The sequence below is a fragment of the Paenarthrobacter sp. YAF11_1 genome (assembly GCF_052113445.1).
Lineage (GTDB): Bacteria > Actinomycetota > Actinomycetes > Actinomycetales > Micrococcaceae > Arthrobacter.
The window spans coordinates 1-57671 of the sequence record NZ_JBFRDF010000006.1 but is presented as its reverse complement, the minus strand read 5'-3'; the positions used below and the strand labels follow the sequence as shown (position 1 = coordinate 57671).

At 59.5% G+C, this 57671-nt stretch carries 47 protein-coding genes and 1 pseudogene; 30 read left to right on the top strand and 18 right to left on the bottom strand.

From position 1 onward, the window contains the following. Nucleotides 1-36: 36 nt before the first annotated feature. Nucleotides 37-1281: an FAD-dependent monooxygenase gene (locus tag AB4Y77_RS11370; RefSeq protein ID WP_442014016.1), complete on the bottom strand. Its 1245-nt coding sequence runs from the start codon at nt 1279-1281 to the stop codon at nt 37-39. A 343-nt stretch (nt 1282-1624) separates the two neighbouring features. On the opposite strand from AB4Y77_RS11370, the gene AB4Y77_RS11365 reads away from it, so the two are divergent. The 12 genes from AB4Y77_RS11365 to AB4Y77_RS11310 all read left to right on the top strand — a co-directional run bounded on the left by AB4Y77_RS11365 (nt 1625) and on the right by AB4Y77_RS11310 (nt 15831). Beyond that, nucleotides 1625-2398 (top strand): GntR family transcriptional regulator, encoded by a 774-nt coding sequence (locus tag AB4Y77_RS11365; protein ID WP_442014015.1) that lies wholly within the window; start codon nt 1625-1627, stop codon nt 2396-2398. Between the two features lie 394 nt (nt 2399-2792). After that, nucleotides 2793-4268, top strand: coding sequence for an aldehyde dehydrogenase family protein (locus AB4Y77_RS11360; RefSeq protein WP_442014014.1), 1476 nt, complete (start codon nt 2793-2795; stop codon nt 4266-4268). A gap of 14 nt (nt 4269-4282) precedes the next feature. Beyond that, the gene (locus tag AB4Y77_RS11355; RefSeq protein WP_442014013.1) at nt 4283-5452 is read left to right on the top strand and encodes a cupin domain-containing protein; all 1170 of its coding nucleotides are present in this window, start codon (nt 4283-4285) and stop codon (nt 5450-5452) included. Between the two features lie 32 nt (nt 5453-5484). Then, nucleotides 5485-6435, top strand: coding sequence for a dihydrodipicolinate synthase family protein (locus AB4Y77_RS11350; protein ID WP_442014012.1), 951 nt, complete (start codon nt 5485-5487; stop codon nt 6433-6435). Between the two features lie 50 nt (nt 6436-6485). Then, nucleotides 6486-7445 carry a VOC family protein gene (locus AB4Y77_RS11345; protein WP_442014011.1) on the top strand — a complete coding sequence of 320 codons (960 nt, stop codon included), beginning with the start codon at nt 6486-6488 and terminating at the stop codon, nt 7443-7445. Between the two features lie 61 nt (nt 7446-7506). Continuing rightward, nucleotides 7507-8211 (top strand): class II aldolase/adducin family protein, encoded by a 705-nt coding sequence (locus AB4Y77_RS11340; RefSeq protein WP_442014010.1) that lies wholly within the window; start codon nt 7507-7509, stop codon nt 8209-8211. An 80-nt stretch (nt 8212-8291) separates the two neighbouring features. Continuing rightward, nucleotides 8292-9212 carry a fumarylacetoacetate hydrolase family protein gene (locus AB4Y77_RS11335; protein ID WP_442014009.1) on the top strand — a complete coding sequence of 307 codons (921 nt, stop codon included), beginning with the start codon at nt 8292-8294 and terminating at the stop codon, nt 9210-9212. A 44-nt stretch (nt 9213-9256) separates the two neighbouring features. Next, nucleotides 9257-10648 carry an MFS transporter gene (locus AB4Y77_RS11330; RefSeq protein ID WP_442014008.1) on the top strand — a complete coding sequence of 464 codons (1392 nt, stop codon included), beginning with the start codon at nt 9257-9259 and terminating at the stop codon, nt 10646-10648. Nucleotides 10649-10660: 12 nt separating this feature from the next. Then, on the top strand, nt 10661-11305 hold the full coding sequence (locus tag AB4Y77_RS11325; protein WP_442014007.1) for a malonic semialdehyde reductase: 645 nt from the start codon (nt 10661-10663) through the stop codon (nt 11303-11305). Nucleotides 11306-11352: 47 nt separating this feature from the next. Then, a complete protein-coding gene (zwf, locus tag AB4Y77_RS11320; protein WP_442014143.1) occupies nt 11353-12879 on the top strand; it encodes a glucose-6-phosphate dehydrogenase in 1527 nt (508 codons plus the stop codon). Further along, nucleotides 12876-13793: a glucose-6-phosphate dehydrogenase assembly protein OpcA gene (locus AB4Y77_RS11315; protein WP_442014006.1), complete on the top strand. Its 918-nt coding sequence runs from the start codon at nt 12876-12878 to the stop codon at nt 13791-13793. Before zwf ends, AB4Y77_RS11315 begins: the two co-directional genes overlap by 4 nt. A gap of 505 nt (nt 13794-14298) precedes the next feature. After that, on the top strand, nt 14299-15831 hold the full coding sequence (locus tag AB4Y77_RS11310; RefSeq protein ID WP_442014005.1) for an MFS transporter: 1533 nt from the start codon (nt 14299-14301) through the stop codon (nt 15829-15831). Between the two features lie 418 nt (nt 15832-16249). On the opposite strand, the gene AB4Y77_RS11305 is transcribed toward AB4Y77_RS11310, so the two are convergent. Next, a complete protein-coding gene (locus AB4Y77_RS11305; RefSeq protein ID WP_442014004.1) occupies nt 16250-16747 on the bottom strand; it encodes a flavin reductase family protein in 498 nt (165 codons plus the stop codon). A 598-nt stretch (nt 16748-17345) separates the two neighbouring features. On the opposite strand from AB4Y77_RS11305, the gene AB4Y77_RS11300 reads away from it, so the two are divergent. Both AB4Y77_RS11300 and AB4Y77_RS11295 read left to right on the top strand, forming a co-directional pair. Next, nucleotides 17346-17945 carry a TetR/AcrR family transcriptional regulator gene (locus AB4Y77_RS11300; protein ID WP_442014003.1) on the top strand — a complete coding sequence of 200 codons (600 nt, stop codon included), beginning with the start codon at nt 17346-17348 and terminating at the stop codon, nt 17943-17945. A 270-nt stretch (nt 17946-18215) separates the two neighbouring features. Further along, complete coding sequence (locus AB4Y77_RS11295; RefSeq protein WP_442014002.1) at nt 18216-18872, top strand: TetR/AcrR family transcriptional regulator; 657 nt, start codon at nt 18216-18218, stop codon at nt 18870-18872. Between the two features lie 23 nt (nt 18873-18895). Here AB4Y77_RS11295 and AB4Y77_RS11290 read toward each other — a convergent pair whose 3' ends face one another. Genes AB4Y77_RS11290 through AB4Y77_RS11280 form a run of 3 tightly spaced genes read right to left on the bottom strand, consistent with a single transcriptional unit; the run spans nt 18896 to nt 20096 of the window. Next, the gene (locus AB4Y77_RS11290; protein ID WP_442014001.1) at nt 18896-19216 is read right to left on the bottom strand and encodes a DMT family transporter; all 321 of its coding nucleotides are present in this window, start codon (nt 19214-19216) and stop codon (nt 18896-18898) included. Further along, nucleotides 19217-19564 (bottom strand): DMT family transporter, encoded by a 348-nt coding sequence (locus tag AB4Y77_RS11285; protein WP_442014000.1) that lies wholly within the window; start codon nt 19562-19564, stop codon nt 19217-19219. Between the two features lies 1 nt (nt 19565). Further along, a complete protein-coding gene (locus AB4Y77_RS11280; protein WP_442013999.1) occupies nt 19566-20096 on the bottom strand; it encodes a TetR/AcrR family transcriptional regulator in 531 nt (176 codons plus the stop codon). Between the two features lie 59 nt (nt 20097-20155). Here AB4Y77_RS11280 and AB4Y77_RS11275 point away from each other — a divergent pair, with 59 nt between their 5' ends. Beyond that, the gene (locus AB4Y77_RS11275; RefSeq protein WP_442013998.1) at nt 20156-20566 is read left to right on the top strand and encodes a DUF3817 domain-containing protein; all 411 of its coding nucleotides are present in this window, start codon (nt 20156-20158) and stop codon (nt 20564-20566) included. Nucleotides 20567-20629: 63 nt separating this feature from the next. On the opposite strand, the gene AB4Y77_RS11270 is transcribed toward AB4Y77_RS11275, so the two are convergent. The 5 genes from AB4Y77_RS11270 to AB4Y77_RS11250 form a co-directional block, all read right to left on the bottom strand. Beyond that, complete coding sequence (locus AB4Y77_RS11270; protein ID WP_442013997.1) at nt 20630-21919, bottom strand: ammonium transporter; 1290 nt, start codon at nt 21917-21919, stop codon at nt 20630-20632. A 70-nt stretch (nt 21920-21989) separates the two neighbouring features. Then, a complete protein-coding gene (locus AB4Y77_RS11265) occupies nt 21990-22973 on the bottom strand; it encodes a heme-dependent oxidative N-demethylase family protein (protein ID WP_442013996.1) in 984 nt (327 codons plus the stop codon). Then, nucleotides 22970-23980: a PDR/VanB family oxidoreductase gene (locus tag AB4Y77_RS11260; RefSeq protein ID WP_442013995.1), complete on the bottom strand. Its 1011-nt coding sequence runs from the start codon at nt 23978-23980 to the stop codon at nt 22970-22972. Before AB4Y77_RS11260 ends, AB4Y77_RS11265 begins: the two co-directional genes overlap by 4 nt. Further along, entirely contained in the window at nt 23977-24480 is a 504-nt protein-coding gene (locus AB4Y77_RS11255; protein WP_442013994.1) for a dimethylamine monooxygenase subunit DmmA family protein, read from the bottom strand. The genes AB4Y77_RS11260 and AB4Y77_RS11255 overlap by 4 nt, the downstream gene beginning before the upstream one ends. A 1-nt stretch (nt 24481) precedes the next feature. Further along, complete coding sequence (locus AB4Y77_RS11250; RefSeq protein ID WP_442013993.1) at nt 24482-24862, bottom strand: cupin domain-containing protein; 381 nt, start codon at nt 24860-24862, stop codon at nt 24482-24484. Nucleotides 24863-25080: 218 nt separating this feature from the next. Between AB4Y77_RS11250 and glnT the strand changes: the two genes are divergently transcribed. The 7 genes from glnT (at nt 25081) to AB4Y77_RS11215 (ending at nt 32669) form a co-directional block, all read left to right on the top strand. Continuing rightward, the gene (gene glnT, locus AB4Y77_RS11245; protein ID WP_442013992.1) at nt 25081-26463 is read left to right on the top strand and encodes a type III glutamate--ammonia ligase; all 1383 of its coding nucleotides are present in this window, start codon (nt 25081-25083) and stop codon (nt 26461-26463) included. 36 nt (nt 26464-26499) lie between these two features. Further along, a complete protein-coding gene (locus tag AB4Y77_RS11240; protein ID WP_442013991.1) occupies nt 26500-27408 on the top strand; it encodes a glutamine amidotransferase in 909 nt (302 codons plus the stop codon). A 56-nt stretch (nt 27409-27464) separates the two neighbouring features. Next, the gene (locus AB4Y77_RS11235) at nt 27465-28190 is read left to right on the top strand and encodes a protein glxC (protein WP_442013990.1); all 726 of its coding nucleotides are present in this window, start codon (nt 27465-27467) and stop codon (nt 28188-28190) included. A 9-nt stretch (nt 28191-28199) separates the two neighbouring features. Then, complete coding sequence (locus AB4Y77_RS11230; RefSeq protein ID WP_442013989.1) at nt 28200-29573, top strand: FMN-binding glutamate synthase family protein; 1374 nt, start codon at nt 28200-28202, stop codon at nt 29571-29573. Then, nucleotides 29573-30712, top strand: a complete 1140-nt coding sequence (locus tag AB4Y77_RS11225) for an FAD-dependent oxidoreductase (protein WP_442013988.1) — start codon at nt 29573-29575, stop codon at nt 30710-30712. Before AB4Y77_RS11230 ends, AB4Y77_RS11225 begins: the two co-directional genes overlap by 1 nt. After that, nucleotides 30709-31980, top strand: a complete 1272-nt coding sequence (locus AB4Y77_RS11220; RefSeq protein ID WP_442013987.1) for an allantoate amidohydrolase — start codon at nt 30709-30711, stop codon at nt 31978-31980. The genes AB4Y77_RS11225 and AB4Y77_RS11220 overlap by 4 nt, the downstream gene beginning before the upstream one ends. Nucleotides 31981-32051: 71 nt before the next feature. Further along, on the top strand, nt 32052-32669 hold the full coding sequence (locus AB4Y77_RS11215; RefSeq protein WP_442013986.1) for a helix-turn-helix domain-containing protein: 618 nt from the start codon (nt 32052-32054) through the stop codon (nt 32667-32669). Nucleotides 32670-32774: 105 nt separating this feature from the next. Here the strand turns inward: AB4Y77_RS11215 and AB4Y77_RS11210 are convergent, their stop codons facing one another. Continuing rightward, nucleotides 32775-33032, bottom strand: a complete 258-nt coding sequence (locus AB4Y77_RS11210) for a hypothetical protein (protein ID WP_442014142.1) — start codon at nt 33030-33032, stop codon at nt 32775-32777. Between the two features lie 686 nt (nt 33033-33718). Continuing rightward, a complete protein-coding gene (locus tag AB4Y77_RS11205; RefSeq protein WP_442013985.1) occupies nt 33719-35125 on the bottom strand; it encodes an MFS transporter in 1407 nt (468 codons plus the stop codon). 326 nt (nt 35126-35451) lie between these two features. Here AB4Y77_RS11205 and ruvA point away from each other — a divergent pair, with 326 nt between their 5' ends. Beyond that, complete coding sequence (ruvA, locus tag AB4Y77_RS11200) at nt 35452-36090, top strand: Holliday junction branch migration protein RuvA (protein ID WP_442013984.1); 639 nt, start codon at nt 35452-35454, stop codon at nt 36088-36090. A gap of 102 nt (nt 36091-36192) precedes the next feature. Here ruvA and AB4Y77_RS11195 read toward each other — a convergent pair whose 3' ends face one another. Further along, the gene (locus AB4Y77_RS11195) at nt 36193-37224 is read right to left on the bottom strand and encodes a DUF4192 domain-containing protein (RefSeq protein ID WP_442013983.1); all 1032 of its coding nucleotides are present in this window, start codon (nt 37222-37224) and stop codon (nt 36193-36195) included. A 1830-nt stretch (nt 37225-39054) separates the two neighbouring features. On the opposite strand from AB4Y77_RS11195, the gene AB4Y77_RS11190 reads away from it, so the two are divergent. The 5 genes from AB4Y77_RS11190 to AB4Y77_RS11170 all read left to right on the top strand — a co-directional run bounded on the left by AB4Y77_RS11190 (nt 39055) and on the right by AB4Y77_RS11170 (nt 44517). Next, nucleotides 39055-39756 carry a hypothetical protein gene (locus tag AB4Y77_RS11190; protein WP_442013982.1) on the top strand — a complete coding sequence of 234 codons (702 nt, stop codon included), beginning with the start codon at nt 39055-39057 and terminating at the stop codon, nt 39754-39756. Nucleotides 39757-40218: 462 nt separating this feature from the next. After that, nucleotides 40219-40878, top strand: coding sequence for an 8-oxoguanine DNA glycosylase OGG fold protein (locus AB4Y77_RS11185; RefSeq protein WP_442014141.1), 660 nt, complete (start codon nt 40219-40221; stop codon nt 40876-40878). After that, a complete protein-coding gene (locus AB4Y77_RS11180) occupies nt 40871-42382 on the top strand; it encodes a hypothetical protein (protein ID WP_442013981.1) in 1512 nt (503 codons plus the stop codon). The genes AB4Y77_RS11185 and AB4Y77_RS11180 overlap by 8 nt, the downstream gene beginning before the upstream one ends. A 785-nt stretch (nt 42383-43167) precedes the next feature. Further along, nucleotides 43168-44139, top strand: a complete 972-nt coding sequence (locus AB4Y77_RS11175) for a hypothetical protein (RefSeq protein ID WP_442013980.1) — start codon at nt 43168-43170, stop codon at nt 44137-44139. 189 nt (nt 44140-44328) lie between these two features. Then, a complete protein-coding gene (locus tag AB4Y77_RS11170) occupies nt 44329-44517 on the top strand; it encodes a hypothetical protein (RefSeq protein WP_442013979.1) in 189 nt (62 codons plus the stop codon). Between the two features lie 527 nt (nt 44518-45044). On the opposite strand, the gene AB4Y77_RS11165 is transcribed toward AB4Y77_RS11170, so the two are convergent. The 4 genes from AB4Y77_RS11165 to AB4Y77_RS11150 all read right to left on the bottom strand — a co-directional run bounded on the left by AB4Y77_RS11165 (nt 45045) and on the right by AB4Y77_RS11150 (nt 52973). After that, complete coding sequence (locus tag AB4Y77_RS11165; protein ID WP_442013978.1) at nt 45045-46814, bottom strand: hypothetical protein; 1770 nt, start codon at nt 46812-46814, stop codon at nt 45045-45047. Between the two features lie 899 nt (nt 46815-47713). Continuing rightward, nucleotides 47714-48340 carry an HNH endonuclease gene (locus tag AB4Y77_RS11160; protein WP_442014140.1) on the bottom strand — a complete coding sequence of 209 codons (627 nt, stop codon included), beginning with the start codon at nt 48338-48340 and terminating at the stop codon, nt 47714-47716. 1508 nt (nt 48341-49848) lie between these two features. Then, nucleotides 49849-51111: an IS110 family transposase gene (locus AB4Y77_RS11155; RefSeq protein ID WP_442013977.1), complete on the bottom strand. Its 1263-nt coding sequence runs from the start codon at nt 51109-51111 to the stop codon at nt 49849-49851. A 1508-nt stretch (nt 51112-52619) separates the two neighbouring features. Then, nucleotides 52620-52973: a hypothetical protein gene (locus tag AB4Y77_RS11150; protein ID WP_442013976.1), complete on the bottom strand. Its 354-nt coding sequence runs from the start codon at nt 52971-52973 to the stop codon at nt 52620-52622. Nucleotides 52974-53905: 932 nt separating this feature from the next. Between AB4Y77_RS11150 and ppsA the strand changes: the two genes are divergently transcribed. Together ppsA and AB4Y77_RS11140 are read left to right on the top strand one after the other, a co-directional pair. Beyond that, the gene (ppsA, locus tag AB4Y77_RS11145) at nt 53906-56305 is read left to right on the top strand and encodes a phosphoenolpyruvate synthase (RefSeq protein ID WP_442013975.1); all 2400 of its coding nucleotides are present in this window, start codon (nt 53906-53908) and stop codon (nt 56303-56305) included. Continuing rightward, nucleotides 56306-57148 (top strand): pyruvate, water dikinase regulatory protein, encoded by an 843-nt coding sequence (locus AB4Y77_RS11140; RefSeq protein ID WP_442013974.1) that lies wholly within the window; start codon nt 56306-56308, stop codon nt 57146-57148. Between the two features lie 51 nt (nt 57149-57199). Here AB4Y77_RS11140 and AB4Y77_RS11135 read toward each other — a convergent pair. Next, nucleotides 57200-57494 (bottom strand): annotated as a pseudogene (locus AB4Y77_RS11135) (IS110 family transposase); the annotation flags it as partial. Between the last annotated feature and the right edge of the window lie 177 nt (nt 57495-57671).

The window sequence follows — 57671 nt, the reverse complement described above, 5'->3', positions numbered from 1 at the left end:
CGGGAAGCCTCAAGGGTGAGTCAGCTGTCAGGTGCGTTACAGGGTGGGGGACGCCGCAAGCTCGAACGACAACGGATATTCGATCCGGTTTGCCCATTCCTTGACGGGGTCGTAATCGTAGATCCAGCCCAGGCCCAGGGGGGTGTCACCTTCGCTTTCCCTCTTGCGGAACGTGGCTTGACGCTCCTCCCAGTCGCCGGCATGCACCAGTTTGCTGTTCAGCAGCGACTGTCTCTGGATTGCATGTGCGCGGGGGATTCGGACGTTGCGGAAGCCGGCGAAAGCCGTCTCATAATCGTGCTTGTTCGCCTGTAGCCAACGGCCGAGAACGTAGGCGTCCTCGAACGCCTGCGCAGCTCCCTGCCCCGCATTTGGCAGCATCGGGTGCGCTGCGTCTCCGATAAGTTGGATGCGGCCGCGCCCCCATTTCTCGGAAGGCTTGCGGCCAAACAGCCCCCATTTGGAGCATTCTGTGATGGAGTCCAAAAGTTCCTGAAGTTGGGGTGTGGCATCCGGAAACCCGGAACGCATTTCAGCGGGATCGCCGTAGATGGACCAGCCCTCTTCTACCCACGCCTCGGCGTCCGACTGCGTGGTGATGTTGATGACGTCCGCGCCACGCAGGTAGTAGCTCATGATGTGGCGACCTTGGCCGATCCACCCGCAGAATCCATGTGGGCCAAGAATGTCTGGGGAGAACGCCTTGCCATCAAGCTGAGCCCGCCACACCATCTGACCCGTAAACTCGGCTGATTCCTCGCCATAGAGATAATTGCGGACCTGGGACTTGATTCCATCGGCACCGATTACCAGGTCGAAGGTCCGCGCCGCTCCGTTGGCGAACGTGACGGTGACGCCGTCGGGCTCTTCTTCAAGTCCTGTGCAGTGATGGTTAAGGTGGATGCGGTCGCTGGCGACCGCATCGGCAAGCACACCCAGCAAATCCGCGCGGTGGAGAACATAGTAGGGAGAGCCGAAGCGGCCCTCCAAATCGTTCTCCTTCACCATGGTGGTTTCAGCAAGTTGCTCACCCGTATACATGGAGCGCTGGATCTGCCCCGTAACCCGGTTCGCAGTCTTTTCGAGGCGATCCCCCAATCCGAGGGCCAGCAGGGCCCTGGTTGCCTGAGGACTGATGTTAATGCCGGCTCCTACTTCACCGAGAGCAGCTGCGCGTTCGAAGACTTCAACATCGAAGCCCGCGCGCGTAAGTGCAATGGTCGTGGCGAGGCCGCCGAGACCGCCCCCTATGATGCCGATCGATAGCGTTTTTTCTGTCATTACATTCCCTTTTCCTGATTCGACCGGACGGTGCATGGCAACTGCGGTGTCCGCGGATCATGCCAGCTGCGATTTTCTGTATACAGTTTTAGTGAACCAGAGAGCTCCTGAACCGCAAGAATCCGCGGATTCATCGTGAATTTGACGTTGCAGCAGATGCTTGGCTTAGTCAAGTGTACTAACTTTCGTCTTCCAGTAGTAGATTTAGGGTTGAAGATGTCACCTGGAAGGCGGCATGCCAGCGCCCCCAAGGGACGGCTTGGGTAATTGGGCGTGTGCGACCGCCGGCCGGGTGGCGGTTGGTTAGAGTTGGCAGTGTTCGGAGATCAATGAAGGAGCCGGAATGGTTGCGTTATCTGAAATAGTGGACCGCTTGGATTTGGATGATCCGCGTCGGGCTACGGAAGGTACACACGCCCGGCTCCGTGAGCTCATCTATTCCGGCGTACTTCCGGCCGGCATGATTATCTCCCAGGTCGAACTGTCCGAGGTTCTGGGCGTCAGCCGGACGCCTCTCCGTGAGGCAATCCGCATGCTGCAGGAGGAAGGCCTCATTGATGCTGAGCCGAATCGGCGCTGCCGGATTGCAGGCTTTGATGCTGCCGATGTGGACTCCACGTATGGGTCCCGGTTGATGCTGGAAGCGTTGGGAATGAAGCTGACACTGCCTTTTGTGGACCGGGAGATTCTGGAACAAGCCAGTCAGGCACTGGATGCTATGGAAGCCGACAGCGAGCCGGGAGTAAGCCCCACGTGGCACACAGCGCATCATCGGTTCCATCGCTCCTTCACCAGCAAGGCCCCCAAAACGCTAAAGGCGCAAATTGTGGCAGGCGATGAGCGGGCGGACCGTTACGTGAGGCAGCTGGCTCAAGGCATAGTGATGAACTGGACCCACGGACGCGAGGACCACCGCCGGATTCTTGAACTCGTCAACTCGGGCTCATATGACGAAGCCATTGTCGCCACCTGCCAGCACTTCGCGAGGACTGCAGTGACTTTGCTCCTGGACGTTGCGCCGGAATTCGAGCCGGCAGCCACCCGTGCAGCAGTAAATCTTGTCGCCACTGCCGTGGAAGCACCCAGCGGCCTCCAGTCACGGCGCTCGCGTAGCTAGCGGCGCGTCAAGCGCATTCTCCATGGCGTGACCTCCGGGCAGTTGCTGCTTCCCAGGCTCAGTCTCATAGAGTCGGCTTGTGTGGGACTCTCTTCCGCGCAGCCTTGGCGCCCGGAATGCCCGGTCCTCCGCCGACCCAGCTATCCGATAATGCAGGGTGAGGAGTGCCCGCCTGTCGGATCCGTTCGAATCAACGTACTCTCATACGGCCCTTAACTGCATACAGTTTAAAACGTACTGTGTTCTAAAACTGCCAAATTTGCCGAAAAAGCGCACAAAAGCCTCGACTGAAGTCCAAAACTGTGTGTACTATCGTCGTTAGAAGGGGCTGAAGGTCAGAAAACCGGTCGTCAGCCTCCGCACCACTTTCCGTACTGCCGCTGAAGGGTCAAAGATGACGTCAATCGCTGTTAGAAGTGAGTACCAGATGCTCATCGGTGGTGAGTTCCACAGCGCTTCGAACGGGGCCACCATCACCACCATCAACCCAGCAACGGGGCAGGTTTTAGCCGTGTTCCCCGCTGCTACAACACAGGACGTAGATCGTGCTGTGGCATCTGCGAAAGCCGCGGGCCGCAACTGGTCGCAGTTGGCGCCGCTAGCCCGGGCCGAGCTCGTCAACAAACTGGCGGATGCCATTGAGGACAACGCCGAGGAGTTCGCCCGTTTGGACTCTGCTGAGAATGGCAGTCTTCTCCGGGAAATGCGACGGGACGTAGCGGCTGGTGTCCGGGCAATGCGCTACTTTGCCGGTCTGGCACTACAAATGCGCGGCACCACGATACCGTCCCCGAGTGGCGCTCTGACCTACACCGTGCGCATGCCCTTTGGTGTCGTTGGGCGCATCGTTCCGTTCAACCATCCCTTCATGTTCGCCGCAGGCAAGATCTCAGCCCCACTGATTGCGGGAAACACGGTTGTCATCAAACCAAGCGAATACACCAGTCTGTCGGCCCTGCGCCTTGCCGAACTTGCCACCGATATCCTCCCTGCCGGAGTACTTAACGTGATCACCGGTTGGGGGGCAGAAGCCGGTGACGCACTGGTGACGCACCCAGACGTTCCACGGCTGGCCTTCACCGGGTCCGTAGCAACTGGTTTGCTCATCCAGCGTCGAGCAGCCGAGACGACGGTGAAGACAGTGACTTTGGAGCTTGGGGGAAAGAACCCATTGGTGATCTTCCCCGATGCTTCCTTGGATGACGCCGTGGACGCCGCTGTCCGCGGAATGAATTTCACCTGGCAGGGTCAATCCTGCGGATCCCTCTCGCGCAACATCGTGCACGTGGACGTCTACGACGAATTCGTTGAGCGACTCACAGCGAAGGTATCTGCTCTGAAGCCAGGACTGCCGGACGATGACAACTCGCAAACCGGCGCAATCATCAACGAACGCCAGCTGGAGAAAGTCCTTGACTACGTCCAGCTCGGAATAAGTGAAGGCGCCAGGCTCTGTACCGGTGGCACCCGCATTACCGACGGCGAACTGGCAGCGGGCCTCTTTGTCCGCCCGGCCGTGTTCTCGGACGTCCACGTCGATTCGAGGCTCGCTCAGGAAGAGATCTTCGGACCCGTCCTCTCCGTGCTTCGCTTCCATACGGAAGAAGAAGCCATTGCGATGGCCAACGCTACCCAGTACGGACTGACAGCGAGTGTCTTCACCGAGAATCTTGGCACTGCGCACCGTTTCGCACATCAGGTTGAGGCTGGTTATGTGTGGATCAACGACGTCTCCCGCCACATTCCAGGCACACCCTACGGGGGAGTAAAAAACAGCGGGCTGGGACGTGAGGAGGAGCTCGATGAGCTCCTGTCCTACACCCAAGTCAAGAACGTACACATCGAACATTCATCCGCAGCCACTATCTAGAAGGGATCACTATCATGACGGACACAGCAACGCAGGTAGACCAGGACGCCTTGCCTGAAGGCCCGGAGCTTGAGAGCTACGATGCCAAGATCAAGCAGGAACACATCATCGGACAGTGGACAATGGAGCCCCTGTTGGACGCCGCGGTGGGCGGTCCGAAGCCCCGTGGAGTAGGTCACGTTTGGCCGTGGTCGCTCACCCGGGAGCGGCTCGGGGAAGCCTCCAAGGTTCTTGGGCCGCGCGGTATCGGTCGCTGCAGCATTGTCTTCCTCAACCCTGGCATCACTCAGGGACCTCCAGGGTCCACTCATACCCTCGCTGCAGGAGTGCAGGTGATGAGGGCCCAGGAAGTGTGCTGGTCCCATCGCCACACCATGTCGGCCTTGCGGTTCATCATCGAAGGAAACAGCGACGCGTTTACAGTGGTGGACGGCGAGCCTCTCACCATGAACAAGTTCGACCTGCTGCTGACACCCCGCATGGCATGGCACGATCACCACAATCCGACCGATAGTGAAGTGGTTTGGCTTGACGTGCTGGACCTTGGTTTGACCCTCAGCCTGAACCAGGCCTTCTTTGAACCCTTCGGAGATGCCAGCCAGCCGCAGCGTCCAACCAACGCGGACTCCCAGGGGCTTCGCAGCAGACTGCTGCGTCCTGTGGGCGAGAACCCGCGAAGCACTCGCCTGCCGATCCGATATGCATGGGCAGACATTGAGCCCGTACTCGATGAGTATGCTGACACGGCCGGGGACGCTTACGACGGTTTGGCCTTGCGCTACGCCAACCCCGTGACCGGCGGCCCGACCATGCCCACGATGGACTGCTGGATCCAACAGCTCGTCCCTGGATTTGAGGGCAAGCTTCACCGCCGCACCACCAGCAGCGTCGGCTTCGTCATCTCCGGAAAGGGATCGATCGAAATCGAGGGCAAGACTCACGAGCTGGTGCCCGGGGACACGTTTGCTGTTCCAAACTACGCCTGGCACCGGCTGAGCAACGGTTCTGATGAGCCGCTGCGACTCTTTACCGTGCACGACTTGCCCGTCATTCAGTCCTTGGGTTTGCTGTACGAGGAGCCTGAAGCAACCATTGGCACGAGGCCGGCGCCGGCGGTCCCTGGCATTCCGCAGAAGCAGACCTACCGAGTGGACGCCATGCTTGATCGGGACGAAGTGCGATGACGCGCTACTCTGCAGATGACATAAAAGGCGTTGTGGGCATTCTCCCCACACCGGCCCTGCCCGGCGCGGATCGGTGGGATTCGGCGGATACCGTAGACCTTGCCGAAACAGAACGCCTCACGCGAAAGCTCATCGAATCAGGCGTGGACATGCTCCTCACCAATGGCACTTTCGGCGAGGGGGCGTCCCTGACTGAATCCGAAGTCCTCGCGTTCAACGACACTGTTATCCGTTCTGCCGGCGGTCGTGTCCCGGTCTTTGCCGGCGCGACGACGCTCAACACACGGGACACGATTGCGAGGGGTCGGAAGCTTCGCGATCTTGGAGCCGACGGGCTCTTTGTTGGGCGACCCATGTGGGTGGCCCTGGACGACGACCAGATTGTGGAATTCCACCGTTCCATTGCGGAGGCTCTGCCGGAGCTGTCTCAAGTAGCCTATGACAACCCCAGCGCATTCAAGGGCAAGATTTCTGCCGAAGTCTACGAACGGTTGTCCGACATTCCACAGGTTGTCGCGGCCAAACATATGGGCCTTGGACTCATGGGTGAACGCTACGTTGCTGACCTGAAGGCCGTTGACGGGCGTATCCGCCTGCTTCCGGTCGCCAGCGATTGGACTCACACTGCTCAACGATTCCCCGATGAGACCCTGGCTGCCTGGAGTGGTGACGTTGCCTGTGGTCCCGCTCCGGTCCTTCGTCTGAGGGATGCCGTGCTGAGCCGGGACTGGGAACTCTCGGACCGTATCCAGAGCCAGATCTCACACGCATTGCAAACACTATTTCCTGACGGGAGCTTTGAAGAGTTCTCGAAATACAACATTCAGATTGACAGGGCGGAGTTTGAAGCCGCCGGGTACTTCACACCTGGCCCGTTGAGACCCCCGTATACCTCCTGCCCAAGCGCCTACCTCGAGGGCGGGCGAGAGGCAGGCCGGAGGTGGGCGCAGCTTGAGCAGCACTACGCTTCGGACAGTGCCTAACCAACTACAACGTCAGATATCGAGAGAACAAAGAGAGTATGGACCGGCCAATGACCGAGAAAACAAGCACCCCGCCCAGCGAGCACCAGACGGCGGCAGGACGACCAAAGAAAGACACGCCCGTCTTTGTCAGCAGGCTGGGTTACGTTTCCTTTGAAACTCCGGACGTGGCGCGGCTCACGGATTATTACAGAAACGTTCTGGGTTTCGCGCTGGTGGACGAGACTCCCGATCAGGTCTTCTTGACTACGGGAGCCGACCACCATTGCACCGTAATCGAAAAAGCCAAAGCTCCGCGCGGCCGGTCGGTCGTTGGGTACGAGATCCGCGAGAGCGTTGCCGACGCTGAGCGAAGGCTGAAGGATGCGGGCATCCGCGCAGAGCGGCGTTCAGATATCGGACCAGGTACACCGGATGTGCTCGTTTTGTCCGAGCCCGGAACTGGCAGCACCCTGCACCTCTACGAACAGCAAGATCCAAGCGGAGTTGCACCCACCTTCGATCACCGGCCGAGCAAGCTGGGCCACGTGGCGGCATACACGCCGTCGATCCCTCAGATGCGGACGTTCTACGAGGATGCTTTGGGCTTCCGCTGGGCGGATTCCATTGGCGACTTTTTTGTCTTCATGCGCTGCAACGCAGACCATCACGCGGCCAACTTTATGCAAAGCGACAAACTTGCGGGGATGCATCACATCGCCTACGAAGCTCGGGACGTCTCGCACTTTCAGTCCATGCTTGACAACTTGGCGAAGCATGACTATCGCCTCTATTGGGGTCCTGGCCGGCACGCCGTCGGGCACAACGTCTTCAGCTATCACGAGGACCCAGACGGGAACCACATCGAGCTGTTCACTCAACTGGACGTGATGCTGGACGAGGAAAAGGGCTACTACGAGCCACGGCCTTGGCACGAGTACTACCCCATGCGGCCAACCACATGGGAAGCCGACGCGGCCGCCATGAACATGTGGGGACCGACCCCGCCAGGGAGCCCGATCAAGCGCTAACACCACTGAGTTGGAACCCGCGATTCGGGTGCACTCCAAAATACAAGAGAAAGGCGCCGCGATGGCTGACGACAGCATCATGGTCCAACAAGTCATTGACGCCCACCGCGCACTTGCAGTCGCTGGCCAGACAGACCTGATATGGGGCCACGTTGGAATCCGCGACCCTGAAGGGCGCGGCGTCTGGACGAAGGCCTCTGGCTGGGGAATGGAAGAAGTAGGACCCGGACAGGTACTCCTTGTTTCGTTCGATGGCGAGGTCCTGATGGGGGAGGGTAAGCGCCACATTGAAGTGTTTATCCACGCCGAGGTCATGCGCGCACGTGCGGATGTCCAGGCCACAGTCCACTCGCACGCCGCGGAAGCCGCAGCATTTGCTTCGCTGGATGTGCCGCTGCGTGCAATCACGCATGCAGCGACCCCCTTTCTTAATGATGACGTGCCACGGTTCACCGGGACTGGGAATCTGATCTCCACGCCGGAGTTGGGGGGCTCGCTGGCCGTGGCTCTCGGAACCGGCAACGGGTGCTTGATTCCGGGCCACGGCATTTTGACGGTGGGTGCATCTCCGGCCGCGGCGGTAATGCACGCAGTCCTGCTTAACAACGCCTGCGCCGCCCACCTCACTGCGTTGGCAGCCGGCGGACCTGCACGTTGGTCTTCCGATGAGGAGGTTGCGGCCAAGCGAGAGGGCCTTTGGCCGCCTGCGGCCCTGCAGTCCGCTTTCGATTACTTGGTACGACGGGCAGGACGCCACAGCGGCTGATCGCAATCTGCCGCACCACAATGCCGGAGTGCAATTCCGGCGAATGAACGAAGCAACCACAAGCATTAGAGGAGAACACTGTGAATGGCTGGAGCCTGACGACATGCCGCATTGGATCGGCACCACAGGACACCGAACAGGCGGCCATCCGACGGTCCGACGGAAGCCTGGTGGTCCCCGAAGTCCTGAAGAACTACAGGGGCCTGGCTGCAGCCTTGGATGACTGGGACCGTGTCGAACCGGCGCTACGGAATATCGATGTCGATGCTCTGGAGCCCGTTGAAGCCCAGGAAGTACTGTCGATCCGATATCCCCGAAAGCTCCTCTGCGTTGGGGCCAACTATAGGGACCACGTAGCCGAGATGGGTGTCACGGACATCCCAGACGGCGTTCGACCGTACTTCTTCACCGTGCCCCCGACCACAACGATGATCGGCAACGGCGAGTCCATCGTCGTAGGAGACGACCCGTCCTTACTGGTCGACTGGGAAGCAGAACTCGCTATTGTTATTGGCCGTGGCGGGCGGAACATTCCCGCGTCGGAAGCACTGGACCATGTCGCCGGTTACGCCTGCTTCAACGACATTACTGCTCGTGGCCTACTCCGGAGGGACGTTGCTGTCGCACCGCCGTTTTCCTTCGACTGGTTCGGTTCCAAGGGCCTGGACACCTTCTGCCCCATGGGTGCAGTTACCCCCGCATGGCAGATTGTGGATCCCGAGGACCTTGAAATCCGATGCAGTGTCAATGGCGAACTCAAACAGCATGGGACGACCAGAAATCTCATCGCTGGAGTTTCTGAGCTCATAGCTGCGGCCAGTCGGAGCTGCACGCTGGAACCCGGTGACGTTATTGCAACGGGTACGCCCGCAGGAGTCGGCCACTCCCGTGGCTGGCACCTCAACGACGGCGACACTGTTCACGTCGAGATCACGGGTCTGGCTTCATTGACCAACGCTGTGAGGGCCCGGGTGGGCGACCCTGTCCTGGCCCCGCGTTGATGCCGGTCTAACCTTCTCGCCACCATTCATTGAAAGGACTTCAGATGAGCTCCACCTCTTCAAAGACGATGAGTGTGCAGGAACTTTTGGATTCTGCTCCGCTGAGCCCGCGTCAAAGGATAATCGTCCTTGTCGCCTTTCTGGCAATGCTTGCCGAGGGCCTTGACATCACCATCGCCAGCCACGTGTACCCTCACATCATTCGGGAATGGGGGACTTCCATGACTGGAGTCACCTTCACGGTGACAGTTGGGGTCGTAGCCATGGCTGTCGGGGGCCTCATCGCCGGGCCTGCAGCGGACCGGTATGGGCGCAAAGGCGTGCTCATTGCCGGGCTCATTCTGTTTGGCACGACGACCGCTGCGATGGGATTCTCCTCCAACATCGAACTCTTCTCCACCTTCCGAATCGTGTCTTGCCTCGGGCTTGGCGCCGTGATGCCTGTGGTCATAACCTTGGTTGCTGACTGGATGCCCGCGGACAGGCGTGCGCAAATGGTGACCCTGAGTTTCTCCGGAGTGGCTCTGGGAAGCATCGTGGGAGGGTACCTCGCCGCAGTGATCATCCCTAACCTGGATTGGAACAGTGTCCTGCTCATCGCTGGACTGATTCCTCTTGTCCTTATCCCGTTCGTGGCAGGTTCCATCCCGGAAGCGCCTGGCGTACTGATATCACGGGGACTGCCACCCGCAAAGATACGAAGCGTCATCGCTGCTGTCGTACCGGCTCGAAGCCTGGATGCACTGGACCTCGGGAACGGGCAGGTGCCACCAGCAGAGCGACGCTCCCACCGCGAACGGATTGGTGCCTTCCGTATCATCCTCTCGCCACCGTTCCTCGGCACAACCCTGCTTATGTGGTTGGCCTACTTCATTGGCCTCGGAGTTCTATTCCTGATTCTCAACTACCTGCCCTTGATGTTGTCCCAAGCGGGAAGAACAGCCGGAGAAACCGGATTGATTGTCGCAACCTTTGGCTGGGGCGGTCTGGTGGGCCAAGTACTGGCTGCATTCGCCCTGAAGAAGTTCAATCGATTCCACGTCGTCTCAATCCTCTGGGCTCTGGGCATCGTTGGCCTGCTGGTAGTTGCGAACTTCTCCTTCGACTTTGCCGGTTTTATGGTTGTCGCATTTGCCGTGGGCCTGACGCTCCCGTCGGTCAACGCCGCGCTCAACGCCCTTGCGGCCCTCGCTTATCCGGACAACGCGCGTGCAACCGGTCTAGGAGCCGCGAGCGGTGCAGGCCGGGCCGGAACTCTCACCAGCGGACTCCTTGGCGGGCTGATGATTGGCGCCGGCTGGGGCATCTCTTCGATCTTTCTGGCTCTCACCGGGCCGATAGTGCTGGGCATCATCGCAGTCCAGGCATTGCGTGTAAGCACCCGGAGCCGAGAACAAGGCGAACTCGTTGATCCAAAAACTTCAATCCCTCACTGAACAGGAGAAGCTATGAGCACGCAAACACAGACCACGCCAGAGCCACAACGACTGAAGTCGGAGTTTCAGGGGCTGGATCCTGCGGGACACGACCTTCTGTTTACTGAAGCGCGTTCCATCCGCGATTTTTCGCCAGAACCTGTGTCCGATGGGCTCTTGGAGCAGATTTGGGAACTGGCGCGCTGGGCGCCGACGTCGACAAACTCCCAACCACTGCGGATTACCCACGTAAGGACGGCTGAGGGCAAGGCCCGTCTCATTCCACTGCTGGACGAAAAGAATCAGGAAAAGACGAGGAGGGCGCCGGTAACCACCATCCTGGCGACCGACCTGCGCTTCCATGAGCGCCTCCCCGAAGTGTTCCCGATCCATCTCGGATTGCGGGAGTCGTTCGAGAATGGCCCGTCGTGGTACCGCGAAAAGTCCGCTAACTTTAATGCCACGCTGCAGGCTGGCTACTTTGTTCTGGCCGCCCGTTCCGTTGGACTTTCGGTGGGGCCCATGGGAGGGTTCGACGTCGAGGCGGTGACACGGGAGTTCTTCCCCGACGGCGACCGGCATGCCTTGTTGCTCGTCAACCTTGGCTACCCCGGGGACACGGTTATCCCGCCCCGGCTTCCGCGCCTTGCTCCCGATGAGGTAGTTCGCTGGGAGTGAGCGCGGATCCGACAGAAACTGCGTTCACGGGGCCGAGTGCTTCGCGGATGCCGTTGCGGAATCCTTTGCGGGATCCGCGCGACCGGCGCCTGAACCGCATTGCCGGGCCTTCGTCGTTGGTGTTCTTCGGGGTCACTGGTGATCTTGCCCGTAAGAAGCTGATGCCGGCGGTTTATGACCTGGCTAACCGTGGGTTGTTGCCGCCGAGTTTTGCTTTGGTGGGTTTCGGTCGTCGGGAGTGGGATAACGCGGAGTTCGCGGCTGAGGTCAAGGAAAACGTCAAGGCCCACGCGCGAACCAAGTTCGACGAAGCAGTATGGGAACAGCTCGCTTCCGGCATCCGCTTTGTTCAGGGCGAGTTCGACGACGACGACGCTTTTGAGCGCCTCGGTGATGTCCTTGATGAGCTGGATGAGACCCGCGGTACCCGGGGGAACCACGGCTTTTACCTGTCGATCCCGCCCAAGGCGTTTGAGCAGGTCTGCCGGCAGCTGTCCAAGCATGGTTTGGCGCAGGCGAAGCCGGGGCAGTGGCGTCGTGTGGTGATTGAGAAGCCGTTTGGGCATGACCTTGAGTCGGCACGTCAGCTTAACGACATTGTGGAGTCGGTGTTCCCGGCTGATGCGGTGTTCCGGATTGATCATTACCTGGGTAAGGAGACGGTGCAGAACATCCTGGCGTTGCGTTTCGCGAACCAGTTGTTCGAACCGCTCTGGAACGCCAATTATGTGGATCATGTCCAGATCACCATGGCCGAGGATATTGGTACGGGTGGGCGTGCAGGGTATTACGACGGTGTGGGTGCTGCCCGTGACGTGATCCAGAACCACTTGCTCCAGTTGCTGGCGCTGACGGCGATGGAGGAACCGATTTCGTTTAATGCCGATGATTTGCGGGCGGAGAAGGAAAAGGTCCTCGCCGCGGTCAAGCTCCCCGAGGATTTGTCCACGCATTCGGCGCGGGGTCAGTTCACCGGTGGGTGGCAGGGCGGGGAGGAAGTCCTGGGGTATTTGGACGAGGACGGCATCCCGGCTGATTCGAAGACCGAGACGTTCGCGGCGATCCGGGTGGATATCAACACCCGGCGGTGGAATGGTGTGCCGTTCTACCTGCGCGCCGGTAAGCGGCTGGGCCGGCGCGTGACCGAGATCGCGGTGGTGTTCAAGCGGGCACCGAACCTGCTGTTCCGTGATCATGGTGAGGATGACTTTGGTCAGAACGCGGTGGTGATCCGGGTCCAGCCTGATGAGGGTGCCACGATCCGGTTCGGGTCCAAGGTTCCGGGCACGCAGATGGAAGTCCGTGATGTGACCATGGACTTCGGCTACGGCCATTCCTTTACCGAGTCCAGCCCTGAAGCGTATGAGCGGCTGATCCTGGATGTGTTGCTGGGTGAGCCGCCGCTGTTCCCGCGGCATCAGGAAGTGGAGTTGTCCTGGAAGATCCTTGACCCGTTCGAGGAATACTGGGCCGGGCTCGATGAACAACCGCAACCCTACGCACCGGGCAGTTGGGGGCCGGCTTCGGCCGATGCCTTGCTGGCCCGTGACGGACGAACCTGGAGAAGGCCATGATTGTAGATCTTCCCGATACCACTACCTCCAAGATCTCCAAGAAGATCATGTCCCTGCGCGAGCAAGGCGGTGTGATCGCCCTGGGGCGTGTGTTGACCTTGGTGGTGGTGACGAAGTCCGGGCAGGAAGAAGAAGCCATCGAGGCCGCCAATGAAGCCAGCCGGGAACACCCCTGCCGGATCATTGTCCTGGCCGACGCCGGGGTGGAAGGCCCGGACCGGCTCGACGCGCAGATCCGGGTGGGTGGGGACGCCGGAGCGTCCGAAGTCATTGTGTTGCGCGGTCATGGGCACATGGCCCACGAAAGCGAATCCCTCGTTGCGGCCCTGCTCCTGCCGGACGCGCCGATCGTGGCGTGGTGGCCGCACGGCGCCCCGGAAAGCGCCTGTGAAACCTCGATCGGCCGGATCGCGCACCGACGCATCACCGACTCGGCCAACGAACCCGACCCCCGCCGGGCGTTGGAGAACATCCGCGCCACGTACAAAGCCGGCGACACCGACCTCGCCTGGACCCGCCTAACCAACTGGCGTATGCAACTCGCCGCAGTCATGGATGAAGCGGGCCCGGAACCTGTCACGGCGATTGAGATTGAAGGTGCCATGGATTCGGCCAGTACCCTGCTGCTTGCATCCTGGCTAAAAGTCTCCCTGAACGCTCCGGTGACGCTTGTTGCCGGACGGTCGGGGGAGGGGCTCCGCAGTGTCCGGCTGCGCCGTGACGTGGGGGAAGTCCGCCTGTCCCGGCCGGGCCGCTCAGGGGCTGAACTGTCCCAGCCGGGACAGCCAATACAACGCGTCACACTTCCCCGGCGCAGCCTCAAAGACTGCCTCGCCGAGGAACTCCGCCGGCTCGACCCCGACGAAACCTTCGGATCCGTGGTCAGAAGCCTGTCAGTGCCCGTATTCTCCTAGCAGCCCCGGCGGCGTCTCGGCGTGGCTGAGGAAGCTTCGCTCCTACCCTTCCGGGTCATCCATCGCGCACTGTATGCACGTCGTGTCAGGCCCATGGAAGTTGGCGGCGAGCCGTGTCATTCGTTTTTCACGAACACTGAAGTCAAAGTGAATACAGTCTGTGCGGCCAGAAAGTGGCGCATCCGCATTAGTTCCGCCTGCTAAGCGCGGACATTAAAGATGTTTTGAATTAAACGTGCATGCAGATCTATCCCAATGGGATCAGTAGTGTGTACAGTTAGCGACCTAGGGTGTTGTGTGACGTAGCGAACATTTTTAGGTCGCAACGTCCCTTCAGCAGGGCATCCGGTCTAACCCAGGTCAGAGCAATTTCGGGTCACGAGTTCCGAACTGTCCAGCACAATCCGGCCGGGCGTACTCTTCGTCCTAGACCACACTCCAACCACAGAGCTGCTGAATCTTCAACGAAGAAGAGAGGCAAAATGAGTACTAGAGGAGAGGCAACATGAGTATTAGTGAAGAGGGCGCTGCTGCGGTGACCCGCGAACGTGACAATGATCAATTAGCTGAAGGCGTCTCAATCATCGGGACCCTATCGACGGTGCGCCGATGGATTGCCCTTGGCGTCCTGCTGGCCGGGATCTTGATGGGCCTGATCGATGCGTCTGTCGCAAACATCCTGGTCCCGGCCATCTCCGAGAGCATGAACGCTTCCGCATCAACGCTGTCATGGGTAGTAGCGGGCTACACGCTGGCATACGGCCTTGCCCTCATCCCCGCGGGTCGCCTAGGGGACCGCTACGGCCACAAACTTGTGTTCATCGTCGGTCTTGCGGCGTATGTGGTAACGGCCTTGACCTCCGCTCTGGCCGTCGACGACTTCCAGTTGATTCTCTCCCGTGTGGCACATGGTCTCGCAGGAGGCGCAGTCGTTGCCCCGGTTTTCGCCTTGATACAGGTCTTGTTCGCGGGCCGACAGCGAGTTCGTGCCTTCGGTTTTCTACTGGCCGCAACGGGCGTTGGTACGACGCTCGGCCCCTTCGTCGGTGCATGGATCGTCGATGGTTTCGGCAACGCACTTGGCTGGCGTCTCGCCCTGGGAGTGACTGTCCCGATCGGCCTGATTGCCCTTCTCTTCGCAACCCGATACGTGCCGCGTTCAATTACGCATGTACAAGGACGGTTCGACTGGTTGGGAGTCCTCTTCCTGTCCCTGTTCTGCATCGGCCTCCTTACTCCACTGATTCAGTCAAGCTCTGGAACGTTGCCCGAGTGGTCGACGCTGAGCTTTGGTGCAGCTGTTCTCGCCGCTGCTGCGTTTGCCCTCTGGGAACGTCGGCTGGAGAACAATGGCGGGTTCCCGTTGTTGCGATTCAGTCTTTTCCGGCTGCCTGAATTCTCTCTGGGACTGCTTGCTACGATCTTTGCCTTCGCAAGCTTCACTGCGTCAATCTTCATTGCATTGAACACCCTCTGGATATGGGGACGGGAGGAATCTGCAGCCGCTGCCGCGCTCTTGACGCTTCCCCTTTCTGTTGGAGGCATCATTGGTGGGTTGATAAGCGACAGGTTCCAAGCGCTTGTTGGACGTCGCGCGGTGACAGTTGCGCTGGTGCTGCTTTTCGTGGGCACTGGGTCGGTATGGGCCATGGTCGCGTTCGTTCCGGGAGTGCAGTTGTTGGCCCTTGTCGTGCCGCTTCTTGTTGCCGGGACGGCGAGCGGCTTGTTCTTCGGACCTAACACCGCATCAATTCTGGCTCGCGTCAAGGCTAGTGACGCGGGTGCAGCAGGCGGCGCGGCCGTGACAGCTCAGCGAGTGGGCGGCGCGATCGGTGCCGCAGTTGTGTTCATTGTGCTGGCTATTCGGCCTGGCGATGGTGTCGGCCCCTTTGTGGCGGCAGACTGGGCTGCGACCGCGATAAACGGTGTCCTTGCCTGCACGCTCTTTGCTGGAGCTGCCCTGCTGGTAAGCATCGTTATCGACATCGTGACACGCAACGAGACCGCAGTGCAGGCCGCTCTGCAGAAGAAGAACTAAGAGAAAGGCGCGTCACTGGGAACTCCCAGGCGTCTGCCCACCCCAACCAGCGGTACGTCGCTGGTTGGGGTTGGCTTTGCACCACAGCTTTCCTCGCACGGGTACATGTATCCTCAACCTTGATGGCCGCGCAATGGCGCGGCCATCAGTTCGTCCAGGCGCATGTAGCCCAGTGACGTTAAGTAAGAGCACAGATGGAAAAGAACCGAATCAGAGGGGCCATCGCCGGCACTTCCTACAGGGGATCGTCTAGGGCGCATCAACCAATCCACGTGTCAGGACCCGGTGAGGCCAAGACTCGGAATTCGCCCCGAAGGCCCGAGGGGATCAGTAGCCTGACCTGGAAAAGTCAGGCTACTGATCCCCTCGGGCTTTGACTGCGCTGCGGTAGGTAGCCGAGGTTCAGGAAAAGCTCACACTAGACAACTTCCAACTGGCGGAAGCGGGAGCCCTGGAATACCAAGGGGTCAACCGCCTTGTCCGCATACAGTGCCTTGATCTCGAGCAGTACCACGGTGTGGTCGCCGGCAGCATACTCGGCATGGATGGAACATTCGAACCACACAGGCGATCCGCCGATAAGGACGGCGCCACCGTCGGTGGTGAGCACGTCTATTCCGGTGAAGCGTCCACTACGGTCCTTGGCGGCGAGTTGCCGACAAGCAGAGGCATGGGCGTTCCCCAACACGGAGATTCCGATCCGATCTGCTTGGCGGAGCAACGGCCAAGTCGTGGACGAATTCTGCACAGCAAACATTACCAATGGCGGATCCATGGAAACGCCGACGGTGAATGACGAGGCCACCAGAACTTCCTTCTGACCGCCAACCTCAGCGGACAGTGCCGCCACACCTGAAGGAAAGCAGGAGAAAGTTTCTCGCAGAAGTGCGGAATCGGGGGAATAAGTTGTCAACATGATCGACTGATCCTTTCGAAAGAGCTCTGGTGAAGTGGGCAAACCTTCAATTGATTTGTTTCCGCCGTTAGGCCCGGTACTTTTGGGCCGGGCTCGGCGGCATTTCGCGTGTGGGCCTCGTGGAGGGGCGCCGGGTGGAATCGAAGCTGATGCGTCGGGCCTGGCTTGAGACGTCTGGCCCGTTGTGGTTGGTCCGCATGAGCAGCCGCCTCTCCTGTCGCGTATGCACTTGCTGCGCGCTCCCTTCTGTGCGTCCTTGCTCAAACCTGAGCGCCTGCCCAAGTCTAACGTGGCACATTTCACAAACACAATGATTCGAACCGTAAAAAATTTTGGAAAGCTGCCATCCCGAAGGAACTATTGCTCTCAGGGGGCTCTGCAGCGGACTCACGGGCGGAATGAAGGGGCCATGTTGGCGTTCAGTGGACATGGATGGGCCCGTCGTATGGGGCGTGATTGGATATACTTGATCACACGGTCTGATCGAATGCCCAGATTCGACGGTCCGCCGCCTTGTGAATGGGGCGCTACACTTGCAGCAAAGAAAGCCGCTTCCCGCCACGCTGGAAGTCGATGCCCTGACGCACTGGAGGAACCCATGGCAAATGACCACCAGCCGGCCGCTTTTCGCCGCCGGCAGTTCATCGAAGCCGCCGTTCAGGTCATTAGTCGAGAGGGGATGGCAAAGGCTACGACCCGCAAGATAGCTGAAGTTGCAGGCCTTCCAGCTGCAAACCTGCACTATTGCTTCGCTACTAAGGAAGATCTGCTCCAGGCGGTCTACGAATATGCATCGTCAACGGGGCTAACAAACATAGATGTAACGCCGGGCGTGGGCCTGCATCAAGGGATTGAGGACATCGTCCGGTCTTTTGCCAAGTGGATGCTCAGCGGCCGTGACATCCAGATCACACTGTACGAATTTGCCTTTTGGTCTCTCCGGAATCCCGAGTCCAGTCACCTTGCGGGTCGTGCGTATCGCCGGGGCCTGGATTTCTGCGCCCAGCTTCTCCGGGAGGTGCGTAGGGAAGACGAGTCAGACGTTGACGTCGAGATGCTCGCGCGCTTGGTCATTGGGGCACTTGACGGCTTTGCCCTTCAGTGGCTCACATTGGACGACGGATCGGGTATGAGAATGCTCGACACATCCGTGAGGATGATCCAGTCGACCCTGCCGATGGCTGTCACTCCCGCCTAGGTGGACTGAGGCGCCCCCGCGTCAGGGCGCTTGCAACTCGCTCCGACTCGGCGCACCTGCATGCACTTGCGAACGATTCTTACGCCTTCAAGTGAAACTTCACTGCGGTTGTAGCCCACCGATGCTAATCTGTATACAGTTACCACCAATTGGTGGATGTTGGGCAGATCAGCCCTGGTGGCGAGAGCTCGCCGGTGCTGACGCCTGTTGTTTTGGGGTGCAATCCGGGCGGGGGCGGCTCCGACTGCTTGCTGTTTTTTAGGGGGTTCCATGGCATGGGACACAGAGCGAACCAAGAGGCTATTGCTTAGAGCGGCAACCACGGAGTTTTGTGACCGCGGACTGGCGGGGGCGCGCATTGATCGAATCGCTTCGGAAGCCGGGGTGAACAAGGAGCGGATCTACCAGTACTTCGGCAACAAGAGCGCGCTCTTTGATGCGGTGATCGTCTCAGCGATCAGCGCTGGCGCGGATGACGTCCGCATCGAAGGCATCGGGCCAGAAGCAATTGCTGATTATGCGGGTCGATTATTTGACTGCCATCAGCGAGACGCCACTGCGCCGCGGCTCTTGTTTTGGGAGGGTTTGGAGCGTGGTGTGGAAGTCGTCGGCCTCTCCGCCCGCGTAGCGAACTTTGCCCCAATGGTTGGCGGTATTCAGTCCGCACTTCCCGGCACTGCACGCCAGGATGCGGCTGACTTGCTCATAACCATCCTCAGTCTCTGCGGGGCATGGACCGTACTTCCGGGGCTTGACAGGCTGATATCCGGCGTAGATCCGGACCTCGCATGGAGGCGCCGGGCGGTGATCATGCGAACCGTTCGGCTTGGTGCTGAAGCCATCTGGAATCAAAGCGGCCCGGTCGCTGCAGTGATTCCCAATGATGGCCGGTCCTCTTTGCGTGCAGGCAAGTCAGCCGACCAGTGACACGCATAAGGCAGCCTCTCTGATTAGTGGGAGGCCCCAAGTTCCACCAGGAGTACGCCACCTACGATTAGGGCAATTCCCCCAAGCATGAGTAAGGTCAGCGGTTCCTTGAACACGAATTTGCTCAGGATCGCGGTCAAGGCGACTCCGGCAGCTGCCCAGATGCCGTAGGCAACGCCGAGAGGCGCGCCCTCTCCCAGTGCGAGGGAGAGTAGGGCAAATGCAAGGAGATAGCCACCAACGATTGCCACGTACCAAGCCCTGCGGCCGGTGATGCTTGCCCGGAGGGACAGGGTGGCCGCGACCTCGCTGAGGATGGCTCCAATAAGAAATATCCAGCTCATTTAGACAGCGACCTCCTTCTTTTCCTTGGCTTTTTGCGAGCCGATCTCCACGCACAGGACTCCTCCGATGATGAGGAGCAGGCCGAATGTCATCACAAGCGTGAGCGGTTCGCCGAAGAAGACGGAAGACAAGATGGCAGTCAGCGCCACCCCCAGGGCACCCCATATCCCATAGGCAACTCCTAGGGCGAGGCCCTCACGAAGGACAAACGAAAGGAATATGAAAGAGGCGACATAGCCGATGGCTACCACTACGTACCAGACTGGATGGTCCAAGGCGGCTTTCAGCGACAGGGTTGCCGAAACCTCACTGACAATTGCGCAGGCTAGCAAGATCCATTTCTTCACGTCAGTTCTCCAATAGTTTGTTAACGACAGCGCGCACTTGACCCGCTTCTGTTGCGGTAAGGGCGAAGACCCCTGTGGAGCTCGCGAACCAGGCGCCGTCAGCTATGAGCCTGGCAGCAGTGAGGTTGCCATGAAGGGAAGGCGGAAGGTCTGCGGGAAGGGCCACCCACCGATGCATCTGTTGTACCCACCTCTCGGCCAGGGGCTGACGCAGGCGGGGATCGCTGAGGATTACCATGTCCGATTCGTCGAACTCTCCACTGATCGCGTAATCCACATAAGCGCTTATGCGCGACGCGGGGGAGGCCTCATCTACCGGGGTTCCCAGATGGGCCTTCAGCCCTTCCTCCCATCGGTTCGCCACCATGTCCACCAAGCCCAACATGAGAGCTTCCTTGGTTGGGAAATGGTGCATGAGGCCAGCTTTGGTCAGGCCCGTACGCCGCGCTGCAGAATCGAGGCTTATGGATTCTCCTGCGCGAAGGCAGTCCAGGGCCGATTCGAGGATCCGATTTCGAGTATCCGACATCATGAAATCAAGCCTACCATTCGGAAGGTAGGCTGGGGTCACCACAAACCCTAAGGAACACCATGACAATTCGCCCCATTGACGTAACTACTCAATCGTTGAGCACAGGACGGTTCTTTCGTCGAGCATTCCGTTCGGCCTCTCTGGCTGAAGGGATTAGCTGGGCGGGGTTGATCGCAGCGTTGATCATCAAATACCCACTTAGTGGGAATCCCTTTGGCGTAACCATCTGGGGATGGATCCACGGCGTGGTCTGGTTGGCGGTTGTTGCTGCCACCATCGCTGCAGCAATCCGATTCCGCTGGCCCTGGTGGGCGCTCCCGGCAGGACTTGTCGTGTCGGTCCTGCCGTTCCTCAGTGTCCCGTTCGATCTCTGGATGGAACGCACTGGAAGGCTTCGTGCTGGGTGGCGGAGCTCCCGCAGTGGTGGTCGTCCCTACGCCCCAATGCCGTCATCCGCTTCGAAAAGCTAAACGTGCGAGCCCGCGTCATCCAGCATCACCCGATTTGTGAAGCGCCCGTAGGTCGGCACGTCGTTAAGTGCGTGACGGGGATCCGAGCCGTACGGGTTCTTCGTCAATGACGTAAGCCTCTTCCGCATGGGCGGCGATATCGATACCCCGCACTTCGTCTTCAGGACGGATCCGCAGGCCGATGGTGACTTGGACGATTTTCGCAACGATCCAAGTGACAGCAAATGAATACACCAGCACGGCTCCCGTCGCTACAGCCTGTGTACCTAGCAGGCCGAACCCGCCGCCGTAGAGCAGGCCCGCCGTCTTGTTCGGAGCAGCTTCAGTTGCGAAGATGCCTATGAGCAGGGTTCCAATGACCCCACCAACCAGATGGACACCCACAACATCAAGGGAATCGTCGAAACCAAGACGGAACTTCCATTCGACGGCCAGGGAACACACTGCCCCGGCGATTGCCCCGATTGCGATCGCGCCCAGCGGACCTACTGCACCGCATGCAGGGGTGATGGCTACAAGGCCCGCAACCAAGCCTGAGGCGGCACCTACGCTGCTGGCCCGGCCAAGGCGGAAGCGTTCGACGGCGATCCAGCCCAAGAGGGCGGCGGCACCTGCGACGGCGGTATTGAGGAACACGACCCCGGCCGCGTTTCCTGCCGCGAGAGCCGAGCCCGCGTTGAAGCCGAACCAGCCGACCCAGAGCAGGCCGGCGCCCACCAAAACCAAAGGACGGCTGTGCGGGCGGACATGCTCACTCTTCGGCCATCCTGCGCTGCGCCCCAGGACCAGCGACAAGGCCAGGGCCGCGACGCCGGCGTTGATGTGCACTGCGGTTCCGCCGGCGAAGTCGATCGCCTTGAGGCCGTTAAGTATCCATCCACCAGTGACGGTGCCTTCAGGTGAGCTCAGTGCGAAGACCCAGTGGGCAACCGGCAGATACACGAGGGTAGACCACAGTCCGGCAAAGAGCATCCAGGCTCCGAACTTCATCCGTCCCGCAGCGGCACCAGCGATGATGGCGGTGGTGATGCCGGCGAAGAAAAGTTGGAAGGCGGCGAACAGGGCTGCTGGCAATGGTGTGTCCGGATTTTCGGCGAGCAATTGTTCGAGGCCGGGATATTGCGTGAGGTCGCCGATCAGTCCGAGGCCGCCGATCGAGTTGCCGAAAACGGCTGAGTAGCCAAAGGCGACCCAGAGGACGGCCACGATGCTGACGCCGCCGAAGCACATCATCATCATGTTCAAGATGCGCCGCGAGCCAACCATGCCTCCGTAGAAGAGGGCTAAGCCAGGGATGAGAATGCAGACCAAGGCGGCAGCGGCCAGGATCCAGGCAGTATTTCCAGTGTCCACGAGAGCTCCGATCTCAATAAATCGATCTCAATGCAAAGGTTGTTGTTGAAGGGAATGAGAAAAGTGCTTATCAGGCTTCGAGTAACCATCGGGCGGCCGCTTCGCGGTACTTGCTGATGCCCTTGTAGTCGGCCATGTCCTGAGGCAGTTCGGCCAGGACATTGCCAAGGCGCTGCCTCCACGCGGGAATAGTGGCCAGTTCCTCAAGGGATGCCAGGTAGGTGCGGACCAGGAACATGAGTGCGCCCGACCGGGGGAGCCGTACCAGGTGCTGGACTTCGACCCTCAAATGGAGTCGTTCGTGCAGGGCCGGGTCTTCGGCAATACGGGTACGGTCGTGCCCCCACGCCGGGTATGTCTCGGTGGAGGTGTCCAAGCGCCGGTCAATTGTCATGGTCCAGTTTGTGCGTCGGTAGTTCTGACCCGCTTGGAGCCGCATGAGAAATTGTTGTGCACGGGTGATGATCTGTTCCTCATGGATGCGGGGGACAGGTCCATGAACTTCGAGGAAACGCATTCCAACGTCAAATCCCATGGACCAGTCGGCGGCGAAGGTGACTACACCGCCGTCGAGCCATAAAGCGTCTTCTCGCTGATCCAGCAGAACGATGTCCTCCTGAACTTGGCTGGAGAGGAAACGGAGCGGGCCGCCTGGGATGGACGAATCGTCCCCCACCGCAAATTCCAGATCTTCGTTGAGCAGTGTGTTGACCCATCGGCACGTTGTACCGGAGCGGCTGAGCGCCATGTGCTCCGGATATTCCGTGGACAAGGCTTCCAGCACTGTGAGCAGTGCGTCCCAAGCTGCCGGGCGCATGTGGTCAAGGAGCGCGATGCGGCTTGGATCGGCGGCCAGGATGGACCGTCGAGCGGACAACTCGTGGAGGTAGTCCGCGTCAATTTCGATCAGCCTATCGCCCCACTCCCCGGCAGCTGTTCCAACCAGCGTTTGGGCGGGTTCGACGTTTGCACTGTAGCGGTATTTTTCCCGTGGAAAAGGGAACGGAAACCGCGCCAGCCGGTGGTCAAAGGCAGTAGGGAGGCCTGTACTCATATGTCCAGCTCCAGTTCTGGTTCGTGGCTGCGGGAGACGCAGCACATGATGGTCGCATTCGAGGCTTTCTCCTGCTCGTTAAGGTAAAGATCGCGATGCTGGGGCCGTCCTTTCTTCACGGGAATGCGGCATTCCCCGCAGACGCCCTGGCGGCAGAGATTTGGCACGGATACTCCCGACTTTTGCAACGCTTCGAGCAGGGACGTGCCGGAGGGTATATGCACCGAGCCGCCAGTGCGGGCCAAGTGGACAGTGAAGGGCTTTCCGGGGTCAAGGTTGGCGGTGCCGAAGGCTTCAATGTGAAGACGGGACTCCGGCCAGCATGCCTTCCTGGCCTCGGCGATCACGGATTCCATGAAGTTCTGCGGCCCGCAGGCGTAGAGGTGAGTTCCAAGGGGCTGTCGGCCCAAGGCCTCTACGAGGCCATCGCGAAAGGAATTCCGTCCAGCGAACTCCCTCAATGACAGGGAAGGTGTTCTCTTGCACAAGTCACGGATTTCGTCCAGATGCGCCGCTTGCTGGGGACGGTACGTGTATAGCAGTTCAGCGCTCTTGCCCCAGGAAGCGGCGGCCCGGAGATGCGACAGGGTAGGGGTGATGCCGATGCCCCCGGCGATCAGCAAGTGGTGCCGGGCTGATGCGACCGGCGGGAAGGCGCTGCGAGGCAGGGAGACCCTGACTCTCTCGCCCAGCCCCAAGCGGTGCACGGCCGATGACCCACCCCGCCCATCCGGACAATGGAGGACTGAGATGCGGTACTCTGCCGGGCTGTCGCCAGAGCCTGTGAGCGAATAGGGGTTGGCATGCCCCTCGCATTCGATCACCAGGTGGCTGCCAGGGGCGTAGCTGGGCAGGTTCTGCCTGCACGGATCCCGTAGCACGATCTCGCGTATGTCCTGGGTGAGATACGTGGCGTCAGCCACCACCAGTTCCAAGTGGGTTGAGACCGCTGCGGATCGGTCTGCGGTGGTTGGTTCGTCCGCGGTGCTCGCCAACTGCGTGTTCATAGAATCGCCTCCGCGTCGTTCATGAAGCCGAGGTAGCTCGCGGTGCGGCGAGAGAAGTGGTGGTAGATCTCCAGGGAGCGGCTGCACCCAACACACTCAACAACGTTGCCGACACATTGCTCCGTCACCGTTGTGGTCCGGCAGTGTGGACAGTAGACGTTCTTCTCCTGATGGTTAGTCACGGCTTGGGCAATCTCTTCGCCGATCAGTCCTTCCGCCATTGCAACTGCTGTTGCACTGTGTACTTGGGTTTGGGGTCCTGCAATCAGGATGCGGAGTCCGATCTTTGCCGAGCGCAGATGGCCCCTCAGAATGCGGAGAGCTACTTCGTCTGCTTCGTCAGTGGCAACGTGGCGTCGGCGTACTGACGAACCGGCCTGTGCAAACCATCTGTCGGCCGCTGCCCGACCCTCGAGGCCGAAGGACAGGGCCAGCAATTCCGTAGCCCTCCCCGGGGGCGCGGGTGATGTCGCCCCCGGAACGCTCGTGTGCCGCAACATGTCAGGGGGCGAAGGTGCGGTCGCCGACGAAGAATCCCAGGGCTTGGTCCGTGGTCTCGAATTTGACGGTGGTGCCCTTGGGGAAAAAGAGGACATCGCGTTCCTTGGCCACAGTCGTTTCGCCCGTGGAGACGTCAGTCAGTATGAACTCGCCGAGTACGACTACCTTCATCTCGTCGTAGGTGTACTCGTACACCAGGGCGTCGCCCTTCTTAAGCTCGAAGAATCCTGCGCACATCGACGAACCCAGCGGGTTGGCCAGCGAGTCGCCGATGAAGGCTTCAGCTCCGGGCACTTCCATACTCGGCAGGCCGGCGTATCCGTTTTCCACTTTGTGGATCGCTCCGGCGGTTGTGTGGGAGCCCATGAGGGTGCTGTCCATTTCAGTCTCCTGTTACTGAGAGATGGTTACTAACGTGAAACAACGATCACTCACATTCAACCCTGGGAGGTTACCGGCCTGTTAAATCTGGGTATACAGCAAGGACTTGCGATCGAAACATGGTTTTTACATGGAGGGCGTTGAGCTGAAACACTTGGCATGAGTAACTGTATTCAACCAAGTTTCCTGACAGGGAACGGATATGAAAGATTGGATGCATGATGACAGCACTCGTTTCAGACTCCGCAGAGGACCTGGCCGCCTTCGAGCATGACGCCCCGGCTCCCTTGGCAGAGTTGGTGGCTGCGCACGGTACCCGCTTCATATTGGCAACCTTCGTCGATATGAATGGAAAGCCCTGTGCCAAACTGGTCCCCGCAGCGGCGGTGGCTGAACTCGAGGCCGGGAAGCTCGGCTTTGCCGGCTACGCTGCGGGTTTGGTGGGGCAGAACCCCCAAGACAGCGACCTGTGCGCCGTGCCGGACCCCGCCAGTTTCACTCCGCTGGATGCTGTTCGCCCGGGCCTGGCCCTGGTGCATTGCGATCCCCACGTAGACGGTAAGCCGTGGCCCTTCGCACCAAGGGTTATTTTGAAGCAGGCCCTGGCACGGCTCGCCGAACTGAACATGACCGCAAAGGTCGGCGCCGAAGTCGAGTACTACCTGGTGACAAAGGGCGATGACGGTGCGCTCGCCACCGCTGATGCCAAAGACGACGGCGCGCACCCGTGCTACGACGCCCGGGGTGTGACCCGGATGTATGAACACCTCACGGAAGTTTCGGACGTCATGAACAACCTGGGATGGGGCAACTACGCCAATGACCATGAGGACGGGGCAGGCCAATTTGAGCAGAACTTCGACTACGCGGATGCCCTCATTACTGCAGACCGTGTGGTCACCCTCCGATACCTGTTGAACATCTTTGCGGAGCAACGAGACATGGTGGCGACCTTTATGCCCAAGCCCTTCACCCACCGAACGGGCAACGGACTGCACTTCCATCTATCGCTATGGGACGGCGTTGGCAAAGACGAACTATTTCCTGCTACGGGAGAAGACCACCGCGGACTTGGATTGTCGGGTACCGCTTACAGCTTCCTGGCGGGGATCCTGGACCATGCACCTGCCCTTCAGGCGTTCCTCGCCCCGACGGTCAATTCGTACAAGCGCACTGGTGCCACGACGACGGAGTCCGGAGCTACGTGGTCAACCAACAAAGCCTCCTACGGCGGCAACGACCGCACGCACATGATCCGCGTCCCGGACACCCACCGTATCGAACTGCGTTCCGGCGATGGTTCCGCGAATCCGTATCTTGCCATCGCTGCGGTCATTTCGGCCGGTCTTGATGGCATGGAGCACCAACTGGACCCGGGCGCACCGTGCGTACCGGGGGAGCGGCGTGCAGATGCCGCCATTCTTCCGCCCACGCTGCTCCACGCAGTGCAAGCCCTGCGCGATGATCCCGTGATGCTCTCTGCCCTATGCGGCTCGGAAGAGGTGGGGCGGTATTACGCCGCAGCCAAGGAAACCGAATTCTTCCAGTGGCACAACCAGGTCACTGACTGGGAAATCGCCCAGTATCTGACCGCGATTTGAACCCTACGCCACGACAACCAAGAAAAGGAATACTCCATGTGCGGAATCGCCGCCTTGCAGCTGCGCAATCCAGGTTTGCGCCCCCAGATGGGCTCGCTGCTCTCCACCATGCTCTGCGAAATTGTTGACCGCGGACCAGATTCTGCTGGCCTGGCCATCTACGACAACCCCCAACTGACAACGGAGGGCGCATCGACCTTGAGCCTTCTGGGCGCGGACTTGAACATCCGGTCCACCGAGATCGACACCTTCCTGGCCGGGCTCCTTCCCAAGGGAGCGAAGTCCAGCGTCAAGATCGTCGGTGACACCACCTTGGTCTCGGCCAAGGTACCAGCGGGGGAGCTGGCAGCGGCCGTTACCCACGCCAGCCCCGGAGTTGTGGTCGCAGGCCGCGGCGAGCGGGTAACAGTCATGAAAAGCGTGGGCCACCCTATGGACGTGGCAGAACGGCACGGACTGGACGGCATGTACGGCTCACAGGCCGTCAGCCACACCCGTATGGCCACCGAATCTGCTGTCACGGCTGGAGGCTCGCATCCGTTCTCCGTGGCAGACGATCTCTGCCTGGTCCACAACGGGTCCTTCTCCAACCACGCCTCCGTACGCCGGGAACTCAAGCGCCTCGGAGTCCAGTTCGACTCCGAAAATGACACCGAAGTGGGCGCCCGCTACGTTGCCCACCGTCTTCAGCAAAGCGACGACCTCGAAGCAGCCCTGGTCAACCTGGGCAAAGTCCTTGACGGCTTTTACACTCTGGTGGTCACTACTGCCGACAGCATGGCAGTAGTGCGAGACCCCATCGCTTGCAAGCCGGCCATCATCGCAGAAACTGACGATTGGGTAGCCATGGCCTCTGAATTCCGGGCGCTGGCAGAACTCCCGGGCATCGAGAACGCGCGGATCTTTGAACCGGAGCCCGGACGCGTCTACACCTGGTCGCTCTAAGTCGCAGCTTTTGTGCAACCTACGCCAACATCCCCTTAGCCTCAAAGGAGTCCACCGTGACCACCACCCTTGAAACCAGCTCAGGCGCCGGGTACGCCACAACGCCCCCGGACGTGTTCGACCTCAAACTCGACGACGTCCGCACCTTCAACAAGGCCGTCCACCAGGCAACGGAGGGCCAGTCCTTCGTCGTGGAAAACCCCGGCGGTAAGCACAGCCTCGCGGTGGGCATCAACGCAGTGATTGACGTCGACATTAACGGCCACGCTGGCTACTACGCTGCAGGCATGAATCAAGGTGGCCGCATCACCGTCCACGGCAACGCCGGCGTGGGGGTCGCAGAGAATATGATGTCCGGGAAAGTGCACGTTACCGGAGACGCTTCCCAATCCGCCGGTGCCACGGCTCACGGCGGCATACTGGTCATCGATGGCAACGCCTCCGCTCGTTGCGGGATTTCCATGAAGGGCGTCGACATCGTGGTGGGCGGCAACATCGGCCACATGTCCGCATTCATGGCACAAGCCGGGCGCCTGGTTGTCTGTGGCGATGCTGGCGAAGCGTTGGGTGACTCCATCTACGAGGCCCGCATCTACGTCAAGGGAACGGTCGCTTCCCTAGGTGCCGACTGCATCGCCAAGGACATGCGCGCCGAGAACTTGGACGAACTCACGGAGCTACTCCGGGCAGCCGGACGGGACGACGACCCGGCAGACTTCACCCGGTACGGCTCAGCCCGCACCCTTTATCACTTCAACGTCGACAACTCCAGCGCCTACTAGGAGACCGCCATGACCCTCACCGCTCCCGACCAAACCCTTGCAACGGCACCAACACAGTCACTAGCAGACCTGGGCCTGCGCGAATCCGCAACCTTCGACCGGGCCACAATCGCGGACATCCAACGCGCCGCTGAAACCGGCATCTATGACATCCGTGGCTGGGGCGCCAAACGCAAGGTCCCACACTTCGACGACCTTCTCTTCCTCGGTGCGTCCATGTCCCGCTACCCGCTGGAGGGGTACCGCGAAAAGTGCGGGACCGACGTCGTGCTCGGTGACCGCTACGCGTCCAAGCCGTTGCGCCTGGAGACACCTGTGACGATCGCCGGCATGAGCTTCGGTGCGCTGTCCGCCAACGCCAAGGAAGCGCTCGGCCGCGGGGCCAGTGCTGTGGGCACCTCCACCACAACCGGCGACGGCGGCATGACGCCTGAAGAGCGTGGCCAATCGAAGAACCTCGTCTATCAATATCTGCCCTCGCGCTACGGCATGAATCCCGATGACCTGCGGAAGGCCGACGCTATCGAGGTGGTCCTCGGGCAGGGTGCGAAGCCGGGTGGTGGAGGCATGCTGCTCGGCCAGAAAATCACTGAACGCGTGGCCGGCATGCGGACGCTCCCCATCGGCATCGACCAGCGTTCAGCCTGCCGCCACCCGGACTGGACCGGTCCGGACGACCTCGAAATTAAAATCGCCGAACTGCGTGAGATCACCGACTGGGAAAAACCGATCTACGTCAAGATTGGCGCGTCGCGTCCGTATTACGACACCGCGCTCGCCGTGAAATCGGGGGCAGATGTTGTGGTCCTGGACGGCATGCAGGGCGGAACCGCGGCCACCCAACAGGTGTTCATCGAAAACGTCGGCATTCCCACCCTTGCCGCGATTCCACAGTCAGTCCAAGCTCTTCAGGAGCTCGGCATGCACCGCAAGGTCCAGCTCATCGTCTCCGGGGGCATCCGCACCGGGGCCGACGTTGCAAAGGCCATGGCTTTGGGCGCGGACGCTGTCGCCATAGGCACTGCCGCGCTGATCGCGCTCGGTGACAACAATCCCCGCTACGCCGCTGAATACGCCAAACTCGGCTCGGCAGCCGGTTACTACGACGACTTCCAGGACGGCCGCGACCCCGCGGGCATCAGCACCCAGGACCCCGAACTCTCCTCACGGTTGGATCCCGTCGCAGGAGGACGCCGCCTAGCCAACTACCTGCGAGTACTCACGATGGAAGCACAGACCATCGCAAGAGCCTGCGGAAAAGCACACCTGCACAATCTGGAGCCCGAAGATCTCGTGGCGCTGACACTCGAATCCGCCGCGATGGCCCGGGTGCCCTTGGCAGGAACGTCGTGGATTCCGGGCGCCCCCGGAGCGGGCTTCTGATGGACAGTTTCGACTATGTGGTGGTTGGTGCCGGCCTCGCCGGTGCCGCCACTGCGTGGCAACTCGCGATGCGGGGACACCAAGTAGCAATCGTAGAACGCCACAAACCGGCAAACCCCGAAGGGAGCTCCCACGGCTCCGCCCGGATCTTCCGTTACGCGTACGCCCAACACCACTACGCGGCCATGGTCAAAGAGTCCTTGGCCGGATGGCAGGAACTGGACCGGTTGGCGGGAGAACGCCTCATCACACCCAGTGGTTGTGTGGACTACGGGCAGGAACGTAAACCACGCGAACTTGCCGCCGTGCTCACCGGGGTCGGAATTGACCACGAACTCATGTCGGCCGGGGAAGCGGCCACCCGCTGGCCGCAGTTCGATTTCGACACAGAGGTGCTTTGGCACCAAGACGCCGGGGTGATTGACGCCGACCGTGCGGTCCACACGATGGTGGACGCCGCCGTCGGGCTGGGTGCGCGGCTTTATCAGGATTGGACGCTCGTATCCGCCCAACGGTTCGGCGCCGGGTTGGTGCTCACCAACGACCGCGGCGAACAACTGGGGGCAAGCCACATGGTAGCGGCCGCAGGTGGCTGGCTGCCCGGGCTGCTGAGCAGACTGGAGCTTCCGACGTCGTTCCTGGCTGCGCTGCCACCTTTCACCATCATGCAGGAAACTGCATTTCACTTTCCTTATAAAGATCCGGAAGACCTGTGGCCCACATTCATCCATAAACGGCCCGGCATGCAAACGTACGGCCTCCCCGGAGGGCGCGACGCGGATTTTCGTGGACAGAAGCTGGCTGAATTCAACGGCGGCAAGGTCATTCGGGACGCTGCCTCACAAGACGGCGTCATCGACTCCTCGCACCGTGCCCGCATCATCGACTACGTCAAGCGGTACATTCCCGGCCTGGTACCAGAACCCTACGCCGAGACCACCTGCCTGTTCACCAACACTCCCACGGAGGATTTCGTCATCGACACCACCGACCGTGTCACAGTCGTTTCGCCATGCAGTGGCCACGGTGCCAAATTTGCGCCGCTTCTGGGCCACCTCGCTGCCGACCTTGCCACCGGAGCCGCCGACGTGCCGCTTCGCTTCCGCCCCACCCTTGCGGCGGCGGGACGGTCGGCATGACGGCGGTAAAGCGTACGACGGCGGCGGGTGCCGGAAGCAGCTCCGTCGCCAATACTTCGGTCTCTGGCCTTATGCGGAACATCGCGGACACTGGCCGTGACCCAAGCCGCGGCGGGTACACTCGGTCCGTCTTTTCAACGGCCGAGAACGACTTGCGGACGTGGTTCCTCGAGCAGGCGCAGCGACGTGGCTTGGATACGGAAACCGACCGGAATGGCATTTTGTGGGCATGGTGGGACACGCCATCCGGAGACCGGAAAGACGCGGTAGTCACCGGAAGCCACCTCGACTCGGTCCCCGGAGGTGGCGCGTTTGACGGACCGTTGGGAGTCTCATCGGCGCTGATCGCAGTCGATATTCTGCGTGAACGGGGCCTATCACCCGCAAAACCTGTCGCGCTCGCTGTTTTTCCTGAAGAGGAAGGTTCGCGCTTCGGCGTTGCCTGCCTTGGTTCCCGACTGCTGACTGGCGCCATCGATCCGGACAAGGCCCGGAACCTCCGCGATCCTGATGGAACCACGTTCGCGGACGCTGCAACCGCTGCCGGCTTGGATCCCCGGTACATGGGCCACGATCCTGAAACGCTCAACCGCATGGGAGCCTTCATCGAACTGCACGTCGAACAGGGCCGGGGACTGATTGATCTGAACGAGCCGTTGGCAGTAGGCTCTTCCATCCTCGGTCACGGCCGATGGCGGCTTACAGTACGTGGACAAGGTAACCACGCTGGTACCACTTTGATGGAGGACAGGCATGACCCCATGGTGGCCGCAGCGGGGATCATTAGAGCTGTCCGTGATTGCGCCCTCCGCTATGTCGGTGCCCGGGCCACGGTCGGGAGGATCGTCCCGGTGCCCGGTGGGACCAACGTCATCGCCTCAGCGGTAGATCTCTGGCTGGATGTCCGCCACGCGGACGATGCGGTGACGGCCGCCGTCGTCGAAAATATCCATGTGGCGGCGGTAGCGGCAGCCGCCGCGGAGGGCTGCACTATGCTGCTGGCCGAGGAGTCACTTAGTCCCACCGTCCACTTCGACCCGGGGCTGCGGTCGCGCCTCGGGGAGTTGCTTCCGTCCGCCCCGATCCTGGACACCGGAGCCGGGCACGACGCCGGCGTACTCGCCGGCGTCGTGCCCACCGCGATGCTCTTCGTCCGGAACCCCACGGGGGTGTCCCACTCGCCGGAGGAACACGTGGAGGACGGGGATGCCGAACTTGGCGCCAAGGCACTGGCCGAGGTGGTGGAAGGGCTGGTAGGGATGCCATGACAGGCACTCGGGGGATAGCTGACATGACCTACGTAGGCAGGGGAGACGTCGCGCCTGCCTATACTCGATTCATGACAACTGAGAAAGCCGAAAACGCGGAGGTCCCGGCAGACTCAGAGGCTCCGGAGCCGGGCTCCCTTGAGGCGATCATCGCCATGCAGGTTAAGCGCCATCGGCTGGAGGCGGGTATGTCGGCGGCCGAACTGGCGACTCGCACGGGGCTCTCCAAGGCCATGGTGTCGAAAATCGAGTCAGCCAGCACCTCGTGTTCGTTGACCACTCTCCAACGTTTGGCCCAGGGCCTCAATGTTCCCGTGACGTCGTTGTTCCAAGGCGCCGACACCGAACGTGAGGCAACACTAACCAGGGCTGGAGAGGGTAGCGTCACCGTCCGCACGGGAACCCGTCATGGCCACCAGTACCGATCTCTCGGCTCCCTGAAACGTCGTGAAAACCCCATAGAGCCCAGCCTCGTCACGTTGACCAGCGCCTCGGACGTTTTCCCCCTGTTCCAGCACAAAGGTACCGAGTTCATTTATGTGCTCGAGGGGCGCATGCTCTATGGCCACGGATCCTACGAATACGAGCTCGGCCCCGGAGACTCGCTTGTCTTTGAAGGGGAAGGGCCGCATGGCCCCCTCCTGCTGATTGACGTGCCTATCAGATTTCTCGCCGTGGCGGCTCACTAGTCCGCCTCTTTCAGCGCGCACTGGCACATCAGCCGGGAAGTTCTGGTGCCCTGGCCCCGGCAATCCTACACACGGACGGCGGACGATTCGTCGCTGGCGGTGGACTCAGATTTCGGTGTCACGCGTACCCCGTGGCAATCTGATTCGAGCGCCTCGAGATGCGGTTCTGGGCATGTCGAGTCGGTTTTTGTATGCGGTGTTTACGTTGCTGTTCCATCCGGCGATGATGCCGGCTCCGAGCATGTGGTCTGTGAGTCCGGCGAAGCGGTAGCCGGGGTCTGTGTCGAGAGCTAGTTGCATGTATTGGTGTGCTTTGGATCCTCGGCCTTCCCACCAGTTGATGTACCCGATGGTCGTGAGGATCGGTGCTGCGTGTTGTGGGCTGGTTCTGGTGTAAGTGTGGAGGATGAGTTGTTGGGCGCATTCGATGCGTGATAATTCGGGTGGGGTGGTTCGTCGCTGCTGGGGATATCAGCCGGGTGGTTTTCAACAGCGGTCGTTTCGTCGGCCTCGCGGGACTGCGCTGGCAGGGTGATCTGGTTGGTGGGCGCGATGGTGCTGCCGCACTAGATGAATTCGGAGTTGACTTGGCTGCACGCGGTGGTGCTGAGAGGCCAGTTGATGTCCTGGCCGCGCTCCGAGTCGTAGGGGGAGTAGGTGTCGTTGCCGACGAATATCCCGTCGAGAATGGCGGTTTGGTTTTTCCGAGGACTCCGGTGAGCGCCGCGGGGGTGTGGCGTGGGGTTTGGGGGTCGAGGTCGGGCGTCTGCTGCTGAGCGCGTGGGAGGCCGAGCCGTTGCGCTCTCCGGCACCAGTGGGCTGTCCGATTGGATGAGGGAATTTTTCTCCCTGAGCGACCGGCCTTCTTGTTGTGCTCACGAATTCAACAAATTGCAGAAGCCATAGAGGAGGTTTGCGGAACTTTTGCTGGCATCTTTATCCTCTGCCCATGAGGGCAATAATGTTTATGGTTCGCTTTTGGTGCCACTGATTGGAAGAGGTGGGGCTGAATGTGGCCCCACCTCTTTTTTGTGAGCCCGCTATTATGGTTAGTGCATTTCAGACTTTGCCGTGGAGGTTTCTTCGTCGTAATCCCACTGAGGCATGAGGTCGTCTTTCTTGCCACGGATCATGAGTATTGCCAATAGAGATGCGGCGATCATAGCGATTCCTGAAGCGAGGAATGCGGCTGAAAAACCATCAGTGAACGCGTTGGCTTGGCTCACGCCGGCGGATGTCGAGCCTTCGACCGCTTTGGCATGGATGACTGTGAAGACGGCTAGACCGATGGAGCCGCCGATGTGGAAGGTTGAGTTCACTGTCGCCGAGGCAACGCCTGCGTCTTCTGCCTGCACGCCAGTCAAGGATAGGTTCTGGAGCGGGACGAAGAGCATCGACAGACCGATGCCGAGAAGGGCCAAAGCCGGCAGGACCTCTGTGAAGTAGCTTCCAGTTGGGGTGATGCCGGTGAGGTAGAACAACCCCGCGGCGGAGAACAACGGACCCAAGATCATCAGTGGGCGTGGACCGTACGTATTTAGTGCCCTGGTCACCAACGGTGTACATGCCATGATGACGACAGTCATCGCCACGTTGGCCACACCGGAGAGCAGCGGGCTCATCCCCATGACCAGCTGGAAGTGGAATGTGAGGTAGAGCATGGAGCCGATCATGACGCTACCCACAACCGCCTGGATTAGGAATGCTCCGGCTCGCACCGGATGAGTGATGACCCGTAACGGCAGCAGCGGCTCCCGGACACGTGCTTGGATCCAAACGAAGAGGGCTAGAAATAACACGCCCAAGGAGATGAAGATGACGGTGTCGGCAGACCCCCAGCCATGTTCTGCAAGGGTGAAGCCGTAGACCAAGGATCCGAGCCCGAGCGTAACGGTTATTGTGCCCCAAATGTCGTAGTGGTTGTTTCCGTCGGCTTTGCTCTCGCTCAAGAGTATGGCGCCTCCGACCATTCCGAGTACTACGAAAACGATGTTGACCAGAAGGCACCAACGCCAGCTGGCGAATTCCGTCAGAACGCCACCAAGGACTAGTCCGATCGCTGCTCCTGTGCCTGCGACGGTTCCGAAGATCGCGAATGCAATGTTCCGTTCTCGACCGTGGGGGAACATTACTGTCACCATGGCCAGGGCGGCTGGCGCAAGAAGGGCCGCGAACGCCCCCTGGACTCCGCGGGCGACGATGAGCTCGATTCCGCCTTGGGCTAATCCGCCCCAGGTGGAGGCAAGCCCGAAGCCGAGCATGCCGACCATGAACGTCCGCTTACGACCCCAATAGTCTGCGATCCGCCCGCCAAGGAGAAGGAGGGCGCCAAAGGCCAAAGCGTATGCTGTTACAACCCACTGGCGTTGTCCGTCAGGCAAACTCAGTTCTTGTTGTGCTTGGGGCAGCGCGATGGTGACGATGGTCGTGTCGAGTACAACCACCAATTCTGTCATCGCCAAAATACTAAGTGCCCACCAGCGGGCAGCGTGAGAGCGCATGAGTTTAGACAAAAAGAAACCTCCAGGCTTCTTGGTAGGAAAGCTCTGGAGGTTTTCAGCCTCGGATCTCCGCGCCTATTGGCACCCGACCCCCCGAAGCTCTCGTAACTTCGGCAGGAATCAATCATACCTCACCGCGGTGGATTCAAAATCACCAAGTAATTGTGCGTTGCGGATTTCCGGATTGTCCCGGGACTTGCAAATTGGCGATAAATCTGGTCGAAAATTACTATATATTCAAGATTTGATGTGTGGGCCTACAGTGGTGGTACCGTCGTCAAATGATTTCCCTTCTGCGCGGATCTATAACTCACATTCGGGGTACCGAGGTGATACTTGACCTACGCGGGTTTGGGCTTGTTCTGGAGGTTACGGTGCCGCACGCGGAAGAGCTGTCTGTGGGCACCGAATCGGCGTTCGTTACGCGCTTCAGCGTCAAAGAGAATTCTTTGGCGCTCTATGGTTTCAGGGACACCGTCGAACTAGATCTCTTTGCCAGGCTCACAGCAGTCCCAGGCATAGGTCCCAAATCGGCCATGGCCGCGCTCAGCGTCTACCGATCCGATGAGCTAAACAAAGCCATCCGAAACGCGAACGTCGGAGCGTTTCGACCGGTACCCGGAATCGGTCCCAAGACGGCAGCTCTTATAGTCGGTTCACTCAGGCCTGGGATGATTGCAAGCACTGCACGTGATGATTCCCCTGACGAACGAGATGTCCCAAATCGCGACGCCCCCTTCACCATCGGTTTTCAGCGCAACCAGCCAGGCCCCGTTGCACTTGGGTGGAACAAGAAGAAGGTAAACGTGGCAGTTCAGGATGCGATTAGAGAGCTCGAATCGAATCCAGCCGAAACCACTGTGCCGCAGTTGCTAAGAATGGCCCTCGCCCTATTAGGAACAATCGCTCGACCTCCCTAAACCTATGAGAGGACGACGGCGAACCTTGGGATGCTCTGGCCTCTATCTGCTCTCAAGCGGGACTGTCCGTCCGCAGAAGGACCTTACCCGTCAGAGCTCAAACTATGGCATGCCGAGGTGGGTTTTGTAGGCGGTGTTTTTGTTGGTGTTCCAGCCTGCGATGATTCCGGCTCCGAGCATTTGGTCGGTGAGTCGTGCGAAGCGGTAGCCGGGGTCCGCGGTGAGGGCGAGCTGCATGTATTGGTGTGCTTTGGATCCTCGGCCTTCCCACCAGTTGATGTAGCCGATGGCGGTGAGGATGGGTGCGGCATGCTGGGGGCTGGTTCTGGTGTAGGCGTGGAGGAGGAGTTGTTGTGCCCACTCGACGCGCGACCACTTAGGCGGGGTTTCAGTTTGGGCGAAGAGGATGTGTTGGGGTGGTTCGTCGATGCCGGGGATGTCGGCCATGAGCCGGTCGCGGATGTGGGGGAATTGAAAGTTCGCTATGACGTTGGCGCAGTCCTCGTCGGTGGGGAAGTCGTTGCTGTCGAGCATGGCTGTCCATAGTTGGCTGGCTTGGTCTGCGGCTGCACCAGGGGGCAGCGCCCTGATGGTGTTCATGCGGTTTTCGACGGCGGTGGTGTGGTCCGCTTGGTGGGTTGGCGCTGGAAGGATGATGCGGTTTGTGGGTTCGATGGTGCTGCCGCGGTAGATGAATTCGGCGTTGACGCGGCTGTATTCCGTGGCGCTGATGGGCAGGCTGATGTCTTGTACGGGTTCGCTGTCGTAGGGGGAGTACGTGTCGTCGCTGACGAAGATGCCGTCTCGGATGGTGATGCCGTTTTCGGCGAGGACTCCGGTGAGTGCGGCGATGGTGGCCGCGTGCGGCTTGGGCTGGCCGGGTTCACAGTGGGTTGAGGTGTAGAGGGCGAAGACGATGCTCGTCGCGCTGGTGTCGCTGGTGAGGTAGCTGCTGACAGTCCTGGCGTAGGGGAGTTCTGTTCCGGGTTGGCGGGGGAGATCGATGCGGAGGGTGGCGCCGACTTTGCCCTTGTCCAGGGTGATGCAGACCAGGCTCTCTTGTGGCCAGAAGCCTAGGGTGTGCCCGATGAAGCTCAGCAAGTCTGCCGGGTCTTTGATGGTGAGCGCATTCATTGTCCTTTTCCTTTGTGCGTGCGTTGTGTTTTTGGCCTTTGCGCCGTTCTGATAGGGGACTTGTGCGCTGACAAGGAGCTGGAACACAACTAGGGTGACCGGGGCAGGTCCTCGGAAGGGGCAAGTGGCGTGGGAGCGCCGGACCAATTTCCAGGGAGCGGAATCGGCACGGTGACGCCATGGTTGCGCCGAGGCCCATCCAGCGATGATCGGGATATCAGAATGACAAACAGCGTTGTTGCTTCTGGCTATTCATGGGCAGGCTGGGGTGCGGCGTCATGACGTGAGCGGTCCTATCCTTCGGCATGCGCCATCGCTATGCCGGAAGCGGGCGGGGCCTGCTTCCGGTCCCGACATATGCGCCGTTATCGGCTCTTTCGAAAGGGCAGGCGGCCGAGCTCCAGAAGGAGCTTCTGGACTATTCTTCTGCGGTGCCCGGTGCCCGGTGCGGCCCACATAGGTTTCTCGGCCTATCAAAGGACGAGAAATGTCCAGGATGATGTGTTTTTGACGCGGCTCGCAACTACAATTCCTACAGTGGAACCAGAGTTTGGGGCGCTGCTCCACTGCTTTTCCACATAGCGGTATGCGCCGCTGTGAACGGGCGTAAGCGTCTGATCACGGTATTGGCTTCTGCCATCGGAGTCGGAATATGAAGTTCGTCGTCACTTATGACAAATATCGCCTCATCAGGTATATAGCAACGAATCAGCCCCTTCGACCCGTCCGAGCCTTCCCAAGCGTCCCGGGACTTCACAACACAGTCAAAGGCACCGACCCAGCCGACCTCATCGGGATGCCGATGCGCCCATGCCTGTGCCCAGGAGTCCATCCGTTCATCGAAGTGCTCCAATGAGTTGCGCGACGATACGTTCTTGATTGTCGGAAGCGTTGGATATCCCATCAGGTTCTGAATCCAACGGATCCGATCTGCCCAAAAAGCAGCCAGCGTCTTGTCTCGCGATTTTTACACTGCCAAAGATCAAATTTCTTAGGCTATCCGCAGATGAGACAGCTTGTCCCGCTCGCTCACTCAATTCCCCTGGGTCAAGGGGGCGAACCGGTTTCTCGGCGCGGAGGGCATCACCAAGTTTCAGGGCTTGGTCGCATGCAGCTTTGCATGTCCGCGTACGTTAATTCCTCTACTGGGAGACTTGCTATGTCGGTAAGTTGAACTTAAGTCTCACCAAGCTCCAGAAATAGAGCGAACCTCTTCTTATGGGACTTGCTACGACCTGCTGTTCAAGCGCTCATTCTTCTCGTTCAAAGACTTTGAGAAGCTGATCCTGAAGTGGTCTGATCTAACAGATGCCGAGCGCGAAGAAGCTCTAGGCAACCTGGCTGGAGAGATGCAGGCAGCACAGAGCGAGCTCCTCCTGACAGCTAAGCACGGTGCGGTCGGGAGGGTGAGCCGGTCAGGATCGCAAGGAACTAATGAGAGTCCACCTCGACCTGCTGGGCCGATATTCGGGCGCTCTGAAGCGGATCAGGACTGAGCTCAGCAAATACGTTAACCCGGATTCCGGGCAGCAGGAGAGTGTTCGTCGTTGAATCAGCTTTCCGATTCTCCGAGAGATACATCCCACTCCCTCCGAGGCTCCCAGGCCGGCGGTTTGCTGGTGGGGGCTACCGCAACAGACGATCGATTCCCTGGCTTAGTGACAGTCCGGATCGAACTCCGTATCTTTCCTCAACCTGAAGAAGTGGCTGGGATCACTTGAATTCGTTGGCAGCAATCCAAGGTTACGGGAGTGCCTGTCGTGCTCAATTCCCGATAGATGGTATTTGCAGCCCAACGCGGATCCCCTCTTAGGCTGGTAACTTGATCGGGTGCTTCCCACTGAGATCATCTTTAACTTTGTCCCGCCAGCTTCAACCTCCTGGCTCACTCCCGTTCTAACGTTCGCGGGCGCAATTATTGTGGCCCTGATAGCAGCCGTCAGCCTATGGCTGTCAGATAAGCGAAAAAAGGAGCAAGAGGATAGACGGCGATGGGATGAAGAGCTCGTCAAGGTCGTTGTAGACATGCTTGTTATCACAGATGATGTCGCTTCTACGGAAAAGGAAGTGAGAAAGAAGAAGAAGGCCATCCTCGCGGGAGACCTGCCCAGTAAGTTGAATCGGCATCTTATACAGATACGCCTCCTCTCAAATGAGCAACTAGCGGATAAAGCTCAGGTTGTGGCCACGCACTTCCTTTCGGGGCGAATTGCGATGCATGAATTCCTCGCTGAGGAAGTAAAAAAAGGCAAATCTATTGATGTGATCACGGAGGTTCCGGGCCACTCCTTCGAAAGCACTATCAGTGATGACTACAGCGACTCGCGCCGATACTTTCTGAACCTGTTCCACCAACTCCTAGTGTCAGCCCAAGTTCGCAAGTTCACCGCAGAGAACTCCGTGAACTGGAAAACCCTCGTCCAAATGGTGGATGACTTCGAGAAAGATGTGAAGAGGAAGCAAGAGGAAGCAAAGAATAGTGCGCCAGGTGGGCTCGAACCATCAACTGCTGACAGAGCATGGGTGAAGTAGAGCGACCAGGGGGAGGCCCGGGATTCCGTTCCGGCCCATAACGCCAGGTGCACGTTCCTGCCCCCGAAAGGTCCGGTCTGCGGACGCGTGGGGCGGTATCGCTGCTCTTATGCTTGTGGGGACTATTAGGACTACAAACCACAGAGATGGTCCACCATTAGCTGTTGGAATAGATCTCCTTCAATCGGCCGCCTATGGCCATGGTCGTTCGCTGGATGTCGGCGTACATCGATGCGTAGTTGTAAGAGAAGTGGTCATTGAGGACGCGCTGAATCATGCGGTGATCGCAACACCTGATCATTTGTATGTCACGTAGCCAGCTTTGATCTGAGCCACTCAAACCGCTGCCCACAGCAGCGGACCACGCGCCATCCGGAATCCCGTAGAGTCACCATTGTGATAAACGCGAACGCTAACCTGCCTGATGACGTGTTCTCGCGGCTACCGGGCCCCGCTGCCGTAATGGGTCATGCGGTCGCAGTCGATGTCGATAGATGGAATCGCGCTTTGAAAGAGCGCGGACTGCCACCAGCAAAAGGAAAGTTCGCCGGTCACGGCCGCGTCGTACTGACTCGGAAAGATGTCCTCGAACTAGGGGACTTGATCCCGAACGCCGAGAATAGCCTACAGCTTCTATATCACTCCCTAGCGTGGGGGTTGGGCACCCGTGCACCACGTCTGCAAAAGCGACTGGGTGGTCTGGCTTCAGATGTAGAACGAGCACAGAATTTGCTCCTTGACGCGTGGCAACTAGTCCGGTCAGATGCATCTCCTCGTGAATCGTATAGAGCTTTGACCACCGAGCGGGGAGCCGGGCGCATTCCGTGGTTAGGGCCGGCATTTGCCACCAAGTTTCTTTACTTTGCCCAGGGTTACTCCAGGGAACCCTGTCACTTGATCCTCGACGCAGTGGTTGCCACCAATCTCCGTGATGTATGGCCACAGGCCCCTACGACAGCCTGGTGGCCCGAGACGTACGAAACGTACTGCCGATTGGTGGAGCGTTGGGTGGAACAAGCAGGGCTTCGAGTAGGACAATCACGCAGTATTCGGGCTGACGAAATCGAACTGGCCCTATTCAGGCGCCACCTCAGCAGAACCACCCCATATCGTAATGAATAGCGACAGGGGCATCAGCTTCGAGACTTTTCGTCAGGCAGTCAGGCGATTCCCGACATCGCAGGTAATCCGTTTAACTTCGTCCCATGCCGCGAAGCGCTTGAATCCGATTGAAGGTGAATCACCGGAGCAGTTGAAGCGCGGTTTTGTTCCATGGTTCTATTCAGCACTGGTTCGTGAATCAATCATTTACGGCAATGAGTACCGGTCCCGGACTATCACAGACGGCGACATGGATGAGCTTCGAAAGCTTTTCATCGACACACCAGTGGGCATCGAAAACAATGGTACTCAGGAGCACATGCTGGCCAGGTTCGTTCAAGGCATTTCTCATGAGCAGTTCCCTTACCAAGCCAACATCAAGCGGGAGCTTGGACGTTCTTACTTGTTATTTGGTGGTGATTTGAACGACGGAGGTCGTCCGTCACATCCGCGACCGCAAGATTGGGTCCCGGTCTTGGGAGGAACGATTTCTCAAGCACTAACCGCATCATTCGTTTTTGCAGTTGGTGCGCAGAGGAATGGGGGGATAGTCGACCCGTCTTGGATGGAGATGGCTTGGTGGGATGACCTCGAACCGGTACTACCTCGAGCGGTTGCAACCGCAGTACTAGATCATCTTTCTTCCACCATTGAATTGGCTAAGAAGGACGGCAAAACAGTCATAACCGATCCCCACGCCTACCCTAGATACGCATACAACCCCCTCGTTGCATCGCCAATCATGGACCTTGGTCCCGGCCCCCGTTTCGCGCCCCAACCGTACTTCATCCACACAGCTATGACAGCGGAGAATCTCTACTACAGAGGTATCAAGCGTTGGGATCGAAACGAGTTCGGCAAGGCTGTCGGTCTACGAGTCCAGGATTACGTAGGTCGTCAGCTCATGCACACCGGGCAATTGCACGTCGAATCGGAGTTTAGATGGGCTAAGAATCGGGTAGGGGGAATCGATTCGTCTGATTGGTTTGTCGTGACTCCCCGCGCCACCATTCTCATCGAGTGTAAATCGGCCCGAGCGAACCCGGCGATGCGCAGTGGGACTTTGGAAGGTCTGGCCGTCACGGCTACTAGGCTGGAGAAAGCCTTTAATCAACTCAACGAGAATGCAGTGCAGGTACGAAACAGGAACCCCAAGTTCAGTCACCTGCCAGCCGACCGTCAGCTAATTGGCCTGGTTGTCACCGCTGAACCCCTTTACGAAGCTAACAGTGCCGCAGTCCGAGGCATGCTGCCAAAACCCGAGATACCCATCTTTACAATCGCCCTGAAGGATTTAGAGGTGCTCGCGGTCCTTCCGCCGGAGATCTTGGGAGATGCGCTGTGCTCGCTGGTGGAACGCGGTACGGAGATTTACCTGCTAGGTCTCGGACTGGGGGACGTTTTCCCCGAGGGGTTCGTGGTCCCAGAAAATGGTCTGTTAGATAAGGCTTTCGCAGATGCCGTCCTTCCCCGCGGGGCACACCAGGCTTTGGCCGAACCAAACGCCGCACCTCCGGTCCCATGATCTTGCGATCGCTAGGAATGCGGATGAGCATTCAGCACTCGGACTCTGGGCGTGGGTCTTATGGCGCGCTATGCCCAGATGACAGCTCTGGCCGGAGCACCTGACTTGGAAGGCTCAAAGCGGCCTCACGTTAGAGAGAGACTCGTCGATGGAGCATGAGACTGCCCTATCAGTTGATGAAGCCGATAGTGGTGAGGATTGATGCCGCGTGTCCGGGTGGTGTGGGTGAGGATTTGTTTGGCCCATTCCACGCGCGACCAGTTTGGGGCGGCGTTGGCTTGGGCGAAGAGGATGTGTTCGGGTTGGTTCGCCCACGACGGGGATGTCGGCCATGAGCTGGTCGCGGATTTGCGGGAACTGGTAGTGGTCGATGAGCTTCAGGATGTTTTGGTCGGTGGGGTAGTCCTTGGTGGTCAGCATGCCGATCCAGCTGTAGTGGGCGTCCTGGATAGCTGCCGCCGGTGGTCGTCTCAGGATCTCTGTATGGAGCGTTCGACGGCAGTCGCGTCCTCTTGTTTGTGGGCCGCAGCCCGGAGGGTTGCCCGGTTGGTAGGTTCTATGGTGCTGCCCCCGTAAATGCGGCCTTCTCTGAGGCGGGAGGTAATCAGGGCCGCAAGGCTCTGCCTGAGTCACGCCGATAACGGTTCCTTGGCCGCAATTGGAGCGCTCATCGGGAAGTGACCGCAGATTCAGTTGGCGCCATCGGAACTGAGCCGTGATCGAGACATCTTGATGCGACCATCCATTTGGCGTTCAATCGCCGTGTCCGCTGTATGGTCAACTATGTGATCACTGAAGGCACCGTACATGCCAAAGCCGCTGATTGGCTTTTTGCTGCTCTTGAGGAATCTGACGGAGATGTGGTTCTGGCAAGCCCGTATCTCTCGTATGTCGTCGCCCGCGACTTGGCCGAGGCGGCAGAACGGTCCAATGTTGCTTGGAGGCTTTATACGCGCCTTGACCCGATGGCGGCAGCCGGCGGCTTTCTGAGCGCCGAAGGGCTGAGAAAGCTAATCGGGGCTGGTGTCAGTGTTCGCCACGTGGAAAGGCTTCATGCTAAGGCATTTCTTGTTGGGCGGCGGGGCTTCCTCGGCTCCGCGAACCTGACGAGTGCCGGACTCGGGAACGCTGAGGCCTCCAATGACGAACTGGGTGCCGAACTGATGCCCGCCCAAGTCGAATCTGTTCGGCAGGCCATGGGTGCCTGGACCAGCAGCGAGGTGACAGCACATCACTTAGCTGAATTCCACCAACAGGTCAGGCGGCTCGTTCGGCCCATAGGCACTGTCCGGGACGATCAGGCTGGTTTCGGGCCGGCCATAGTGGAGCAGCTGTTGCTCGATATCCGTGACCCGGGGCGCCGGCTGCTTTTGAAGCAGGAGTATGGTGAACCTTCACTGGAGCAGTGGCGCAGCGCATGGTTTTTCGGTAGTCCCAAAAAGAGCGAGCCGCGGATCAAGCCCGGGGACCTGGTACTCATCTGCGCCAAGCAGACTAAAGATTGTTACGTTGTCGTTGAAGTGACGTCGGTCCCCGAGTACCTGCCAACGGATTACGCCGATCAAAGGGGAGACGAGGCTGAGCGCTGGCCTTGGGTCAATAGAACGAAACCACGGTTGGTTCCCAGCCGGGTCCTGCACTTCAAACCGGGAGACATGGGTCGCAGCTCCCAAGGTTTGCAGAATGGCCACATCGGGCTGAGTATCGAACAATTCGCGGAAGCCGTGAATGCTTTGTCGCGCATACCAACGACGTAGTTATAGATCAGCGGGCGATTCGGCGTTCCATGGTCGGGGAGGGCGCTCCGTGGCTGTGGCCTTCAGCAATTCACTGCACACGATGGGTCGCAATATGCCTGGAGGTTGGTGTAGTGGACCTGCCTTGTGCTGTGGTTGTCGAGGACACAAATGTGGGCATGTGGTGCAGGGCAATCCGGATTGATCCGGGTGAATTTCTGTCAGCAGCAGCGCGAGCTTATCGACATCCTGGAACAGCGCTTCCTTCTTGAAGCTACCCTGCGTGCCAGCGTCGATCTTCAGTTCGTTGATCACGGCAAGGTCCTCCAACAGGTCGACCCCGGAGTCGTCCGAAGCCAGGCCAAGATTGTTGGCGCAGTGCGGCATCATGAGTCCTGAACACCTGGTAATCACAGCGTCGGGTTCGGCCTCAACGTTTCCGTACTTTACGGCTCTAAGGGGGGAGGGAGAATTGTTGCTGACACCCAAATCTCTTGAAGTTTTCGAGTGGGTAATCCCTTCTTGGGCGTCCGCTTCCAAGGACGACAAAGACAGGATCTGTGGTCGTCTCCTGGGCGACAGCGTAGACGCCATGATCGGTGGGGACATCGGATAAGGGAATCTCGCTGAATCGGATAGATCCTTCGAATCCCTGGTCGGCTAACCAACGGATATCCAAGTGAGTCGGTCTCTCTGCGCTCCGCGGCGGCATCCTATTGGCATCCGTGACAGCGATTGAACCAGCGGGTCATTTATTTTGGAAGTCTCGCGGGGAACCTGAGCAGTCAAGCCGCGGCCTGCGACTAAGAAGAGGCGTTGATTATGGCCGTGAAAGTCGCCACTTATCGCCGAAAGACACAGGAGAACGGCTGGGCATCTTGATGAGCGCCGCACAAGATTGATTAGCGGCAGGTGGAGAACACGGGTCATGACCAGATCCACCCCAGGCGTCGCCGAAGTCGACTCCTCGTCATTGTGGGCATAGCCTCTAGACTTTGCGGATCAAGATTGTTTGGCATGGCACAGAAGAGCCCCGCGAGGCGAAGTAATAACGCAGATTGTTGCTCAGAAAAGTCCATCATGAAGCCGTGAGCAGCCAGATTCCGGAGGTTCATCCCAGGCGTCAACAACGTCATTCGAAGTGCTCGAACCCAGTCGGGGTCAAGTTCTCGCTTTGCGAGGGCGTCAACGTAGAAATCCATTGCGGGAAAACGCCCCGGAGAGTCGCCTCGCTGAGTCCGGTAGAGCGGTTCATCGAGTGACCGGAGCAGCCCTCGCGCAGCACTTTCGACCAATGGGATCGAGAGTCTCGCCGAATGTGAATAATTCTCCGCCCAGTGAAGGGCAAGCGACTCAGAGAACAAGCGTGCAAGTGATCCATCCGCCGAGAGCGTTTCGACCATCCAGAGGGCAACGCCCTCTGCTGGCGGCGCTGAGAAGCGCATGCGGATATGCTCCAATTCGAGCGCAAGGAGGATCGACGTTGTACTCAGGTTCATTGTCTCGGTCCGGGTGATTTCTTCTTCCATGAAGTCGTCGTTGGTGCGCTCCGGAAGGCCATGGACCCCGTAGACCGTACGTGTGATGAGTGATCTTATCGATCCCGTAGCTGCCCTATGGGCACGTCGCTTGTTTGCTTCATGGTCTCCAGATGGCGAAGGACTGGCCAAGAACGTCATCAGGGCATGACTCCAATCACGTGCGCGGTTGTACCTTCGAAGATGGGCGCGAAACGCGTTTTTGGACAGTCGTACATCGTGGTGAATCGATTCCCAACCCATGGAGTCGTGGTCCACGGACTGCATGACGAGCACCGCCGCGTTCTTGAGGTCGGAAAAGCCGTAGTCGCTGGCCAGGCTTACCGCCGTCTGCGCATGGTGCATCTTGGCCATCCCATGGTCTTCGGCGCGGGCGCGGGCTAGGTAATGTTCCACATGCCAGCGACGGGCTGATGCCAACTCAGCGGGGCTATCCGCAAGTCGCGCAAGCGACTTAGCGATTTCATCAGTAAAGAACGTTGACGCGCCTCCGATATTCAAAAGGCGACTGCGAATCATCTCCCGTTCTTCCACTGATATGCTCACGCCGCGGCGGGCCGCGGAAAGTGCCGCTAAGAGAGTAAGTGCAGGGCCGCTTGTCTCAGACCTTTTGGCCAGCACCTCGCTTTTTGCATACATAGCCTGGCGAACTGCCACTTCTTCGGTCATTTTGCGTGAACGAGCAATGGTGTTAGCTCTTGCGAGTGACAGCGCAACCTGCTGCGCTGTAACTCCTTCAAGTTCTGCCACCTCTAGATAACATGTGACGGTCGATGTTGCGTGCTCGGGCTTAGGCCTCACCCGCGCGGTTAGGAGAATGTCGGCAACGTGGGTGCGTATGGTTGATGGCCCCAGAATGTCGTGGACGTCGGCCCATAGCGACCAGGCGCCTGGCGGGGTCTCTGACATAGGACGAGTAGCAGTGACAGAGAGCGCTGATTGGACGAGATTCACGTCGCCGGCAGTTCCGAAGTCTTCTTGCAGCTCATACGAGAACACGAAGTCAATTTCTGCCTGGAGATTCTCAGCCAAAAGCTTATATTCTTCGGCCAAACTAAGCTGCTCCCAAACCTTCAATACTTCATCAGCTGGGGTCGCAACCTTTCCCAGTAATCCCGAAACGACCTGAACATCGGTGGGATTGAACTCGTATGTCACGTTTCCTCTTCTCAATCAATTTGCTAGGGAAGCCTCTGCGGAGCAGGAGTCTGCCACCAACTGACTCTACTTGTTGTGGCCATCGCGTCCGCGAGTCGGTCTGAAGTCAACTCGCTTTTATGTGGGCCCCACGGGGGCAAGAGCTCGCTGGCAGCGGACCATGGACACTGCCTAAGACTTACTACAGCCGTCTGAGGCGTACCAATAGCCCTGCCGCCTACGACTTTTCAGGGATAAATGGCGGTGTTTTCAGAGCTCTTTGGGTATGGAACTGCTGGGAAAGGAACCACTACCAGGCGTTCCGATGAAGACCCATATCTGCGACGGACAGGATGACCGTTCTGAAGACAGTTTTGGGCGCAGATGTTGGAGCAGGTACCCCGATCGAGACAGTAATCGCGTGGAGCAGTACTTCTATAAGCACGAGTTGCGTTCATCGCGTCTATGTGAGTGGTGGTGTGGGTTGTTGCGATCCACGAGCTGAGGATGCGCGGCTTTTCTCCTGTGGCTGCCGGTTGAACTGTCCAGCAGATGAGTTGTTGGTCTGAGTCTCTTGCCTAAATGAAGGTGTCCCGATCGATCATGCGGTCGCCGATTTTCGGATGACGGGTTGTCTTCGAGCCGAGCCCTTTGTGGGCGACGTTTCAGGAGTTCCACCAGCGGTCCAACTGCGCGTACGCCAGCAGAAGCTCGACTACGAGGACAGCGAGACATGGGTGTGTGGGATTGGCGACGGACTGCATGCGGGCCTCCATCGCCTTGGTCGAACAGGGCGTTTGTGGTGTCGATGGAGCCGTAGAGAGTGCGGAACGCCGCTAATCGTAAGCCCGTAAAAGTTGGTTGGGGTTGTCCTGCAGCGTGTCAGTCTCTGGATATCGACTGGCACACCTCTTTAGGACCTAGAGTGCTTCGTCGATAGGCGCGAAACCACTGGCAAGACATTGCAAGGACGTCAGCTCGGCCGGTGACAAGTTCTTTTTGCTGTAGAACTCCTCGCTTACCTGTATTGCTCTGAGTAGCTCGGGATGGAGCCGGGCGGCTTGCAAAACAGAGTCTACGGGACCGTCTGCGTCCCGCCAATCTGTTGGCAACCAAGGATTTCCCTTCTTTCCCCTGGGGGCTGATTTATCCCAGCGTGGTTTACCCCCAAGGAGTGGTGGGGCCCATGCAATTAGGATAGGGCGGTGTTTTTTCGAGGAATTGCAGCCGGAACATGCTGGTGTGATGTTGTGGAGGGCATGGGGTCCTCCGCTGCTTGGGTGCAGAGGGACTATGTGATCCATGTGGAGATTTTCTGGCTCAGTGACCCGTCCACAATATGTGCATCTATATCCAAGCCCTTCGGCCAAGTCGAGCCAATCAACAACAGAGAAGGGAACACTGCCGTGATTCCCCAGCTTCTGCGCTTTTCGTAAGGACTGTCCGAGGCGAGTTCGGAGGCGGATGCTGACGATATTCCGGGCAGCGCTTGCAGTTTGGGTGCATTTCAGGCTGCAATGTTTTGCGTTACGGCGTGCGGTTGACATGTCCGCACCGCAGTGGGGGCAGAGTCGCATCCCGAGATCGCGGGCTCGGGCGAGTGCTCGGGTAAAGCGCAAATAGTGCATATTGCAGCGGCCTGCTTTGAATGCGTTGCTCGGGTCACTGTCCGGAGTTACGCAACAGTCTTCCTCCAGGCAGGTTGGCGGCTCAAAAGAACCGTAGGCATCCCAGAGTGTCCAGTGCTTGCGGCAAAGGCCCTCGTAGAGTTTGTTCTGTGGACCGCAGGCGTTGTTTACACGGCACCGCTGTTCGCCTTGCTCGACTCGCCGTTGTAACTTGCGGAAGCGCTGTTCGTGCATGGGGCACCTTCCTCCGACGAATTTGTTGGCAAATTCGGTCGGGACGACGTCGCAATCAAGTTCGATGCATGAATCCGCTTCGGAATAAAACCGGTGATACCGGCACATGCCGCTGTGAAGTCGCGTTTGCGGCCCACACTCTTCCTTTCCAACCGCGCACAACAACTCATAACTTCCGTACAGCCTCATGCGTCTGTAGTGCTTGCCGCAGACGTCATCGCTGTAAAGCTGCCCAGGTGTGCAGCTGTCGCCCCCAATTCGGCATTTTTTCTCCAGGTTGCTGTTCACTTCGACTCCCTTGCTCGTGCTCGGAGGCCATGACCGCAATCGATGGCTGGTCCCTTACCTTTGTCAGTCCTTCCGCATGACCATCCACCCGGAAATCTGGGGCCCGCCTCGCTGGCAGGTTCGTGGATGCCGATGAGTGCGGGTACGCGCCCTCGTCCACAGCGACCCTTTGCCATGCTTGCCAATCGTTCAGGGCCGGTATGCCGGCCATCGTAGTCCCGCTGTTGCGGTGTTGATGGCGACGGTAACCTAACTTTTTAGTTAAGAAAAGTTAAAGAGTATATACACATTGAACCATGACGTGTACCATGCCAACCTTCGTGACGTGATGAAACTGCTGTTGTCAATGAAGACACACAGGCGCGTGGGTGAGATGTCCTCACTTACGTTGTTGTGGCGTGCCAGAGCGTGGACGGCAAGGTTCGCCGAATGATGCCGTCACCGCCAGTGTCTGGCCAGAGCGCTGGCCTTCGTCACCGGCCTTAGTTCGCCCGCGGGGCATAAAGAATTGTGCAGGGATATGCATATCTGAGACGTTCGCTCGGTGGTCAAGGGTGGACGAAGTCTAAATCTCGTCTAGTCATGTCCCTTCATGAACAATGCAAAATGGATGCTCGAAAGGAGGGAATCTGATGAAGGCACCTTGCTCCGTTAGAGTCGGCCCCGGAGGCATAGCCCGGGCATCTGACGTGTACCCGTAATGCACTGTGATTCTCCAGCCGAGTTTGCTCGTCGAATGAGCAAAAAGGAGGTGTGGACAATGATGCTCCTATTGTTGTCAATGGTCGCTGGGCCAGGGGCCGTGTAGGTTACCGTGGCCTCCGCTCAGGCCTCAAGGGTCGCTGCCGCGATCGCTGCGCGACGGCCTGGGGCCGCCCTTGACCCCGGGGCTTCGGTGTCCACGGTCAGGTTGGAAGCGCCCGGTTCACCGGTGGATAGGGTGTCTGCGCGTGTGCGGGGGATTGGTTGTTGAGCCAGGTCTCGTAGCGGTGGTGGGCGTCGTTGTCGTGGGAAAGTCCTCGTTCCAGACGGGACAGTGTGGTGGGCCAGACGCTCAGGGCATCGGCTGCTTCTTGAAGGGTCAATCCTTTGGTTGCGCGTGCTTTCCGGAGGGTGGCGGCGTCGGGAGCGGGACGCGGGTGTTGGAGCTGGTTATAGATTTCGCGGGCGACGTAGCGTTTGAGGCAGCGCATGATTTCTTTGGTTCCTTTGCCTTCCTGGCGTCGCCTGGCCACGTAGGCCCGGGTTTGGTTGTCATAGCGCATTCGGACGAGCACTACGCGGTGGATGGCTTTGTTGGCCTGGCGGTCACCGGCGCGGCTTAGCCGGTGCCGGGTCGTTTTGCCTGAGGAGGCGGGGATCGGGGCGACTCCGACGAGGGCGGCGAACTTCGCCTCGGTGGTGACGCGTTCGGGGTTGTCTCCTACGGTGACGAGGAGCTGGCTGGCGACGTCGGTGCCGACGCCCTGAATGTGGCGCAGCATTGGTGCGTGGAGGGTGAGGACGGTGTCGAGTTCGGCGTCGATCAGTGCGAGCTCCTGGTGCAGGTGCCGGTAGCGGACGGCGAGCCGTTTCAGTACGGTCGCGGTGCTGGTCAGGGGTTCGGATGGGGCGCCGGAGGGTCGTGTCTTTTCTAACGCGGCCATCAACGCCGGGCTCGTCATGGATCGGTATCTGGCGCGGAGGGTCTCCGGTGCGGTTGTCAGGATCGTTTTCACTTGGGCCATCACCGCGACGCGGGCCCGCATTGCGGTTGCGCGCTCGGCCCGCAGCACCCGCAGGGATTCCACTGCACCGTCCCGGGATTTCGGGGTGACGCCTGCCCTGCCGGAGAGCACCGATTCGGCGGCTTGATAGGCATCGAGTGGATCGGATTTTCCCCGCAGCCGGCGTGCCTGCCGGTTCGGGCGCATCACTTCCACCACGCGGATGCCCTTTCGGGTGAGCACGCGTGAGAGTTCGGCGCCGTAGCTGCCGGTTCCTTCCACACCGGCGGCGAGAACGGAACCGAAGCCGGTGATGAAGTCGATGATCCCCTGATAGCCGGCTCCCGCTGCCGGGAATTCCTTGTCCGCCAGATGTTGGCCGGTCTCGGTGATGACTCCGACGTGGTGGGTATCGGCGTGGGTGTCGATCCCGGCGATGACTTTCAGATATTCCTTTGTCATGATGAAACTGCCCTGACCTTTGAAAGCGATGGGAATAGGGCACGCCGGCCGGGTGGGCAGACAAGACAGTAATGGGACTCTTCGGAACAAGCTCCTATGAGGTCATGCCCACTTGGCCGTCGCGTTTACTGCGGCCGTGTTGTGGTGGACAGATCATTGTCAAGACAACCCTCACGCGGGCGTCAGCCACACTTCGAGCCACACCGCAACACACCCAATTCCATCATTACTGTCCACACTTTCCACCTCGGACCGCTCCGTACAGCCGCCGGACTGCCCCGGATTCCGTATGTTTTCGCCGCTTCCCAGTGCTACCAAGCCCTGGAATCCCGTTCGAGTCCCACCTCGGGCACGGCAAACCCCCTCGTCAGAGGGGGTTTTTGCTTTAACGTGTGTACATTCTGGGTGGTCAGGTCCCTCTGACACTGGCCGCGGGGTATGCCTGGCGCCGCGGGTCGCCTGTGAAGTTGTGGGGGAGCGGGTTCAGGACCGTGGCTGGCGGGCCCTCCGCGTGCTGTGAACTGGGGTTATATGTTCCTCTCTTGGTTCGTCCGGTAGGTCGTGTTTGGCCTACACCTTGTCATGGGTAGGTGCGCTTAACACGACATGACTTCGAGATTTTGCGTCAAAGTTCCTGGGTCTGGCTCGTTCCTGGCGTGAAGAGACTTGCCGGGCGGATGTTTTGTCAGGCCAAAGGGGGTGTGGACATTGTCCACACTTAAATCTTCTTTATTGCGCCTGATCACAGCCATCCCTGCGCCTCCTCGGCCTGCAACTGTTCATAGCGGGTGAGCGGCCACAGCAACATGTCGCCAGTTCAAATGGCACGGCTTTCCATGCGTTAACGAGGTATTAGACGAGACCCTGACCATGTGTAATTCGGAGATGAGCGATCAGTCGACGCGGTGCGCCGTGTTGTCGAGGTCATAGCGTGATCGCTCTTTGTGGGCCAGAGGTGTGATGGAAGTGGTGACGCGATCGTGAGGTGAGATAATCGGTGGCGGTCAGGCTGGCTTATAGAAGGCGACGCCGACGTCTGTGTCAGCAACTTGGCTTTTGGGCAGGAGTGGCGCCGATGTTGCGCAAGCCATTGGAGGTATCGGCAGCGTCGTAGTTCACGGTCATCGCACCGGAGCTCGTTTGCGGTAATTGAACCAATAACGTGATTGTGCAGCAGCTTGTTCTCGGTACCGCCATGGGTCGGAGCCTTGGGACTGTGCGCCCGGGGCGCGCGCGAGTGGTCTAGCAATCGATGAACGGTTTCGAAATTGGCGGTAGCTTCGGTCACTTTTGGCATGGTCGAGCCGTCGCGGTGTTCCGTCGCATTCCCTTGGTCGAGCATTTCAGCACGTCGCGGAGGGATTCCAAGAGGTCCCAGTAATGGGCCGCATGGAAGAATTCGGTCATCTCGCCCGGGTGGGCTGCATCGAGCTCCTCAAGAACCAGTGCTGCATCTCTTGCTTTTATGAGGTCTTCTGCCGTCAAGATGAAGTGGTGCCCAGGCTTAGTCATGGCGATCCGTTGAGTTGTTTGAATAGTTCGCTGTTCACTCGCCTGACGGCTTCAAGTTGTTCGTCGCGTTCAGTGAGCGAGTCTTCGAGTTCTTGTATCCGTTCCAGGAGCGCAGTCATCTCCGATTCGTCGATCACGTTGCAGATGAGAACGGTGTCCATTCCTGCGTTGGCTGCCGCTTGGTCGCCGAAGACGGTTGATAGTTTGCGTTCGAGTTTGCGGATCTGTTCGCGGAGTCTCCGGTTGGTTGCCAAGCTGTTGGCTAGGTCTGCTTTGAGGGACAGCGTTGTGGTGATGGCTTCACGGGCATTTTTATGGTCGTTCCCGATAATGGAGCGTTCCGTGGCCAACCGACACAACGTCAGAGGCCCGCTTCCATATACTGTCCGGCATAAGTCGCAGGCCTGCTTTTCGTGGCGAGAATCGTTTCCGATACGCCTGCAGCTCGTGCGATGCCCGCAGCCGAGGTCGGCTGAGCAAGGGCTACGGATCGTTCAATCGTGGTCCGGACGCTCTGGTGTTTGGTCGAGCTTGAGGAGCGACGGGCGGCGCGCATGGCTGCCGTTTTGGTGTTCACTGGGCTGTGGCTCCTCCAGCTCGGCCGGCCGGTAGGGCATTGGCTTTGAGCGCGGCGGGCGCCAAATCCGGGTCGCTGTCGTGAACTGTCTTGGACAGGGGTAGCGGCACTGCGATGCTCATGAAACCACGGCTTCGTCGCAGTTGGGAGATGTAGCCATCGATTTCGTCCCGTTCTTTGTGAGTGAGGTTCGCAAGGACTTCTTCGCTTCGTTTGATGAGATGGCGGACTCGCTCGTTTTCCTCTGGTCGCGGCTTTGCAGCTTCGAGGGCTAATGATTCAACGATCCCGGCCTCGGTATTAAGCCGTTCGCGGCTGACGAGCAGCTGTGTGAGGTACTCGCGTAGATCCGGAAGGTACGAGGGGTCCGTTCGGAAGTGGGAGCAGCCAAGGCATCGCATCCGGTAAGGGCAGTTGTGTCCTCCGGCCTGGACGTTGCTGGGCTCGACGCACGGGCCAAAGGGAACGGCTGTAGCGCCTATGCTGGCGCGGTTGGATTCCTCGCGGCTTCCTGTCAGAACACCTAACTCCAGGAATCCACCATGAGGAGAAACGTTTCGCGCCCACTGGCTGGGTGACCTTCAGTTACTGCCCAACTGTGTTGAACGGATCACATTTGTTTGCATCCGGCGCTGGTGGCCTTGATCCTTGCAAGACCTAGTTTTTTAGCGCTTGTCAGAGCGTGCCCAATGGAGGACACAATTTATGACTAACGTTCTTTGGTTTTCTGAGCTTGGCTTGTCCGACCTTGACCAGGTTGGCGGCAAAAATGCATCGCTTGGGGAAATGATCCGAAATCTCGCGTCTGCCGGTGTGAAGGTTCCGGGCGGTTTCGCGACGACGGCGGACGCGTACCGGCGTTTCCTGGCTGAGTCGGGTCTTGATGCCCGGATTGAGAACATTCTTGAGGGCCTGGACAGCGGTGATGTGGCCGCTTTGGCCAAGGTCGGCCAGGAAATTCGGACCCTGATCCGTGAGGCACCGTTTCCTGCCGGTTTCGAAGAGGACATCCGGACCGCTTATGAGCGCCTGACCCAGGAGCATGCCGGGGATGTGTCGTGGGCAGTGCGCTCCAGTGCCACTGCGGAGGATCTTCCGGATGCCTCGTTTGCCGGGCAGCAGGAGACGTTCCTGAACATCCGCGGCATCGGGAACATCCTGCTCGCCATCAAGGATGTGTTCGCTTCCCTGTATAACGACCGCGCCATTGCCTACCGCGTACATCACGGCTTCACTCATTCTGAAGTGGCGCTTTCGGCTGGCATTCAGCGGATGGTGCGTTCCGACGTCGGCGCTTCCGGCGTGATGTTCACGATGGACACCGAAACCGGCTTCACTGACGCTGTCTTCATCACGTCCTCGTACGGCCTCGGGGAAGCCGTGGTCCAAGGTGCTGTTAACCCTGATGAGTTCTATGTCTACAAGCCCGCTTTGGCAGCCGGGCGGCCGGCCGTGCTTAAACGCGGCCTGGGGGACAAAGCCGTGCAGATGGTCTACACCGATTCCGATGAGGTTGGCCGGACCGTTGACTTCATCCCGGTGACGCAGGATGCACGGAGCCGTTTCAGCCTCACCGATGCCGAAGTTGAGGAACTTGCCCGGCACGCGGCAGCAATTGAGGCTCACTACGGCCGCCCGATGGACATCGAGTGGGGCAAGGACGGGGTGGACGGAGAGCTTTACATCCTCCAAGCCCGTCCGGAAACCGTCGAGTCACGCAAGGCCGCTGGTACCACGTCCCGATACACCCTTGCCGAGCGCTCCACGGTACTGGTGGAAGGCCGAGCCATCGGGGCGCGGATCGGCGCCGGGCAGGTGCGCGTGTTGTCCTCGATTGACCACATGGCCTCTTTCCAGGAAGGCGATGTCCTGGTGGCAAACATGACGGACCCGGACTGGGAGCCCATCATGAAGAAAGCCGCAGCAATCGTCACGGACCGGGGCGGGCGCACCTGCCACGCCGCCATCATCGCCCGCGAACTGGGCATTCCCGCCGTCGTCGGCACCGGCTACGCGTCCCAGATCCTCAAGGATGGCGCGGCGGTCACCGTCAGTTGCGCGGAGGGCGAGGCAGGGCTGGTCTATGACGGGTTGCTGGAATACTCGCTGCACGAAACCAGTCTGGAGACCATGCCGGAGGCTCCAGTGAAGATCATGATGAACGTTGGCACCCCGGAGCAGGCGTTCAGTTTCGCCAAGCTCCCCAACCATGGTGTTGGCTTGGCCCGGCTTGAGTTCATCATCAACCGGCAGATCGGCGTCCACCCCAACGCCCTGCTGGCCGTGGCTGGTGAGATCGAGCGCCCTGCAAACCTGGATGACTTCACCGTCCGGCAAATCCAGGAGAAAACTGCCGCCTACGACGGTCCACGCGATTACTACATCAGGCGCCTGGCCGAGGGAATCTCGACCATCGCCGCGGCATTTGCGCCTGAGCCAGTAATCATCAGGCTCTCGGACTTCAAGTCCAACGAGTACGCCAACCTGATCGGCGGTCCGGCGTTCGAACCGGAGGAAGAGAACCCCATGATTGGGTACCGGGGAGCGTCCCGGTACCTCTCTACAGCCTTCCGGCAGGCGTTCGAACTCGAATGCGAAGCACTGAAGTACGTCCGCAACGAGATGGGCCTGACCAACATCAAGCTCATGGTTCCGTTCGTGCGGACCCTGGAGGAGGCCAGCGGCGTGATCGACCTCTTGGCCGCCAACGGACTGCGAAGGGGCGAGAACGGGCTGGAGATCGTGATGATGTGCGAGTTGCCGGCCAACGCGCTCCTTGCCGATGAGTTCCTCGAGTACTTTGACGGCTTCTCCATCGGCTCCAACGACCTCACCCAGCTCACCTTGGGCCTGGACCGTGACTCCGCCTTGGTGGCCAAAGGCTTCGATGAGAGGAACCCGGCCGTCACCAAACTGCTGGAAATGGCCATTACGGCATGCCGGGCCAAGGGCCGCTATGTGGGGATCTGCGGCCAGGGACCCAGCGACCACCCGGACTTTGCCGAGTGGCTCCTGGGACAGGGCATCAGCTCTATTTCACTGAACCCTGATGCCGTCACCGAAACCTGGCTGCGGCTGGCACGCACCACGAGCACCGCGGTCTAAATGGCAGAGCATCACAGCGTGGGGGCGGGTTCACCGCCCGCCCCCACGGTGTTCTTCCTTTCGGATAGCACCGGGATCACCGCCGAAACGCTGGGCAACACGCTGTTGACCCAGTTCCCTGGTCAGCGGCTGGAGCGGCGGACCATCCCGTTCATCACCACTGTGGAGCAGGCGCGTGAAGTTGTTGCCTTGATCGACAATGTGGCGGCTACCGGTCCGGTGCCGATCATCTTTTCGACGGCGGTGGGGCCTGACATCCGCGCCGTCCTCGCCCAAAGCCGTGGGCGGCTTTTTGACCTATTCGGTGCCCACATCGGCCAGCTTGAAGAAACGCTCGGCGCCCCGGCCAACGGCAAACCCGGCCAAGCCCACGGCGTGGGTGACGCCGTCCGTTACCACTCCCGCATGGCGGCGGTTGAATACGCCATTGAACACGACGACGGGCAATCTCTCCGAGCGCTCGAACGCGCGGAATTGATCCTCATCGCCCCGTCTCGTTGCGGTAAGACTCCCACCACCATGTACTTGGCCCTGCAGCACGGCATCCTCGCCGCCAACTTCCCTTTGGTCGAAGAGGATTTTGACAACATGACGCTTCCCAAGCCGTTGCTGCCGTTCGCGGGCAAGTGCTTCGGCCTGACATCACAGCCCGTCCGCCTGAGCCAGATCCGTCAGGAGCGGCGTCCGGGCAGCAACTATGCATCGCTGAACCAATGCACGTTTGAGCTGCGCAACGCCGAGGACATGTACCGCGCCAACGACATTCCCTACGTCAACTCCGCCTCCATGTCCGTGGAAGAAATATCCGCCACCGTCCTCCAACGGATGCAGCTACACCACTGACAGGCTAATTGCAGGAAGGCTTCGCCGCTCCGCATTGGTGCTCGATGTCGTCTTGCCCGGGTACAGATCCGCCGCCTTGCGTATGGCCAGGCCCGGTAAGTAGGCCACCGTGCAGCCGCAATCCCGGGCCACGGCTATGGGCAGCGCTCCGATGGTGTTGGGCTGATCGACGATCAACAGCACTTTGCCGTGCTGTTGCAGGTTGGTGAACAGTTCGCGCAGCCGCTCCTCGTCCTGGGGCAGGGGCTTGACCAAGACTCGTTCGCCGGGCCGCGTTCAGTGCCGCGGCGTGGTGCTCGGATTTGCCAACATCAAGCCCGCAGTAGACCCCGAATCCTTCGTCCATCCGGCGCTCCTTTGCACCTCTATCTGGTCGCAGTCACGACACCCGATGCTGGCACCCACGTTACAAAGAGACCTGGCACCCGCGAAAGGAGCCGGCCGTGTCCCTATCAGCAGTCAACGCGTGCCTCCGAACCCGGCGACAACACCCCCCGGATCATCAAGTGACAGGGCAAGAAAG

What these genes read in the sequence shown, in the direction of transcription:
- AB4Y77_RS11195 (WP_442013983.1), bottom strand. Translation starts at nt 37,224, where the DNA reads ATGAATGCGCTCACCATCAAAGACCCGGCAGACTTGCTGAGCTTCATC.
- AB4Y77_RS11345 (WP_442014011.1), top strand. Translation starts at nt 6,486, where the DNA reads ATGACCGAGAAAACAAGCACCCCGCCCAGCGAGCACCAGACGGCGGCA.
- ppsA (WP_442013975.1), top strand. Translation starts at nt 53,906, where the DNA reads ATGACTAACGTTCTTTGGTTTTCTGAGCTTGGCTTGTCCGACCTTGAC.
- AB4Y77_RS11290 (WP_442014001.1), bottom strand. Translation starts at nt 19,216, where the DNA reads ATGAGCTGGATATTTCTTATTGGAGCCATCCTCAGCGAGGTCGCGGCC.
- AB4Y77_RS11250 (WP_442013993.1), bottom strand. Translation starts at nt 24,862, where the DNA reads ATGGACAGCACCCTCATGGGCTCCCACACAACCGCCGGAGCGATCCAC.
- AB4Y77_RS11325 (WP_442014007.1), top strand. Translation starts at nt 10,661, where the DNA reads ATGAGCACGCAAACACAGACCACGCCAGAGCCACAACGACTGAAGTCG.
- AB4Y77_RS11205 (WP_442013985.1), bottom strand. Translation starts at nt 35,125, where the DNA reads ATGACAGAATTGGTGGTTGTACTCGACACGACCATCGTCACCATCGCG.
- AB4Y77_RS11310 (WP_442014005.1), top strand. Translation starts at nt 14,299, where the DNA reads ATGAGTATTAGTGAAGAGGGCGCTGCTGCGGTGACCCGCGAACGTGAC.
- AB4Y77_RS11255 (WP_442013994.1), bottom strand. Translation starts at nt 24,480, where the DNA reads ATGTTGCGGCACACGAGCGTTCCGGGGGCGACATCACCCGCGCCCCCG.
- AB4Y77_RS11370 (WP_442014016.1), bottom strand. Translation starts at nt 1,281, where the DNA reads ATGACAGAAAAAACGCTATCGATCGGCATCATAGGGGGCGGTCTCGGC.
- AB4Y77_RS11365 (WP_442014015.1), top strand. Translation starts at nt 1,625, where the DNA reads ATGGTTGCGTTATCTGAAATAGTGGACCGCTTGGATTTGGATGATCCG.
- AB4Y77_RS11280 (WP_442013999.1), bottom strand. Translation starts at nt 20,096, where the DNA reads ATGATGTCGGATACTCGAAATCGGATCCTCGAATCGGCCCTGGACTGC.
- AB4Y77_RS11315 (WP_442014006.1), top strand. Translation starts at nt 12,876, where the DNA reads ATGATTGTAGATCTTCCCGATACCACTACCTCCAAGATCTCCAAGAAG.
- AB4Y77_RS11220 (WP_442013987.1), top strand. Translation starts at nt 30,709, where the DNA reads ATGACGGCGGTAAAGCGTACGACGGCGGCGGGTGCCGGAAGCAGCTCC.
- ruvA (WP_442013984.1), top strand. Translation starts at nt 35,452, where the DNA reads ATGATTTCCCTTCTGCGCGGATCTATAACTCACATTCGGGGTACCGAG.
- AB4Y77_RS11300 (WP_442014003.1), top strand. Translation starts at nt 17,346, where the DNA reads ATGGCAAATGACCACCAGCCGGCCGCTTTTCGCCGCCGGCAGTTCATC.
- AB4Y77_RS11360 (WP_442014014.1), top strand. Translation starts at nt 2,793, where the DNA reads ATGACGTCAATCGCTGTTAGAAGTGAGTACCAGATGCTCATCGGTGGT.
- AB4Y77_RS11305 (WP_442014004.1), bottom strand. Translation starts at nt 16,747, where the DNA reads ATGTTGACAACTTATTCCCCCGATTCCGCACTTCTGCGAGAAACTTTC.
- AB4Y77_RS11140 (WP_442013974.1), top strand. Translation starts at nt 56,306, where the DNA reads ATGGCAGAGCATCACAGCGTGGGGGCGGGTTCACCGCCCGCCCCCACG.
- AB4Y77_RS11275 (WP_442013998.1), top strand. Translation starts at nt 20,156, where the DNA reads ATGACAATTCGCCCCATTGACGTAACTACTCAATCGTTGAGCACAGGA.
- AB4Y77_RS11160 (WP_442014140.1), bottom strand. Translation starts at nt 48,340, where the DNA reads ATGTCAACCGCACGCCGTAACGCAAAACATTGCAGCCTGAAATGCACC.
- AB4Y77_RS11340 (WP_442014010.1), top strand. Translation starts at nt 7,507, where the DNA reads ATGGCTGACGACAGCATCATGGTCCAACAAGTCATTGACGCCCACCGC.
- AB4Y77_RS11180 (WP_442013981.1), top strand. Translation starts at nt 40,871, where the DNA reads ATGAATAGCGACAGGGGCATCAGCTTCGAGACTTTTCGTCAGGCAGTC.
- zwf (WP_442014143.1), top strand. Translation starts at nt 11,353, where the DNA reads ATGCCGTTGCGGAATCCTTTGCGGGATCCGCGCGACCGGCGCCTGAAC.
- AB4Y77_RS11225 (WP_442013988.1), top strand. Translation starts at nt 29,573, where the DNA reads ATGGACAGTTTCGACTATGTGGTGGTTGGTGCCGGCCTCGCCGGTGCC.
- AB4Y77_RS11330 (WP_442014008.1), top strand. Translation starts at nt 9,257, where the DNA reads ATGAGCTCCACCTCTTCAAAGACGATGAGTGTGCAGGAACTTTTGGAT.
- AB4Y77_RS11355 (WP_442014013.1), top strand. Translation starts at nt 4,283, where the DNA reads ATGACGGACACAGCAACGCAGGTAGACCAGGACGCCTTGCCTGAAGGC.
- AB4Y77_RS11240 (WP_442013991.1), top strand. Translation starts at nt 26,500, where the DNA reads ATGTGCGGAATCGCCGCCTTGCAGCTGCGCAATCCAGGTTTGCGCCCC.
- AB4Y77_RS11155 (WP_442013977.1), bottom strand. Translation starts at nt 51,111, where the DNA reads ATGACAAAGGAATATCTGAAAGTCATCGCCGGGATCGACACCCACGCC.
- AB4Y77_RS11295 (WP_442014002.1), top strand. Translation starts at nt 18,216, where the DNA reads ATGGCATGGGACACAGAGCGAACCAAGAGGCTATTGCTTAGAGCGGCA.
- AB4Y77_RS11185 (WP_442014141.1), top strand. Translation starts at nt 40,219, where the DNA reads ATGGGTCATGCGGTCGCAGTCGATGTCGATAGATGGAATCGCGCTTTG.
- AB4Y77_RS11260 (WP_442013995.1), bottom strand. Translation starts at nt 23,980, where the DNA reads ATGAACACGCAGTTGGCGAGCACCGCGGACGAACCAACCACCGCAGAC.
- glnT (WP_442013992.1), top strand. Translation starts at nt 25,081, where the DNA reads ATGATGACAGCACTCGTTTCAGACTCCGCAGAGGACCTGGCCGCCTTC.
- AB4Y77_RS11230 (WP_442013989.1), top strand. Translation starts at nt 28,200, where the DNA reads ATGACCCTCACCGCTCCCGACCAAACCCTTGCAACGGCACCAACACAG.
- AB4Y77_RS11265 (WP_442013996.1), bottom strand. Translation starts at nt 22,973, where the DNA reads ATGAGTACAGGCCTCCCTACTGCCTTTGACCACCGGCTGGCGCGGTTT.
- AB4Y77_RS11215 (WP_442013986.1), top strand. Translation starts at nt 32,052, where the DNA reads ATGACAACTGAGAAAGCCGAAAACGCGGAGGTCCCGGCAGACTCAGAG.